Source organism: Acetobacter conturbans (assembly GCF_011516755.1).
Classification (GTDB): domain Bacteria; phylum Pseudomonadota; class Alphaproteobacteria; order Acetobacterales; family Acetobacteraceae; genus Acetobacter; species Acetobacter conturbans.
In genome coordinates this window covers 1-57,671 of sequence record NZ_WOSY01000013.1, presented here as the reverse complement: position 1 = coordinate 57,671, position 57,671 = coordinate 1, and the positions used below count along the sequence as shown (strand labels likewise).

48 protein-coding genes and 1 pseudogene (1 of these 49 running past the window's edge) are annotated in these 57,671 nt (G+C 57.1%); 29 read left to right on the top strand and 20 right to left on the bottom strand.

Annotated elements, in window-relative coordinates:
* The 4 genes from GOB81_RS13070 to GOB81_RS13055 all read right to left on the bottom strand — a co-directional run.
* A protein-coding gene (locus tag GOB81_RS13070; RefSeq protein WP_242010267.1) for an acyl-CoA dehydrogenase family protein crosses the window boundary here: on the bottom strand, positions 1-864 show its 5' portion. The gene continues 279 nt to the left of window position 1, outside the view; 864 of the gene's 1,143 nt are visible here — the first part of the coding sequence; it begins with the start codon at positions 862-864; the stop codon falls past the left edge of the window.
* 40 nt (positions 865-904) lie between these two features.
* Positions 905-1,447 (bottom strand): OsmC family protein, encoded by a 543-nt coding sequence (locus GOB81_RS13065; RefSeq protein ID WP_173570865.1) that lies wholly within the window; start codon positions 1,445-1,447, stop codon positions 905-907.
* A 414-nt stretch (positions 1,448-1,861) separates the two neighbouring features.
* Positions 1,862-2,038 (bottom strand): hypothetical protein, encoded by a 177-nt coding sequence (locus tag GOB81_RS13060; RefSeq protein WP_173570864.1) that lies wholly within the window; start codon positions 2,036-2,038, stop codon positions 1,862-1,864.
* Complete coding sequence (locus GOB81_RS13055; RefSeq protein WP_173570863.1) at positions 2,023-2,901, bottom strand: SDR family oxidoreductase; 879 nt, start codon at positions 2,899-2,901, stop codon at positions 2,023-2,025. Before GOB81_RS13055 ends, GOB81_RS13060 begins: the two co-directional genes overlap by 16 nt.
* Before the next feature lie 119 nt (positions 2,902-3,020).
* Here GOB81_RS13055 and GOB81_RS13050 point away from each other — a divergent pair, with 119 nt between their 5' ends.
* The 10 genes from GOB81_RS13050 to GOB81_RS13005 all read left to right on the top strand — a co-directional run bounded on the left by GOB81_RS13050 (position 3,021) and on the right by GOB81_RS13005 (position 11,982).
* Positions 3,021-3,917: a LysR substrate-binding domain-containing protein gene (locus GOB81_RS13050; RefSeq protein ID WP_173570862.1), complete on the top strand. Its 897-nt coding sequence runs from the start codon at positions 3,021-3,023 to the stop codon at positions 3,915-3,917.
* 289 nt (positions 3,918-4,206) lie between these two features.
* On the top strand, positions 4,207-5,193 hold the full coding sequence (locus GOB81_RS13045) for an ABC transporter substrate-binding protein (protein ID WP_173570861.1): 987 nt from the start codon (positions 4,207-4,209) through the stop codon (positions 5,191-5,193).
* A complete protein-coding gene (locus tag GOB81_RS13040) occupies positions 5,190-6,002 on the top strand; it encodes an ABC transporter permease (RefSeq protein WP_173570860.1) in 813 nt (270 codons plus the stop codon). The genes GOB81_RS13045 and GOB81_RS13040 overlap by 4 nt, the downstream gene beginning before the upstream one ends.
* A gap of 2 nt (positions 6,003-6,004) precedes the next feature.
* Positions 6,005-6,796: an ABC transporter ATP-binding protein gene (locus GOB81_RS13035; RefSeq protein WP_173570859.1), complete on the top strand. Its 792-nt coding sequence runs from the start codon at positions 6,005-6,007 to the stop codon at positions 6,794-6,796.
* Positions 6,793-7,545: an SDR family NAD(P)-dependent oxidoreductase gene (locus tag GOB81_RS13030; RefSeq protein ID WP_173570858.1), complete on the top strand. Its 753-nt coding sequence runs from the start codon at positions 6,793-6,795 to the stop codon at positions 7,543-7,545. The genes GOB81_RS13035 and GOB81_RS13030 overlap by 4 nt, the downstream gene beginning before the upstream one ends.
* A gap of 6 nt (positions 7,546-7,551) precedes the next feature.
* On the top strand, positions 7,552-8,262 hold the full coding sequence (locus GOB81_RS13025) for an SDR family NAD(P)-dependent oxidoreductase (protein WP_173570857.1): 711 nt from the start codon (positions 7,552-7,554) through the stop codon (positions 8,260-8,262).
* A gap of 31 nt (positions 8,263-8,293) precedes the next feature.
* A complete protein-coding gene (locus GOB81_RS13020; RefSeq protein WP_173570856.1) occupies positions 8,294-9,067 on the top strand; it encodes a creatininase in 774 nt (257 codons plus the stop codon).
* Positions 9,064-10,014, top strand: coding sequence for an agmatinase (gene speB, locus GOB81_RS13015; protein ID WP_173570855.1), 951 nt, complete (start codon positions 9,064-9,066; stop codon positions 10,012-10,014). Before GOB81_RS13020 ends, speB (GOB81_RS13015) begins: the two co-directional genes overlap by 4 nt.
* The gene (gene speB, locus GOB81_RS13010) at positions 10,011-10,973 is read left to right on the top strand and encodes an agmatinase (RefSeq protein WP_173570854.1); all 963 of its coding nucleotides are present in this window, start codon (positions 10,011-10,013) and stop codon (positions 10,971-10,973) included. Before speB (GOB81_RS13015) ends, speB (GOB81_RS13010) begins: the two co-directional genes overlap by 4 nt.
* A 91-nt stretch (positions 10,974-11,064) precedes the next feature.
* Complete coding sequence (locus tag GOB81_RS13005; RefSeq protein WP_173570895.1) at positions 11,065-11,982, top strand: LysR substrate-binding domain-containing protein; 918 nt, start codon at positions 11,065-11,067, stop codon at positions 11,980-11,982.
* Between the two features lie 135 nt (positions 11,983-12,117).
* Here GOB81_RS13005 and qhpR read toward each other — a convergent pair whose 3' ends face one another.
* Positions 12,118-13,167 carry an AraC-like transcriptional regulator QhpR gene (gene qhpR, locus GOB81_RS13000; RefSeq protein ID WP_242010266.1) on the bottom strand — a complete coding sequence of 350 codons (1,050 nt, stop codon included), beginning with the start codon at positions 13,165-13,167 and terminating at the stop codon, positions 12,118-12,120.
* Between the two features lie 257 nt (positions 13,168-13,424).
* Here qhpR and GOB81_RS12995 point away from each other — a divergent pair, with 257 nt between their 5' ends.
* From GOB81_RS12995 to GOB81_RS12985, 3 genes are all read left to right on the top strand, one after another.
* Entirely contained in the window at positions 13,425-14,684 is a 1,260-nt protein-coding gene (locus GOB81_RS12995; RefSeq protein ID WP_173570853.1) for a class-III pyridoxal-phosphate-dependent aminotransferase, read from the top strand.
* Between the two features lie 14 nt (positions 14,685-14,698).
* A complete protein-coding gene (locus GOB81_RS12990; RefSeq protein WP_173570852.1) occupies positions 14,699-15,721 on the top strand; it encodes a phosphotransferase enzyme family protein in 1,023 nt (340 codons plus the stop codon).
* A 109-nt stretch (positions 15,722-15,830) separates the two neighbouring features.
* Entirely contained in the window at positions 15,831-17,303 is a 1,473-nt protein-coding gene (locus GOB81_RS12985) for an APC family permease (protein ID WP_173570851.1), read from the top strand.
* 165 nt (positions 17,304-17,468) lie between these two features.
* On the opposite strand, the pseudogene GOB81_RS12980 reads toward GOB81_RS12985, so the two are convergent.
* Together GOB81_RS12980 and GOB81_RS12975 are read right to left on the bottom strand one after the other, a co-directional pair.
* Positions 17,469-17,696: pseudogene (locus GOB81_RS12980) on the bottom strand (transposase); the annotation flags it as partial.
* A gap of 488 nt (positions 17,697-18,184) precedes the next feature.
* Complete coding sequence (locus GOB81_RS12975; RefSeq protein WP_173570850.1) at positions 18,185-19,093, bottom strand: AraC family transcriptional regulator; 909 nt, start codon at positions 19,091-19,093, stop codon at positions 18,185-18,187.
* A 560-nt stretch (positions 19,094-19,653) separates the two neighbouring features.
* Here GOB81_RS12975 and GOB81_RS12970 point away from each other — a divergent pair.
* From GOB81_RS12970 to GOB81_RS12945, 6 genes are read left to right on the top strand one after another with little or no spacing between them, the layout of a single operon-like run.
* Positions 19,654-21,276, top strand: a complete 1,623-nt coding sequence (locus GOB81_RS12970; protein WP_277876921.1) for a phytoene desaturase family protein — start codon at positions 19,654-19,656, stop codon at positions 21,274-21,276.
* On the top strand, positions 21,263-22,795 hold the full coding sequence (locus GOB81_RS12965; RefSeq protein ID WP_173570849.1) for a phytoene desaturase family protein: 1,533 nt from the start codon (positions 21,263-21,265) through the stop codon (positions 22,793-22,795). Before GOB81_RS12970 ends, GOB81_RS12965 begins: the two co-directional genes overlap by 14 nt.
* A complete protein-coding gene (locus tag GOB81_RS12960; protein ID WP_242010265.1) occupies positions 22,792-23,553 on the top strand; it encodes a lysophospholipid acyltransferase family protein in 762 nt (253 codons plus the stop codon). The genes GOB81_RS12965 and GOB81_RS12960 overlap by 4 nt, the downstream gene beginning before the upstream one ends.
* On the top strand, positions 23,550-24,641 hold the full coding sequence (locus GOB81_RS12955; protein WP_173570848.1) for a glycosyltransferase: 1,092 nt from the start codon (positions 23,550-23,552) through the stop codon (positions 24,639-24,641). Before GOB81_RS12960 ends, GOB81_RS12955 begins: the two co-directional genes overlap by 4 nt.
* Before the next feature lie 5 nt (positions 24,642-24,646).
* Positions 24,647-25,060: a DUF2141 domain-containing protein gene (locus tag GOB81_RS12950; protein WP_173570891.1), complete on the top strand. Its 414-nt coding sequence runs from the start codon at positions 24,647-24,649 to the stop codon at positions 25,058-25,060.
* Between the two features lie 18 nt (positions 25,061-25,078).
* Positions 25,079-26,350 (top strand): aldehyde dehydrogenase family protein, encoded by a 1,272-nt coding sequence (locus GOB81_RS12945; RefSeq protein WP_242010264.1) that lies wholly within the window; start codon positions 25,079-25,081, stop codon positions 26,348-26,350.
* 484 nt (positions 26,351-26,834) lie between these two features.
* Here GOB81_RS12945 and GOB81_RS12940 read toward each other — a convergent pair whose 3' ends face one another.
* Positions 26,835-28,286 (bottom strand): carotenoid oxygenase family protein, encoded by a 1,452-nt coding sequence (locus GOB81_RS12940; RefSeq protein WP_173570847.1) that lies wholly within the window; start codon positions 28,284-28,286, stop codon positions 26,835-26,837.
* Positions 28,287-28,485: 199 nt separating this feature from the next.
* Between GOB81_RS12940 and GOB81_RS12935 the strand changes: the two genes are divergently transcribed.
* The 8 genes from GOB81_RS12935 to GOB81_RS12900 all read left to right on the top strand — a co-directional run bounded on the left by GOB81_RS12935 (position 28,486) and on the right by GOB81_RS12900 (position 43,338).
* Positions 28,486-29,103 carry a TetR/AcrR family transcriptional regulator gene (locus tag GOB81_RS12935; protein WP_173570846.1) on the top strand — a complete coding sequence of 206 codons (618 nt, stop codon included), beginning with the start codon at positions 28,486-28,488 and terminating at the stop codon, positions 29,101-29,103.
* 111 nt (positions 29,104-29,214) lie between these two features.
* On the top strand, positions 29,215-31,500 hold the full coding sequence (locus GOB81_RS12930) for a beta-glucosidase family protein (RefSeq protein ID WP_198912119.1): 2,286 nt from the start codon (positions 29,215-29,217) through the stop codon (positions 31,498-31,500).
* A 479-nt stretch (positions 31,501-31,979) separates the two neighbouring features.
* On the top strand, positions 31,980-32,705 hold the full coding sequence (locus tag GOB81_RS12925) for a response regulator transcription factor (RefSeq protein ID WP_173570845.1): 726 nt from the start codon (positions 31,980-31,982) through the stop codon (positions 32,703-32,705).
* Positions 32,702-34,069, top strand: a complete 1,368-nt coding sequence (locus tag GOB81_RS12920) for an ATP-binding protein (protein WP_173570844.1) — start codon at positions 32,702-32,704, stop codon at positions 34,067-34,069. The genes GOB81_RS12925 and GOB81_RS12920 overlap by 4 nt, the downstream gene beginning before the upstream one ends.
* 62 nt (positions 34,070-34,131) lie before the next feature.
* Positions 34,132-35,331 carry an efflux RND transporter periplasmic adaptor subunit gene (locus tag GOB81_RS12915; RefSeq protein WP_173570843.1) on the top strand — a complete coding sequence of 400 codons (1,200 nt, stop codon included), beginning with the start codon at positions 34,132-34,134 and terminating at the stop codon, positions 35,329-35,331.
* Positions 35,328-38,480 (top strand): efflux RND transporter permease subunit, encoded by a 3,153-nt coding sequence (locus tag GOB81_RS12910; RefSeq protein WP_173570842.1) that lies wholly within the window; start codon positions 35,328-35,330, stop codon positions 38,478-38,480. Before GOB81_RS12915 ends, GOB81_RS12910 begins: the two co-directional genes overlap by 4 nt.
* Positions 38,480-41,794 (top strand): efflux RND transporter permease subunit, encoded by a 3,315-nt coding sequence (locus GOB81_RS12905; RefSeq protein ID WP_173570841.1) that lies wholly within the window; start codon positions 38,480-38,482, stop codon positions 41,792-41,794. Before GOB81_RS12910 ends, GOB81_RS12905 begins: the two co-directional genes overlap by 1 nt.
* Before the next feature lie 71 nt (positions 41,795-41,865).
* Positions 41,866-43,338, top strand: coding sequence for an efflux transporter outer membrane subunit (locus GOB81_RS12900; RefSeq protein WP_408736934.1), 1,473 nt, complete (start codon positions 41,866-41,868; stop codon positions 43,336-43,338).
* Between the two features lie 33 nt (positions 43,339-43,371).
* On the opposite strand, the gene GOB81_RS17900 is transcribed toward GOB81_RS12900, so the two are convergent.
* Positions 43,372-43,551 carry a transglycosylase SLT domain-containing protein gene (locus tag GOB81_RS17900; RefSeq protein WP_277876924.1) on the bottom strand — a complete coding sequence of 60 codons (180 nt, stop codon included), beginning with the start codon at positions 43,549-43,551 and terminating at the stop codon, positions 43,372-43,374.
* A 136-nt stretch (positions 43,552-43,687) separates the two neighbouring features.
* Positions 43,688-44,482: a helix-turn-helix transcriptional regulator gene (locus GOB81_RS12890; RefSeq protein WP_173570838.1), complete on the bottom strand. Its 795-nt coding sequence runs from the start codon at positions 44,480-44,482 to the stop codon at positions 43,688-43,690.
* Positions 44,483-44,623: 141 nt separating this feature from the next.
* Here GOB81_RS12890 and GOB81_RS12885 point away from each other — a divergent pair, with 141 nt between their 5' ends.
* Positions 44,624-45,292 (top strand): ketopantoate reductase family protein, encoded by a 669-nt coding sequence (locus GOB81_RS12885; RefSeq protein ID WP_173570837.1) that lies wholly within the window; start codon positions 44,624-44,626, stop codon positions 45,290-45,292.
* Complete coding sequence (locus GOB81_RS12880) at positions 45,237-45,509, top strand: hypothetical protein (RefSeq protein ID WP_173570836.1); 273 nt, start codon at positions 45,237-45,239, stop codon at positions 45,507-45,509. The genes GOB81_RS12885 and GOB81_RS12880 overlap by 56 nt, the downstream gene beginning before the upstream one ends.
* A 24-nt stretch (positions 45,510-45,533) precedes the next feature.
* Here GOB81_RS12880 and GOB81_RS12875 read toward each other — a convergent pair whose 3' ends face one another.
* From GOB81_RS12875 to GOB81_RS12830, 10 genes are all read right to left on the bottom strand, one after another.
* Positions 45,534-47,951, bottom strand: a complete 2,418-nt coding sequence (locus GOB81_RS12875) for a recombinase (protein ID WP_173570835.1) — start codon at positions 47,949-47,951, stop codon at positions 45,534-45,536.
* Between the two features lie 888 nt (positions 47,952-48,839).
* The gene (locus GOB81_RS12870) at positions 48,840-49,667 is read right to left on the bottom strand and encodes a TonB family protein (protein ID WP_173570888.1); all 828 of its coding nucleotides are present in this window, start codon (positions 49,665-49,667) and stop codon (positions 48,840-48,842) included.
* 44 nt (positions 49,668-49,711) lie between these two features.
* Positions 49,712-50,209 (bottom strand): TonB system transport protein ExbD, encoded by a 498-nt coding sequence (gene exbD / locus GOB81_RS12865; protein WP_242010263.1) that lies wholly within the window; start codon positions 50,207-50,209, stop codon positions 49,712-49,714.
* Between the two features lie 6 nt (positions 50,210-50,215).
* A complete protein-coding gene (exbB, locus tag GOB81_RS12860) occupies positions 50,216-50,935 on the bottom strand; it encodes a tonB-system energizer ExbB (RefSeq protein WP_173570834.1) in 720 nt (239 codons plus the stop codon).
* A gap of 19 nt (positions 50,936-50,954) precedes the next feature.
* A complete protein-coding gene (locus GOB81_RS12855; RefSeq protein ID WP_173570833.1) occupies positions 50,955-51,329 on the bottom strand; it encodes a DUF3325 family protein in 375 nt (124 codons plus the stop codon).
* Positions 51,326-52,879: a PepSY-associated TM helix domain-containing protein gene (locus tag GOB81_RS12850; protein WP_173570832.1), complete on the bottom strand. Its 1,554-nt coding sequence runs from the start codon at positions 52,877-52,879 to the stop codon at positions 51,326-51,328. Before GOB81_RS12850 ends, GOB81_RS12855 begins: the two co-directional genes overlap by 4 nt.
* A gap of 2 nt (positions 52,880-52,881) precedes the next feature.
* A complete protein-coding gene (locus tag GOB81_RS12845; RefSeq protein ID WP_173570831.1) occupies positions 52,882-53,166 on the bottom strand; it encodes a hypothetical protein in 285 nt (94 codons plus the stop codon).
* Positions 53,166-55,667 carry a TonB-dependent receptor gene (locus GOB81_RS12840; RefSeq protein WP_242010262.1) on the bottom strand — a complete coding sequence of 834 codons (2,502 nt, stop codon included), beginning with the start codon at positions 55,665-55,667 and terminating at the stop codon, positions 53,166-53,168. Before GOB81_RS12840 ends, GOB81_RS12845 begins: the two co-directional genes overlap by 1 nt.
* A 217-nt stretch (positions 55,668-55,884) precedes the next feature.
* Positions 55,885-56,838 (bottom strand): FecR family protein, encoded by a 954-nt coding sequence (locus GOB81_RS12835; protein ID WP_173570829.1) that lies wholly within the window; start codon positions 56,836-56,838, stop codon positions 55,885-55,887.
* 82 nt (positions 56,839-56,920) lie between these two features.
* Entirely contained in the window at positions 56,921-57,418 is a 498-nt protein-coding gene (locus GOB81_RS12830) for a sigma-70 family RNA polymerase sigma factor (protein ID WP_173570828.1), read from the bottom strand.
* Positions 57,419-57,671 lie beyond the last annotated feature (253 nt).

The following is a 57,671-nucleotide window of genomic DNA, read 5'->3' as shown; positions in this document are numbered from 1 at the left end:
CAGTTCTGCCTGCAACGCCTCCGGGCGGTCTTCAAGGTAGCGATTGACATGACCAAGCTGGCCTTCAACCTCCCAGATCGAGTCAATCGCCCCCTGAATGACCCCCGCAGCCATCCCGACCTGTAGGAGAATGAAAGGGGCCTTTATTTCAGCGATAAGCGGTCGTGCAGGACAGGCAATCACATCCTGATCAGGCAGAAAATATCTGTCGAGACGGATGCTCCAGGTGCTTGTCCCTTCCATGCCTGAGAAATGAGGGCATGCACGAAGCGTGACACGATCATCAAGTCTGAGCAGGAACAGGATCTCGCGGGTTTCCTCTTCCTGCCCGTCCTGAAGAGCGGCCATGGCCCCGCAATACTGACCATAGGCGATATGGCTGACCCAGGGCAGCGTTCCGCTGATCTCGTATCCACCGTCTACCGGATGTGCGGAAAGAGCCATCCGCTCGATACCGGCGAGCGCTTTCATCGGATTGGAGAGTGCCGTCCCACCAAACGTTTTGCCTGCGCTGTGGGTCGCCAGCAGATCGGTATTCAGTGCCGCATCCGGAGCATGTTCGAGGTAGAGCCCGCAAACCATGTGGCACCACATCAGAAATCCGGTTGCCCCGCAGACCCGGCTGACCTCGGTCATGGCTTTGATCGCCGTACCGATATGGCCGCCGGACCGGGCGAGATGGGCATCCAGCGCCCCCACCTCGCCCAACTGCGCCAGGATATCGAGAGGATAATATCCGTGCTGGTCGATATCGACCACTTTTGCAGCCAGCGGACCTTCTGCGATCGCTCGCACCCGTGGCAGCAGAGTGGTTTCGTCATGTCGGGACGCCGTCATGTCTTGTCGATCGGTAGTTTCAGGCATGAGAAATGTCCCTGCTGCGTAAAGTGCTTTCAGAACCTGATCAGTCCTTGAGAGACACCGTCATCGGGACCGGATTGCGCAGTGTGTTGGCAACAGGCGAGAAGTAGTTCGCGTGAGCAACGATGGCCTCAAGCTCCTCGCGGGACGCATCGCCTTCCACGTCGACTTTCACGCGGATATCCTGAAACCCCATCTCTTCCGGCTTGCGCTCGGCGCCACCAGCACCCCATGCGGCCGAATTGCCGATATCGCCTTCCAGCCAGAGTTCGAGCTTCGTCAGCTTGACCTTGCGATAGGTGGCGACGGCAGTGATGCCGACTGCGAGGCATCCTCCCAGTGCGGAGAGAACAATTTCACCGGGTGCCGGTGCTGTATCCTGACCAAACAGATGCGGCGGCTCGTCCACCACGACCGGGGTATGATTGCCGACATAACTCAGCGTACGATACTGCCCTTCGCAGACAGTGTGGACCTTGTTGGTACCACGCCGATCTGGATTACTGCGTCCTGCATCAGCAAAGTTCAGAAGTCCATCTCTGTCGATAGGACGAAGGTGGGCGGAAACGGTATTATGGTCCGACATGGGAATGTGTCTCACGTTCTGGAACGACCCTGATTGGTCATGAACCCAGCTTCAGTGAGTGCAATATCGATAGCAAATGTTTTTGATTTAAAATTTTATCATGTTGATATTAAAGGAATATTCTACAAATTTTCCATCGAAATCCATTAAGGAATGTCGAGATTGTTTAAATTGTCAAGATTGTTCATCATTCACCCGTCAAGCTGACATTCAGACTCGAGAGTGAGCGCTTCAGGATTGGAAAAGCTTTGCAGAGGAATATCCGTCTGACCGGCGGCAGGTTCCGTGGAAACGTGGCCACACGTTCGATCATCCGACGTTGTGCCATGACTTGCACCTGAAGCCCCGAGGTGAGGCCTCGACGTCGACCCGTCGGTAGCCCCTCCCCTCTCATCGGCAGATCGAACCATATCGTCAGAGACGCCACACTTCTTCAGTGCGGCATTGCAGGAAGGTCTGTTCGTCGTGCGGCAGGTCGTGTCCGGCTTGCTCATCCAGACCAGCGACCATTGCTAATCCGCCACGTAAATCCGGCCGCCGACTTTCCTGAAATAGAGCCATTTCTGGCAGGAAGATCAGGCTTTGGTCCATTGTGTCACTGCGTCTTTTGCAAAGTCTCGATAAGAGCGTGGAGGATGCCCCAGCAATTGTGCAAAACGGGCGACCTCCGCAGGGGATGCGACTGCTCCGTCCTGCTGATAGCGATTGAACATCAGACGCAGGTCATATGCGTGCCAGGCTGGTAAAAAACTGTTGAGCCTCTCCTCAAAACCTTTCAGATCATTACCTGCGTATCGGATAGGCCGACCCAAAACCTCGCTCCACAGATGGGCCAGGATGTCTCCCGTCAGGGAATCTGGCCCTACAAGCTCATAGGTTTCCCGAACAAGCGGTGTGGCGGAGTGTTCGCGTCGAAGCAGTTCGAGCGCCGCCACTTCCCCGATATCCCGCACATCGACCATTGAAATGCCTTTGTCTCCGATCGGCATTCCATACACGCCACCTCCAAGCAGAGCGTCTTTCTGCCGCAGATCATTCTGGATAAAATAGGCCGGTCTGAGGACGGTGACTGGCAAATCCAGCGCCGCGATCATCTGCTCCACCGCATACTTTCCAAAGAAATGTGGCACATCTGTATAGTGTTCGGCTTTGAACACCGACAGATAGACAATGCCTTTGACGCCAGCTTCCCGTGCGGCGTTCAGGGCCAGCATCGTCTGTGTCAGTTCATCGGGAACATTCGGAGCCAGAAGGAAAAGCGTGCTGACACCGCTCAAAGCGTTCCGGAAAGATGTAACATCTCCCAGATCTCCGTTAACGCTCTCAATACCCTCCGGGAAACGAGCCTTCTCGGGAGAGCGTGTCAGGGCCCGGATCTCTGTCCCGTGCCCTTGCAGCGAGGATAACACATGTGAGCCGATTGTACCGGTACTGCCCGTGACCAGAATTGCCATCTCGAACACTCCTCAAAACGGCATAGGAAATGATGCCGTTGAAATGCAAGGTAGTCGTTCCATTTTTCATTAGAAGAGCCCAATATCGAAACAGACTGTCTCCGGAATGGAACATTTTTATGGATCTTCAGGCCTTGGCGGATTTCAATCTTGTGGCTGCTTATGGCGGGTTCGGGAAAGCCAGTCGTGCCTCGGGCAGAGCCAAGGCAACGTTATCGCGCCGGGTGGCAGAGCTTGAACAGACTCTGGGTGTCCGGCTGATTGAACGAGGATCACGCCTCCTTCGACTGACAGAAGAAGGCCAGACACTGCACCAGAGGACCACAGGCCCCCTGTCAGAGATTGTGGAAGCCGGAGAAGCCCTTGTCTCGGGGGCGCCTATCCCACGCGGGCGCCTGCGCATCAGTGCTCCGGTTGTGTTCGCACATGTGGCTCTAAGTCGCATTGCCGCGGATTTTGCCCGCACCTATCCCGAAGTCCAGCTCGAGATCATTGCCGAAGATCGAAAGGTGGATCCGATTGAAGAAGGATATGATCTGGTGATCCGGATTGATCCCTCTGAGGATGAACATCTTGTCGGACGATGTTTTCTCAAGGACGAACGACTACTGGTAACTGCGCCTGGCATGAAATGTCCCTGGCCCCAGGAACCGGGTGAGACATCTATGCAGGCTGTTCTGCTGACGACAACACCTCCGACAGTCCAATGGAGACTGACCTGTGGCTCAGGCAGGGATTATCTGATTCATCCCCGGCCTTCCCTGCGTTTTTCTTCACTCCTCATGATCAGGGACGCCGTGCTGGCAGGCGCCGGAGCAGCGCTGCTGCCAAGACTTCTCGTCTCAGACGATCTTACAAGTGGCAGACTGGTCCAGTGGGCCACCCATGTCGGACCGGATGTCGAGATCTGGGCGCTGCATAGTTCCCGACGCCTGACAGGAGCGAAAGTCCGAGCCTTCGTTGGTATGATGGAAGCAGCCTTTCCTGAGAAAAACTCTCCACGGCCGACAGGTTAGAGCAGCTCCACTGAACCCTGAATCACTGGGGGGACGCTGAAGGCGCATTGTGATTCACCGTTTCTGGTGATGGAGACGGTGATGACGCAAGCGTTTGGTGACGATCTTCGGTTGCTGGTTCTTAAGGCAGGAACTGCGGGCGCGTCGGCCCCTCGCGGGTGCCTGCAATGTGACGCCTCCCTGTGCGATATATTGAGATCTATCGATATAATGTTCTGAACATTTTGATACACATAAAGCAATCCTGCCCCTACACTGTTCCAGTAACGTTATGAAATGGGGGCGCGTAATGAAGTCACTCAAGGTACTCGCAGTGGCTCTCGGCCTTGCCTGTGCGACGGCCGCGCATGCGGACGATACGGTTCGCATCATGGCTCCGGTATGGACAGGATTCGCACCCGTCGTGGTCGCTCAGGAGCTCGGATATTTCAGGGATGCCCATCTTTCCGTGGATCTGAAATTCTCTGATGAACGGTCCGATGTCATGGCTGCGATGGCGCACGGCTCCATCGAACTCGAAATGCGTGCCCTCAATGAATATCAGGGGCGACCACGTGACGAGAACACGCCGGGCATCATCATCGGTTCCATTGACCGTAGCCTCGGTGGAGATGGCGTCATCGTTGATGGCTCCATTCATGACGTGACCGATCTCAAGGGCAAGACTGTTGCCTCCGAGAGCAATATTCCCGGACGTCTTCTACTCCAGATGGAGTTGCACAAGCACGGCATGACATTGGCCGACCTCAAAATGAAGGAAATCCTGACATCCGACAGTGTCGCGGTGTTCGCGGACCCGAGCATCGCGGCGGTCGTGACGTATCAGCCGTTCCTGCAACAGATAATGACCATATCGTCCTCTCGCCAGCCGAAGGAACTCGTCTCGTCGGCGGACTATCCTGACTATATCGTGGATGTGATTGTGGCCCGCAATGATGATCTGAAGGCTAATCCCGATAAGTACAAACGCTTCCTGACCTGCATTTACAAGGCCGTGGCGTATTACAAGTCCAATCCAGACGATTTCGCGAAGCTCGCTGCTCCTCACTTCGATCTTTCAGCGGATGAATTCAAAAAAAGTGTCGTGGGCAGCCTGGAATATACGGATCTGGCGCAGTCCAAAACCTATATGGGCACTCCCGGAAAGCCGGGGAAGATGGTGGACATTTTCAACACCCTCATGGGTCTCAACATCGAAAATGGGGCGGCGTCTGTCCATCTCGATGCGGCACGGTCCATCGACAGCAGCCTGATTGCGGCGATTTCCATCCCATGACCGTGCCCGCTTCTCCCACACGTCGAAAACGGAGCAGCCTGCTCTGCTTCCGCCAGCAGGTTCCGCATAGTGCAAGCCTGCTGGCTGCCCTGCTGGGAGCGGCGGTCTTCCTCGGCGGATGGCAGTTACTGGTGGAGCTGCGTGTGGTGGCACCAGTCTTCCTGCCCCCACCGCTCAAAGTGGCGCAGACCTTTATCCACATGTCCGTCGATGGTTCGATGCTGCCCAACACGCTGGTGTCCATCCGGCGCGTCTGGCTTGCCTTTCTCATCTCTGCACTTCTGGCCGTGCCGCTCGGTATCCTGATGAGTGGTTACCGCATCATCGGGGCCACGTTTGAGCCGATGATCGACTTCATCCGCTACCTTCCCGTTCCGGCACTGGTGCCGCTGGCCATCATCTGGTTCGGAGTGGGGGAAACAACCAAGATATTCCTTCTGTGGCTGGGCACCTTCTTTCAGCTCGTCCTGATGGTCGCAGCCGACATGAAGCGTATTCCAAACGAATATTTCGAAACGGCCTATACTCTGGGCGCACGTCCGCGACAGACGCTCCTGCCGGTGGCTCTCCCTGCCATGTTGCCACAGCTCATGGACAGCATGCGCATCAGCCTCGGCTGGTGCTGGACCTATGTCATCATCGCGGAAATCGTGGCTTCCGATAGCGGCCTTGGTTTTGTCATCTGGACCGCGCGGCGCTTCATGAAAACCGATCAGGTCATGGCAGGCGTCATCATGATCGGTCTGATCGGTCTCGTGACCGACCAGTGTCTGCGCCTGCTGCACCGCAAGCTCTTCAGGTATCAGTGAACATGGAACAGCTCTCTTCCTATCTGCAGTTCCACGACGTCACCAAATTTTTCGGCGATGTCCCGGTCGTGCAGCAGCCGTTCAATCTGGCTGTGCCCGCCGGTCAGTTCGTGGTTTTCCTTGGTCCTTCAGGGTGCGGCAAGACCACACTCATGCGCATGATCGGTGGTCTCGACACGCCGAGCAGCGGGGAGATCCTGCTGCAGGGCATGCCCGTTGGCGCGCCGGACATCCGGCGTGGGATGGTGTTTCAGTCCTATTCCTCATTCCCATGGCTGACGGTCCGTAAAAATATCGAATTTGGCATGAGATTCCGCAGGGACCTCTCTGCGGCCCAGAAAAAAGAACGGGCGGAGTATTTCCTCAAGCTGGTCGGACTGACCGATTTCGCCAAAAGCTACCCTTCGCGCATTTCTGGCGGTATGCGCCAGCGTGTGGCCATCGCCCGCACGCTCGCCGCCGATCCGGATGTGTTGCTGATGGATGAACCCTTTGGGGCGCTGGATGCCAATCTGCGCGAGGACCTTCAGTTCGAGCTAAGGAAAATCCAGAAGAATTCTGGAAAGACCACGATTTTTGTTACACACGATGTCGAGGAAGCCGTATTCCTTGCCGACCGGATCATCGTCTTCGGACCCCGTCCTGCGCGTGTCATTGCTGATGTGGATGTCATCTCCCTGATCGGCTCCGAAAGAAACGAAAACGTGCGTGACAGTGAACGCTTTTTTCATCTGCGCACCGAAATCCTACATCTCCTGCGCGGACGTGATGCGAAAAAGTCCGCTGCTGCATGATGGATTTTTCGAATCAGTCCGTCTTTATCACGGGTGCGAGCCGGGGGATCGGCCTAGGGGTGGCGCAGGCTTTCGCCCGCGCTGGCGCGTTACTGACGCTGCTCGCCGATGACGACGCGATCCATGATGTCGCCGCGTCCCTCAATGCCCGTGGCGTGGTGGCCGATATTGGTGATCCTTCCGCCCTCGCGGACTGTCTGCTCGGGCATGGCCCCATCGATGTGCTGGTCAATAACGCCGGGCTTGAGCGCCTGACACCGCTGGACAATCTGGACAGCGAAACCGTCGCGGTGTTCGAGCGGATCATCCACACCAATGTCGTCGGCACCTACCATGTCACCCGGCTGGCCCGTCCCCTCATGCGGGCAGGCGGGGCCATCATCAACACGGCATCCATCTGGGGCCGTGTGGCAGAGCCACTGTTCGGCGCCTATGTCGCGTCCAAACATGCGATCATCGGTCTTACGAAAACCTGGGCACTTGAGCTTGGTGCGCAGGGTATCCGTGTCAATGCCGTGGCGCCCGGCTGGGTGCGCACGGAGGCCGCCATGCGCTCTCTGGCGACGATGGCCGGGCGCACGGGCGAAACCGAGACCGACTGCCTGAACACAATCATGGAAGGGCAGGCGCTCCCCGGTCTCATGGAAGCTGCCGATGTGGCCGACACCTATCTGTTTCTTGCCTCTCCGCTTGCCGCAAGCATCACTGGCCAGACGATCCAGGTCGATCGTGGCGAATATCCCCTGTAGGTCCCGATGAACGCACATCCATCACGCCAGCATATTCTGGTGACGGGCGCATCCTCCGGTATCGGTCTCGCCATTGCACGGGCCTGGCAGGAAGCCGGTGCTTCCGTGATCGGGCTGGATCGCAATGCCCCCGCGGCGGGGCTGCAAGGTCTTGAGGTCGATCTCGCCGATGCGCAGGCCATTCAGGGCGGCGTCACGGAAGCGGCCCATCGTCTGGGGCAGCGGGTGGACGTTCTGGTGAACTGCGCGGGCATCATGATCGAAGAAACGCTGGATGCCCTGACATGTGACGCCCTCGATCTCACGCTGGCCGTCAATGTGCGCGCTCCGTTTCTGGTGACCCGGAGTGCCCTGCCTTTCATGGGTGAGGGCGGCTGCATCCTCAATATCGCATCCGAGCTGGCCTATCTCGGACGCGCTGGAGCCTCCGCCTATTGCGCGACCAAGGGGGCAATCCTGTCCATGACGCGCTCCTGGGCGCGCGAACTCGCTCCCCGCATTCGGGTGAACGCCATCGCGCCGGGTCCGATTGACACACCGTTGCTGAATTTCGCGGAGCAAGATCCTCTCAAGCAGAATCAGGATCTCTCCAATCCGATGGGGCGCATCGGGCGCCCTGACGAAATAGCGCGGGTCGCCCTTTTCCTCGCGTCTGCGGACGCATCCTTCATCACCGGCCAGTGCCTTAACGTGGATGGCGGCGCCGCCATGCACTGACCTGCTTTCCGTCTGGAGGCTTCAGTTCATCATGTCCAAAACCGTTCAACTCGCCGAACTCGCGTGGCCTGACTTCGCGGCCCGTATAGCCGAAAATCCAGTGGTGTTTCTGCCACTCGGCGCCACGGAGCAGCACGGCCCTCATCTGCCTCTGAATGTCGACCAGATCCTTCCCACGGCCGTCGCCCAGCGTGTGGCCAAGAAGGTGGGAGGGCTGGTCGCCCCTACCCTGCCCTATGGTTACAAGTCGCAACCGCGCTCAGGCGGCGGCGAGCATTTTCCCGGCACCATCGGGCTGGATGCCCATACACTGACACTTGTGATCCGCGACATTGTCTGTCGGCTGGCCCATCACGGTGTCCGGCGGATCGTGCTGGTCAATGGCCATTTCGAAAACGCGTGGCCAGCCGTCGAAGGTCTTGATCTCGCCATGCGCGACATCCGGCGCGACGGGATCGAGGGGGTGACCGCCATGCGCCTCGAATACTGGGATTTTGTCGAACGCGCGACATTGGATCGCCTGTTTCCCGCAGGGTTCCCCGGCACGGAACTCGAACACGCGAGCCTGCTGGAAACCTCCCTCATGCTGCTTCTGCGGGCTGATCTGGTGGATATGGGCAAAACCCCGGATGACGGGCCAGCCACATTCCCCCCCTATGACCGCTGGCCGTTGCGGGCCGATTTCGTTCCGCCTTCGGGCGTTCTGGCCCGGGCGCAGGGTTCGACCGCCGAGAAAGGCCAGTGGCTGATGGATGACCATACACGCCTGCTGGCCGACGCCATTCGCAAGGAATTCGGACTATGACGAGCCACGGCGAAACCCACATTACCGATGCAAGCCAGGTGCCGCGCTTTGCTGGCGTGCCGACCTTCATGCGCCTGCCACTGGCCAGCGGGCCGGAGGGCTATGATGCCGTCTTCACCGGCATTCCCTATGACGGCGGCACAACCAACCGCTCCGGCGCGCGCCACGGTCCGCGTGAACTGCGTAACGCCTCATCGCTGATGCGTCAGGTCAATGCCAACGGTATCGCGCCCTATAGCGTGCTGAACGTCGCCGATATCGGGGATTGTCCAGTCAATCCCTTCAACGTGACGGATTGCCTCGACATGATCACCGCGCATTATGCCGGAATTGCCGCCGCAGGAGCGGTGCCCATCACAGCGGGCGGCGACCATCTGGTCAGCCTGCCCATCCTGCGCGGGCTTGCGGCGGATCGTCCCGTGGGGCTGATCCATTTCGACAGTCATACCGACACGGGTGATACATATTTCGGCAAGAACCGCTACACGCACGGCACGCCTTTTCGTCGCGCGGTGGAAGAGGGACTGATCGACAGCAGTCGCACGCTCCAGATCGGACTGCGGGGCTCGCTTTACTCTCCGACAGATTACGATTTTGCCCGCAACGCCGGATTTCGTCTCATCCTCATGGATGAAGCCATGGATCTGGGGCCGGACGGTGTGGTCCGCGCCATCCGGGAACGCGTGGGCGATGGCCCGGTGTATGTCTCGTTCGACATCGATTGCCTCGATCCTTCTGTAGCGCCCGGCACGGGCACGCCCGAAGCGGGTGGGTTCCTGATGCGTGAAGCTCAGAAAATGGTCCGGGGCCTCAACGGCCTCAACATCATCGGCTGTGACGTCGTGGAAGTTTCACCACCTTTCGATGCGGGCGGCATCACGTCGCTGGCGGGTGCGACAATGATGTTTGAACTGCTTTGCGCCATTGCGGCCGGGAGGATGGTATGAACAACGGTTATGATGGCGGTCGCCTCGATCTGCCTTTTGTGGGTATCTGCAGCTTTGGAAAATACCCGATCCAGACGGACTGGTCGGCAATCGAGGCGGATGTCGCCATTCTCGGAGCCCCCTTCGACTGCGGCACACAGTGGCGGAGCGGCACGCGCTTTGGTCCCCGCAGCATCCGCGAGGCCTCCACACTCTTCGCCTTCGGTCATGCTGGCGCCTATGATCATGAAGACGACCGGGTCTATCTCGACGGATCGGGAGGACGGATTGTCGATGTTGGTGACGCCGACATCGTGCATACCGATACTGAACGCAGTCATGCGAATATCGAAAAGGGCGTGCGCGCGATTCTGGCGGCGGGTGCGTTGCCCGTGGTGCTGGGCGGCGATCATTCGATCAACATCCCGTGCATCCGGGCATTCGACGATCAGCCTCCCATGCACCTTATCCAGATCGACGCACATCTCGATTTCGTGGATGAGCGACAGGGTGTCCGGCACGGTCACGGCAATCCGATGCGGCGTGCCGCCGAACAGCCTTATATCACCGGCATGACACAGATCGGCATCCGCAACGTTTCTTCGACGGCCCGCGAAGGCTATGCGGATGCCCGGGAGTTCGGTTCGGATATCCTCAGTGTAAGGCAGGTGCGCAAGCTCGGACTGGAAGCCCTGCTCGAACGCATTCCTTCTGGTGTGAACTATTATCTTTCCATCGACATCGATGCGTTCGATCCGTCCATCGCACCGGGGACAGGCACGCCGAGCCACGGTGGTTTCCAGTATTATGAAATACTGGAACTGCTCGCGGCTCTGGCAGCCCGCGGCCGTGTTGCGGGGATCGATCTGGTCGAGGTTGCGCCGGATTATGATCTTGCCAAGATAACCCCGATCCTCGCGGCTCAATTGCTGCTTAATTTTATCGGACGTATCCTGTATTTCAGGAAACATGAATCCTAAGAAATATCAGCCTGCTACCCAGCCCATGACGGGTTCCAAAAAACAGGATGTCAGCCCTCCGAAAAGGCAACCTGTTGCGGGAGCCACACGAATCCGCCGGTTCGACAATATCGATCTCCGCCTGCTGCGTGTGTTTGCAACACTTGCGGAAACGGGCAGCTTCGCGGCGGCGCAGATCGTCCTGAATCTCAGCCAGTCGACATTGAGCACTCATCTGGCCGCGCTGGAGCAGCGGCTGGGCGGGGCTTTGTGTCTTCGTGGTCGCAAGGGGTTTCGTCTGACACCTCTGGGAGAGGAGACGATCGAGGCCATTCAGGACTTGTTTGAAAGCATAGAAACCTTTCAATCAAGAATCAGTCAGGCTCCGGCCGAACTGGGCGGCAGGCTTCGCATCGGCACGATTGGCGGGATCATCAACAGTCCGCATATGGCTCTTCAGCATGTGCTGGCCCGCGTGATCGATCAAATTCCCAATGTTTATATCGATTTGCGTCTGGGTGTACCGCAGGATCTGGAGCTTCAGGTGGCTGAGGGAACCCGGGACGTCGTGATCGGACCTTTCGCCCGCCATGCTCCCGGCGTGCATTACGTCGAACTCTGCGAAGAGCCTCACGGGCTGTATTGCGGTAACCTGCATCCGTTCTTTGAAATGAAGGATGCGAATATTTCGAAAGACATGATTGATCAGGCCCGATTTTCTGTCCGGGCATACCGGAAGCTCGAAGATCTTCAGCGTATTCGGCATCCACGTGCAAGCGGCAGCATTGTGCATATGGAAGCACAACTGATGATGATCCTCTCGGGCAGTTTTATTGGATTTCTGCCGGAGCAATCGGCTCTTCCTTATGTAAAAAACAATCAAATGCGCGCCATAAAGCAGTCTATTTACAATTTTTCATCCCAGCATTATGTCGCATTTAGAAATATAGATAAGAATAATCGTATAATAAATGTTTTTGTCAATGAAATAATAAATACATATAAATCAACAATATCAGAAGTAGGGTAAAGTTTTTTCTTTGATAATTGATATATATCTGATTATTGGATTGCCTGTTTAGACTTCACGAGTTCAGGCAATGCCAGAAAGAATGACGACACACGGTGGCAGCGCGGACGCCGGGGAGCGGTTTCACGGGTATTTTCAGCCTGTGGCCGTGCGTGTACAGACCCAGTTGCGCGGCGAGCATCCATACCAGCGGGTAAAGGCACGTGTGAAGGCGCTCCCCTCGCTGTAACCAAGGAGAAAAGCAGTCTGCGCCACCGAATGTTCGTCTTCCCGCAGATATTTTACCGCGTGATGCCGCCGCACGTCCTCAACCAGCAGCCTGTAAGTGAAGCCTGCGTCAACCAGACGCCGCTGGAACGTCCAGTAAGGACATCCGAGGCGCTCGGCAACCTGCGAGATGGAGGGATACCCATGGGGCAGAAGATCAAAGATGATCCGCCGGACCTGCATCAAGAAATCCTGATTCAGTGACTGTTTGGTCGCCTCTATCTGAAGCAGCCCGTCCTTGATGGCACTGAACAGAAGACTGTCTGCTGCTGGCATGGGCGTGGACAGGATATCCGAAGAAAACAGGATAGCGTTAGTAGCCTGTCCAAAAAACACCGGGCAACCAAAAGCCTTTTCATGCTCATCAGTGCATGATGGGGCTTTGTGCCGGAACGATACGCTCATCGGCATCCAGTCCGGACCACGAGCTTCCCTTATAATATTGCAGAATACGGCCAGTGAAAGCTCCGCGTCATGCCGATGGTCATGGATCAGCGGATCCACCACGTCATATTCCAGCCGGCACAATGCTCCTTCTTTCTGATGACGTACGATGCTGTTGTCCTGATGAATGGGAAAGAATGAGGCCAGATTGTCCAGCGCCTCTCCCAACACGGAAGAGGAAAGAGCTGCATACCCCAGCATCCCCAATCGACGGGGAGCGAACTGATGCCCGAACCACAGGCCGAAATTCTTTGCACCAGTCTCGCTCGCCGCATAATCCAGCGCACGACAGTATGTATCAAGAAGAACCGTGTCGGATGGAGCGTTCCTGAGTCCGCCCTCCAGTCCACACCGACTGAACACGTGCACAGGCTGAGCGCCCAGTCGCGCAATGAAATCATCAAGGCCATACACCACGGATGCCAGCACCGTTGTCGAGACAACGGATGAACCGGAGCGTCCCTGAACTGGCATGTGCATCATTCCGACGGGACTTCTCATCATTTTGGGGTCGGAACAGTCCGTCCGACCATCGGATCGGGTGTAGAAAAGAAACAGGATGAATAGGCAATCCTCTTCCTGTCAATTCATTTCTTACACGAAACACAATCGTTGCCGGATGTCATGAGATTGTGCCCGTCTGTCATTATCCCCCTTCCCTCCCGCACCTAGCATGTGTCGACAAGGCCACGCCAAAGCTGGCCCTTTTATGCGACAGTGGGAGAAAGATCATGGCCGATCCTTACCTGGCCGGCTTCGGAAACAAGGCGGATGTCCTCGCTGCCTCGGAAGAATTCTGGAACCCTCATAAGACGCGGTTCTGGCAGGACGTCGATGTTCCCCTCGTTATCGGACGCCGCGAAGGCTATGTGCTGACCGATCTGGACGGCCACGAACTGATCGATGTCCATCTAAACGGCGGCACCTACAATCTTGGTCACCGCAATCCCGATCTCATCGCAGCCCTTACAGAGGGGCTGAAGTATTTCGACATCGGCAACCATCACTTCCCGTCTCCGTCGCGCACGGCGCTGGCCATGAAGCTGCTCCAGCTCTCAGGCAAGCCTTTCGAACGTGTGGCCTACGCCACAAGCGGAAGTGAGGCGATCGACCTCGCCATCAAGAGCGCCCGTTACGCCACGAAACGCCGCCGCATCATCTCCATCAGCAAGGCCTATCATGGGCATACCGGCCTTGCCGTGGCCACTGGCGATGAGCGATTCAGCAAGTTGTTCCTTGCGGATCGCCCTGAAGAATTCGTGCAGGTGCCGTTCAACGATCGCGACGCCATGTACGCAGCACTAACAGCGGAACCAGCCGCTGCGGTGATCATGGAAACCATTCCCGCCACTTATGGTTTTCCTTTGCCCGCACCAGGATATCTCGCAGAAATTCGCCGCATGTGCGACGAAACAGGCACGCTCTACATCGCCGATGAGGTGCAGACCGGTCTGATGCGTTCAGGCGCGCTCTGGGCCATTTCCCGTCAGGATGTACGCCCTGATCTCCTCGTCACGTCCAAGGGACTGGGAGGGGGCATCTACCCCTTCGGTGCCCTGTTGATGACGAAACAGGCCAGTGGCTGGCTGGAGGAGGACGGGTTTGCCCACATGTCCACATTCTCCGGCTCGGAAGTGGGCTGTCATGTCGCCAGCGCCGTGCTCGACCTGACGACCAGCGCCGAAACCGTCGCCAATGTCCACGCCATCATCGCACAGTTCGCGGCGGGTCTTGCGGAAATCCGAAAACGCCAGTCAGACTGGTTTGTCGGCATCCGGCAGGAAGGCCTCATCATTGGTCTTGAATTCGCCGCTGCCGAAGGTGCGAAACCCGTCATGCGTGAACTGTACAAGCGCGGCGTGTGGGCCATCTTCTCCACGCTCGACCCGCGCGTGCTCCAGTTCAAACCCGGTCTCCTGCTCCAGTCCGGACAGGTGGACGACATCCTGCAACGGCTGGATGACGCCATCGCCGCCAGCTCGCCTTTCTGAGAGGAGAATGCCCCATGACCGCACGTGCCTGGCAGCAGACCTCGTGGAACTGGCATGAAAATGTCGCCTCCTTCCTTCCGCTCTATGGCATTGATCCCGCCTCAGACTGGTCTTTGCTCAGCTTTTCGGAAAATGCCGTCTACAGGATCGATACGCCGCAAGGAGAGATTTTCATCCTTCGGCTGCATCGGCCGTATTATCGGAGTGTCAGCGATATCCGCTCGGAAATCACTTTCATCGAACGACTGCGCAAAGACGATGTGCTGCACACACCAGCAATTCTCACCACGCAGGCAGGAGATACACTGAGCTGCACAGGGAACGGAGAGCGGGAACAGCACGCTGTCCTTTTCGCATATCAGGCGGGCCGGATGCCCCCCGAAGACCGTTTGCCCGAGGAGTTTCATGAGCTGGGGCGTATCTCCGCTCAACTCCACGACTACACGTCCACCCATGCTGAGCTGAATAACCTGCAGCGACCTGTCTGGGATGTGGATATCGCGATTGGCGAACAGGCCATGTGGGGCTGCTGGCGTCATACCTGCAATATGACACAGAAGCAGACAGCTCTTCTTGATGCCGCCGACCGCAAAGTTCGGACGGAACTTGAGCATTACGGGCAGCCACTCAGGCGGTGGGGGCTTCTGCACGGTGACATGCGACTGACCAATATCCTGCGCAATGGAGACGAAACCTTCATCATCGATTTCGATGACTGCGGTTTTGGCTGGCACATGTACGAGTTAGCCTGCGCCTGCACATTCATGGAATGCTGCGAGGGCATCGAAGCCATCACCACATCCTGGCTACGCGGCTACCAGCAACTGCGGCCCCTCTCTAATGCGGACATCAGGATCGTGCCGACGCTCCTGATGTTACGTCGGCTTCTGATGGTCGGGTGGTTCACCACACATCAACACTCCGCTGAAGCCCGCGCGCTTGAGCCGGGCTTTCTTGAGCAGTCTCTTATCATGGCAAAGGATTATCTCGAGGGCACGTTTCTATCCTGCCTGACTCGTGAAACGGAAGATGCCTGATGTCGTCATCGCACGCCCATATAATTTCGATATCGAAATATAAATACACCTCAATAAAAGAATTAATGGAGAATCCTCAATCCTCCTGTTTGCATGAAGGAAGATCGTGATGAAGGACACTGCAACGCCTCCCCCATCCGCAACGCCACCCCCATCCGCAACGCCACCCACCGGCCTGCGGGGAAATCTTGGCGTAACGTCTATCGTCATGATGGTCGTGGCCGCCGCCGCGCCCCTGACCGTCATGGCGGCAAATAGCCCCCTCATCATCGCCATGGGCAACGGCATTGCAGCCCCTCTGGACGCTGCGATTGCAACGCTCATCATGTACCTGTTCACCGCCGGTTTCGTCTTCATGTCGCGCTACGTAACGAACGCGGGCGCTTTCTATGCCTACATCCAGAAAGGGCTGGGGCGGCAGGTGGGACTTGCCTCCGCCACCATGGCGGCGGCCTCCTACACATTCATCGTCATCGCACTGGAAGCCTATATCGGCTATACGCTGAGCGAACTTCTGCGCAATGCTTTCGCGATTTCGATCCCCTGGTGGCTGCTTTCCATCGTGGTCGTGATGGTAGTCGGTTTTCTAGGCTATCGACACATCGAGATGAGTTCACGCTTTCTCGGTCTGGCACTCGTTCTGGAAGTGGGTGTCGTCCTGTTGGCCGATCTCGTGATCGTAGCGACAAAAGGCGCATCCGCGCTGCCCATTGCCCCTTTCACGATCCATGCCGCCCTGTCCGGTTCCCCCGGGCTGGGCGTCATGTTCGCCATCTACTGCTTCATCGGCTTTGAATCGACTGTCATTTTCCGCGAGGAAGCGCACAACCCCGATGTCACCATTCCACGCGCTACCTATGCGGCGGTATTCGGCGTGGGCCTCTTCTATGTCATCTCGATGTGGTGCGAGGTTGGTGGTTTCGGGCTGGACAACGTCGTCCGCATGGCCAACGAACACACTGGCGACATGTATCTCATCCTCATCCGCTCCTATATGGGCAAGGTGAGCGAAGACATTGTCAATGTGCTTCTGGTTACAAGCCTTTTCGCCTGCATCCTTGCACTCCACAACGTGGTAGTGCGTTACCAGTACATCATGTCCCGCTACGGCGTGTTGCCAGTTTCAATCTCCAGTGTGCACGGCAATCATTCGTCCCCACACGTTTCATCACTCGTGCAGACCTCCACGTCGCTTCTGGGGCTGCTCATCCTGCTTGCGCTCGGCCTTGATCCGGTCACCCAGATCTACGCCTGGGGGGCAACAGCCGGCACGCTGGGCTACATGGCCATTCTGTCCATGACCTGTGTATCCGTTCTTGTGTTCTTCAATGTCCGCAACAAAGGAGTGGGTAACCTGTGGCACACACTCTTCGCTCCGATCGGTGGCCTGATTGGCTTGCTGACCTGCCTGTGGATCGCGATTGCAAACCTCCCCGCCCTGATCGGAGGTGACAACGCTTCTGTCGCAGCCTGGGCCATCGGCTTTCTGGTCATCGTGACGTTCGCGACGGGTTATGTCCTCGCAAGTCACATGAAGATCAAATACCCTACACGTTTTGAAGCTCTCAAGGAACTTGCCTGACAGCAACATCTACGATCGTGCGCCTTATAGTGTATCAGAGTGGGTTATACATATAGAACCACAGAGATATCCAGGCGCACGATCGGTTAACCGACTTGCGCTTGCGTTTGAAAATGTGACTTGATTCACTGACAGTCTGAGGTTCAGCTACTTCCAGCCACGAGGCCCATCCATCATCAGGGCGAAGACGCCCCTTGCACCCAAGAGATTGCAACGTGTCCTGTGTAGGTCATACTCTTTCGGAGCATCATGCCAGGGCAGACCATTGCGATTGATGAAAATAATCCCGTTCAACACACGACGATCATCAAGCCGAGACTTGCCGCAGTTCTTCGGAAAACAAGCCTCCAGCCGGACCATCTGCTCGTCCGTCAACCAATACAGATCACTCATTTTCAGTTTCCTCACGGAGCCTGAATCAAAATCCCACCAAAAATCAATGGATCATGACCACGGAGTGGACTAAGCGGAGCGCATTTTAGGTGGATTTGCGGTGAATACCCTTGCGTCCGCTAGCGCAAAACCATCCGACGCGCTACCACCGAGCCAAAGAGCGGGATCCCCGAAGCAGAGCCTCTTCTGGATGAAACCGATTCGAACGCGTTCATCGCTGACAAGGCTTATGACGCAGACCCACTCATCGAAAAGCTTGAAAAACAGGAAAGCATTCCTGTCGTTTCGCCAAAAAAGAACTATTTTCAATCCAAAGAAAATCAGTTTCTTCCTTTGCAGAAAAACAAACATCATCGAACGATTCTGCGCCAGACTGAAACAGTTCCGAGGCATCTCGATACCCTCCCACAAGCTGGCATCAACACTCCTCTCTGCCGTAGTACGTAACCACCATCATCAGCCACAACTGACGAGACGTTTCTAAATTCTCAACATGTATCAGTTCGGCGATAGACCGTGGGGGCCATTCCGGTCATCCGCGTAAAAGCGGAACTGAAGGCGCTGACCGACTGATATCCAATCCGCTCCGCGATTTCGACAACGGTTTCATCCGATGCCTTCAGCGCCGATTTCGCAATATTCATACGCCAGTTCATGAGATATGTAATTGGAGCAACACCCACACGTTGCATGAAATCTCTGGCGAATGCCGATCGGGACATCCCCACTTCGCGCGCAAGCATCTGGACCGTCCAGGATTTGTCAGCATGCGCGTGGATCAGGCGCAACGCGGCCCCAATCCGGGGGTCTTCCAGTCCCGCCAGCAATCCAGACTGATTGTCGGTAGAATACTGGCCACGATAGCGCAGAACTTCAACAAGCATGATTTCCAGCAGACGTTCAAGAACCAGAGAGCGACCGGGGCGATCCGCTTCTGCTTCTTCTCCCAATAGCTTGAGAACAGAACCAATGCGCCGGGCCTCAACATCCTCCCCCCGGATGTGGACCACGCGGGAAAACAGACTGTCACGCATTTCATTGCTCGGATGACCGAACACGAAAGCGCCGGTGATCAGACGCGTCACGACAGGCGCGGGCGTGCTGCACAACTCATGCGACGGTTCTGAAATTAAGGATCTGAAATCCGTCGGATGCGCCTCACCTTCAGAGCGCATCACCCATGTTGAAGGAAAAGGCAGAAGTAGAAAATCGCCAGCTTCGACGTCTATTATAGTGCCATCCCCGTACTGGCCTGTCGCGGAGCCCTGAAGGATCTGTCCGAAACAGATGAGATCTGCCGATGGAAATCTGATTGCCCACGGTGTGTGGAGTTCCAGCACACGCCATGTCAGCACCTGCGGTCTTAAAGCGGCAATCGTTTGGGAGAGGGGATCCATCTGGACGCCTGATAAAGATTCTGGGACGCTCGATTATCCACGATCCAGAATCTGAATGCTAGGCTCTATTCGGCACTGTGAGGAAAAATGGGTCGAACGACCCTGCCATACTCCACGGTTATCTGTGCCGTATAAGGGAACGATCATTATGTGCGTTATCGTTGTCGGAACAATCCGCTCTACCGAATCAACTCTTGTCCCGGGAATGCTCTGAAGGGGCGTCTCATATAAGCTGCCAACCGGAGCGACGCAGACACAGTACCGGCCAAGCAGACTCACAATCCGCTTATTATGGTTCGTTCGATGATTCTCATGAACCCGCGCGGTGTGCAGGCACCCGTGCCCCAGCCCTGAGAACCAGGTTGCGTTTCGCAGGAAAGGTTTTCTGAAAACCTCCTCCGCTCCACAAATTCGGTCCGAAATAACTTTGAGTGTCTGAATGTCGAATTTCTGTGCCGCAAATGGCGTCGTGAGGCAGGTAACGGCCTCCAGAAGGCTTCCGCCTAGATAAATGTCCGAGAAGCACCGCTCAATCTACCCCATCAAAATAGAGAGTTGATTTGGAAACTGAAGCACGTGCTGCGGCGCGCGGGAAACTCGGAAGGCCGGATCGTGCCCTCCCACTTTTATCGCGGAACATCGCTGTTGTGGGAGGAGGCCCAGGTGGTCTCGTGTCCGCGATGCTTCTGGCTCATGCCGGGGCAGATGTTACTGTGTTTGAACGACATGCCTGCGTGGGCGGACGGTCATCGGCCATCGACGCTGAAACAGACGCTGGCCGCTTCCGATTTGATGTAGGGCCGACCTTCTTCCTCTATCCGCAAATCCTGAAGGATATTTTCTCCCGGTGCGGCTTATACATGGAAGACACCATCACGCTAAAGCGATTGGAGGAACATTATGACCTCGCATTTGAAAAAGGCCCTACGCTGCGCCTGAATTCCTGTATTGAGGCACTCGAACGAGAAGTTTCCCGGATTGATCCGCACGACGCACGCAACGTGCGACAGTTCGTCGCTGACAACCGCAAGAAATTCCGGAAATTCGTTCCTATCCTGCGGCGGCCTTTCAATTCGGTGCTTGATCTGTTGCGGCCCGATATGCTGCGCGCACTTCCCATGCTGCGACCGATGTCTTCAGTGGACAAGGATCTTGCTAGGTATTTCAAAAACCCGAAAACCCACCTCGCATTTTCTTTCCAAAGCAAATATCTTGGCATGTCGCCCTACAGATGCCCGAGCCTTTTCACAATCCTGAGCTTCATGGAACATGAATACGGCATCTATCACCCCGTCGGCGGGACGGCTGCCGTGATGGAGGCACTGCGCAACGCTGCGGAAGGACTGGGGGCGACAATCCGCCTGAATACGCCCATCCGTGAAATTCTGACTGAAAACGGATGCGCTGTCGGGGTCCAGACAGATGAAGGGCCACAGAAGGCTGATGCAGTCGTCGTCAACGCGGATTTCGCGCAGGCGATGAACCGCCTGATCCCGGACCGCAAACGCAAGCGATGGACCAACCGTGTTCTGGAACGGAAAAAATACTCCTGCTCAACATTCATGATGTATCTCGGCATTGAGGGCACCCTGCCGAACCACGGGCATCACACGATCTTTCTGGCTGAGGACTACGACCGCAACTTCGCCGAGATCGAGGCCGGGACGTCTCTTTCTGAAGCAGCCTCTCTCTACGTGCAGAATGCGTGCGTCACTGATCCGGGGCAGGCTCCGGACGGGCACTCGACTCTCTATGTCCTGATGCCAGTCGGACACCTGCGCGATGGCGGTCTGGAATGGACGGACGAGACCCGGGCAGAAGCGCGGAAGCTTGTCATGGCTCGGTTGGAAAAGGCTGGTTTTACGGACATCGAGGAACGTATCCGTTTCGAAAAGATTGTGACACCGGCAGACTGGGAAGACACTTACGCCGTTCACAAAGGTGCTGTGTTCAACCTTGCCCACAACCTCGGCCAGATGTTGCATCGCCGCCCTCATAACTGCTTCGAGGACGTCAAAAATGTCTATCTGGTGGGCGGCGGCACCCATCCCGGCAGTGGCTTACCCGTCATTTTCGAAGGCGCGCGGATTAGCAGCGACCTTCTGATCCGCGATTTCACGCCTGAACGCCCTCGTTCGCTCAACAAGTTCTTCCGGAAAACCCCCGCCCATGCCCTCTCCTGAAAAGAAAGCATCTGTCATTGTCATCGGATCCGGTCTGGGAGGGCTGGCGTCAGCCTGTACTCTGGCAGCACGCGGGCATCATGTGACAGTTATCGAGGCCAATGACTGGCTGGGCGGCAAGGCAGCGGAATGGCGTGAAGGCGGGTACCGGTTCGATATGGGACCCACCATCCTGACCATTCCCCGTGTGCTGAAACGCATTTTCCAGGAAGCCGGTGCGGACATGCACGCGAGGCTGGATCTCCGTCGCCTTGATCCACAGTGGCGCTGTTTTTTTGAAGATGGCAATCAGATCGATCTGCAGCAGGATGTTGAAAACATGGTGCAGGTTCTGGAAGAACTCTGCACTGGGGATGGGGAGGGGTATCGTGATCTGATTGCCGCCAGTCGCAATCTGCATGACATATCGGAGAAGTTCTTCTTCTGGAAATCAGTCGGAGGGATCGAAGACACTCTTGATCTTGGCTCAAGCTTCACACTGCGCACGCTCCGGGACGTCCTGCGACTGAGAATGGATTCGACGTTTGCGAAGGAAATCCGTAAACGCATCCAGAACCCTCAGGCCGCGCAAATGCTTGATCACCTCACGCAATATGTCGGTTCCAATCCCTTCGCGGCTCCTGCCGTCCTGCTCGGCATCGCCCATATGCAGATGCATGACGGTATCTGGTATCCCATGGGCGGAACACGAGCCGTCCCCGAAGCACTGGTGCAACTCGCCACAGAACTGGGCGTGGCATTCCGTACAAAAACGCGCGTTCGCAAAATCCTGATGAAAAACCAAAGGGCATGCGGAATCGAGACGCAAACAGGTGAACATCTGGCAGCCGATGCCGTCATATCGAACATGGACAGTGTGCGTACGATGCGTGAGCTTCTGCATGATGTTCCGACGAAAAAATTCGAGCAGAAATGGGGACGACGCAAGCCGGCCTGCTCAGGCGTTGTGCTCTATCTTGGTCTTGACCGGGCCTATGAGCATCTCGCCCATCACGATTTCGTCTTCTCCCGTGATCCTGAGGACGAGTTTGATAGCATCTACAACAAGGGCATCCCCGCACCCGACCCGACATGCTATCTCGCGGCCCCCTCAAAAACAGATCCGAGTGTCGCTCCTCCGGGCGGTGAGGCACTTTATGTTCTGGTTCACACACCATGGATTCACGCTGGTCAGAACTGGCAGGATCTTTTCCCTCACTACCGACAAGTTATTCTCGACAAGCTCAAACGATGCGGTGGCATGCCGGATCTGGAAGACCGCATCCGTGTCGAACATCACCTCACGCCGCAGGATATTCATGAGCGATACTCTCCACTGAGAGGTGCCATCTACGGGCTGGCCAGTCACGGTCGGATCAATGGGGCCTTCAAACCCGCAAACCGGTCGAAAGAGGTCGCCGGGCTCTATCTGGCTGGTGGGGCCACCCATCCCGGAGCGGGCATGCCGATGGCTTTGATGTCGGGTTGGATAGCGGCTGACTGTCTGGATCAGGATCTGAAAACATCCGGACAGTTATGAACTCGCCCGTTACGCGCCACCCTGTCATTGCCGCACTGGTCTTGCGTGCAATGCGGCGTGGTATCGTGCGCCATTTTAATGCCGTGCGCCTTTCCGGGGATCAGTCGGTGCTCCAGTTTCGTGGTCCCCTGATTATCTGCTCCAACCACCCCGGCTGGTGGGATCCCGCCGTTTTTGCTTTTCTCCAGCATCGGTTATTCAGACACTGTCATGGCTATGGCCCCATAGATGCGGACGCTCTCCGCCGATATCCTCTGTTGGAAAAAGCGGGCCTGATACCGGTAGATATCACCGACACCCGCTCTCTTCAGCGATTTTTCCGCACCGCACAACAGATGCTGAAACAAGGGAATATACTCTGGGTCACTCCTCAAGGCCATTTCGCTGATCCCCGCACGCGCCCACTCAACCTGCAAAGCGGAGTGGCCCACCTGCTCAGGCACGTTTCGAATGCCCGCGTCATTACACTGGCAATCGAATATCCGTTCTGGAAAGAAAGCCGCCCCGAACTTCTCCTCAGGTTTGGCAGCTTTGTGGCTCATGAGGACAGTAAAAATATTGGCGAGATCATGTCCCGTCTGGAAATAGACCTTACGGAAACCATGGACGCCTTGGCTCATGATGCGTGTGCTCAGGATGCGTCCCGGTTTACAGTGTTGACAACGGGTCGGGCAGGGATCGGCGGTCTCTACGATCTCTTGCGTCGCGTGTGGCAACGGCATCAGGGGCAGCGTTTCACCCCCCGGCATGACGCATGAGAAAGTCTGTGGATAGGCTGGTCTTCGCCGCAGCACTTCTGCCGCTAGCACTGACCGTCAGCAATTTCTTTCGTCTCCGCCCGTCACCTGCGAAAGGACCACGGGCAGCTCTTTCCGTGCTGATCCCGGCTCGAAATGAGGCAAACACCATCCGTGGTGCTATCGAAGCCGTTCTAAAAAGTCATGACATCACAATCGAACTTCTCGTGTTCGATGATCACTCCACCGATGGCACGATGGAAATCCTGCGTTCCTGTCACGACCCCCGGCTACGCATCCTGTCATCCGCCGCACTCCCGAAAGGCTGGTGTGGTAAGACGCATGCCTGCGCCCAACTTGCTGCCGCAGCACAACATGATCTCATGCTGTTCGTCGATGCCGACGTCCGCCTGAATCCGGACGCGCTCAACCGTCTGTGTCGCCTGATGGCGGCACATCCCAATGTAGCGCTTCTGAGCGGTGTTCCACGACAGATCACGGCGACATTCCTTGAATGGCTATTGCTGCCCTTCATTCATGTCCTGCTGCTCGGGTATCTTCCGATGTGGCTGGATAGCGGAAGGAGACCCGCTTTTGCCGCAGCCTGCGGGCAGCTGATCATGGTTCGTCGGGAGGCCTATCACGTCAGCGGCGGCCATACCGGGATCAAAGCCCGGCTGCATGACGGACTGGCGCTGGCTCGACAGTTCCGGCGTTCAGGCCAGAAAACAATGCTGTTCGACGCCTCGACCATCGCATCCTGCAGGATGTACCAAAATGCTTCGGAAGTCTGGAACGGGCTTCTGAAAAACGCTAGCGAGGGCATTGCAACTCCGAAAGGCCTTCCAATCTGGACGGTTCTGATCGGTGCTGGGCAGGTGCTGCCCTTCCTCATGCGATGGACGCCCCTGTCTCTCGCAGCAATGGCCATGACACTCCTGACACGAAGCCTGATTGCGCTTCGTTTTCGGCAGGGATGGAAAACAGTCCTGCTGAGTCCGGTGGGTGCAGCCACCCTTCTTATCCTGCAATGGCAGGCCCTGCTGGGGCATTGTCTCGGTCATGCGCCGCAATGGCGTGGACGCTCTTACCCCCGGAGAACCTCGTGATAAAAATGTCTCTTGCCGTCGCTAGCCTGCTGATGGCTGCTCCCAGCCTCGCCCATGCCGCTACACTTGGAATCACGGTCACGAACATCCCTGACGCCACGGGCACGATCCGCATCGCCGTCTGCACGAAGCACGAATTTCTCTCACCGATGTGCGCGTATCATGAGGTCGTGCCGTCACATCCTGGTCAGGTCCATGTCAGCATTCAGGACATCCCATCGGGCATCTACGCCGTGCAGGTATTTCAGGACCGCAACGACAATGAAAAACTCGACAAAAATTTCTTTGGTATTCCGCAGGAGCCACTCGGTTTTTCAAGGAACCCAGCCATGCATTTCGGGCCACCCGGCTTTGCTGACAGCGCCTTTTCGTTAAGCAATCAGAACAGTGAAATCTCGCTGGCATTGAAAACGAAATAAGACGTTGGGCTCTATGGTATGTCCGATCCTATCCTGCCGATGAAGGACAAAGTCAGCCTGCTTCGGCAGGCTTCCCCAAAATGGCAGATGGTTCCCATGAGAGAGCGTTTGCGCATGGTGCGGCGCTTCCGATCCCGTCTCCGGTGTCAGATGCTTTCGTTGCCCGGCCTTTTCCCGAACCGTCCAGTACCCGAGACCCTGACCGCAGAATGGCTGCCTCTGCTCGCCGCCAGCACGTTCCTGCTTCGCAAGGCCCGGAAAATCCTCGCTCCCCGGCGCTGCGGGGTGTTCGGACGTCCCCTCTGGCTTCCCGGCGTGACATCGGTCGTAGAACGCCGCCCATTCGGGGCAGTTCTCATTCTGGCACCAGGAAATTACCCTCTGATGCTACCGGGTATTCAGGCCCTTCAGGCGCTGGTAGCCGGCAATGCGGTCGCTCTAAAGCCAGCGTCAGGCGGAGAGGCCGCTGCCCACCTCCTCCAGACCCTGCTCAGGCAGGCCGGCTGTCCCGACGGGCTTTTCATCGTCCTTTCTGTCGATGATGGTCCAGACGCCGTCGCTGCTGGCTTTGACCTGATCATCCTGACAGGCTCCGCTCAAACCGGGAGGACGGTTCTCCGGCAGGCCGCCGCGACACTCACTCCGACCATCATGGAACTGTCCGGCGTGGACGCCGTGTTCGTCCTGCCTGACGCCGATCTCAGTCTCGTCGTGCAGTCACTGGCCTACGGGGCACGTTTGAATAACGGGGCGACCTGCATCGCCCCTCATCGTGTCTTCATCCATCACACGCAACGGGCAACACTTCTCACCGGGTTGCGAACCGCACTGGCAAAAAAGAAACCGCTGGCACTCGCTCCCCGCACACAGGAAAGTATCAGTGACCTGAAAGCGATCATCACAATCGCAGGCGGCACAGCGGAAACCATAGGGAACGTCACCCTGTTTAGCGAAACGGAAACTCTGCAACATCTTCTGGACGTGGATATCTTCGCACCATGGCTGGCGGTGACAGGCGTGGAGAGTATGGAAGAAGCCCTCACGCTCAACCAAACCTCGTCCTATGCTCTGGGAGCCAGTATTTTTGGTCCTGAAGAGGATGCCAGATTATTGGCTAGGCGCCTTCCGGTGGGTTCGATCTGCATCAATGATCTGATCATTCCAACCGCCGACCCGCGACTGCCTTTTGCCGGTGCTCACAGTAGTGGGTATGGCACAACCCGTGGCCCGGAAGGACTCCTCGCCGTGACGCGGCCAGTCGTTACGTCGTCACGACGTTTGTTTCTGTAAGTTTTGCAACGAGGAGAATTCTATCAATGGTTATGATGGTTTCTGATTAGGTCAGAACTGACGCCTTTTCTCTCTGCGGCGAGAGTTTGATGGAGAGTATTCCGGTGCTGCAGGACTGATTGTAGACCTCTCATGTCGTATCTCATCTGACGGCAGGTCCGGGAGACTTCAGGGCAGCGGATGTTCTGCTGGCCGATCTTCCCGCTGAAACACGCGAAATTCTCGGTGACCGGGGCTCTGACCGCGACAGGATCAGGCAACCCCTTGCTGAGCAAAACATCACAGCCTTTATGCCACCGAGAAAAACCGCCCATCAAAGCCTTTTTTACAGATGGCATCTGTATCAAAACAGCCACCACGGCGAAAACATGTTTGCAAAACTCAACGATAAAAGAAGGGGTCGCGACCCGCTATGATCGCTGCACCCATCCCTTCATGTCTATCATCAGCCTCGCAATTATTCTTAGGCAGGATCAGGAATTATTCAGCAGTCGGCGATCCAGTTTCCGTGAAATCCCAGCGGAACGTGGTGATCGAGGCGAATTCTTGCGACTGGCTCGCCGTCGAACTTCTGGGCATCAAGGATCACCAGTTCGCTGGCGTTTCTGCGGGGATCATACCAGACGGCCAGAACCCATCCATGATCCTCGGTCTCTCCGTCGGGATGTGGAACAAAGACCGGCTCGCCGGGAGTCATGTCATAGTCCGGTGAGAGATGCTGGAACCGGGTAACATTCCCCTCGTAGTCATGCTTCACAAGGCAATTGAAACCACGTGTCTCCGGCCTGAGGTCATGCGCGCCGGCCATATAGCCGTAACGGTGCTTCTGCCCCATGATCGTTTCATTGGGACGCACGAACTCGGCACTAAAATCACCGATGCGGTGATGTTCAACCGTTCCCTCGTGCGGATTGATAACGAATCGCCAGAGCTGCGGATTCTCGAAAGCGGCAGGGCCGGGAACGAGCGGGAACGGGTAAAAATCCTCGGGATTGAATGTCTTTAGGGCACCACTGACAGGCGTTGCGCTAGCATCAACGATTGTCTTGTCCCCGTCCTGATAGGCATTCAGGAAGTGTCCAATCATATAAGGTGAATTTTCCGGCTCGATCCAGAGCGCTTCGCCTGTTTTACGATGGACGAACAGAATTCGTGCATCTGTTCCCGCCGCTGGATCAATAAACCAGGAGCTCTTGCCTTGTGGAATGCGATCCTCGGCATAAGGGCGCCAGCTGATCATCCCGAAAAAGAAAATAAAGTGCTCTGCCGTGAAGATGACATCGTGGTTCCACGGTGTGAAACTCATGGGTATTGCGAATTTGGACGTGACTGCGCCGTGGATATCCGCAGTGAAACAGGTCAGAGACCTCTTCTCATTATCCAGGGAGTAGAAAATCCACTCTTTTGTCGCCGGATCAAAGTGTGGGTGTGCCGTCAGCATGCCGGACACCTGCCCGTCAAAGTCGAACGTTCCCAGGGTCTTCAAGGTGACCGGATCGATTTCCCAGTAATGACCTTCCGCCTCATGCATCGCCAGCAGGTGCGTGCCGAGGCGAATGACGTTGATACCCGCGACTGTTTTAATCTCAGGCGCGCCTTCAGGAAGCGGCTTTTGCGGTGCTTCCGACCGGCCATAGATGCCGTTGTAAAGTTGCCGCCCAGCGCTGCGTTCGACTTTCAGCCCTTCGGTTTCAACCCAGCAGTTACGATAACTTGCCCGACCGTTTTCGATCCGAAAGGCATGAACCATGCCATCGCCGTCAAACCAGTGAAAACGGTTCGGATCGTCGAGAAGGAACTCCGCACTCGGTGCTGAGCGGTAAAGTGTTCCCGTCAGTTCAAGCGGAATGGTGCCCAGAACGTCGACGTTTTCGATCGTACATTCATTTCTGAGTGGCTCGTACGGTCCTTGCAGGAACGGATTTGTTATTTTCATCAACTATCTCCCTGGGATTTTCAACCAAACGGCCACCACGTCGGCAGATCGACGACCTGAAGAGGGGCGTTTGCCTTACACTTCCGGGTTTTCGTGGCGGGAGCCCCTTATTCCAAAAGCGTACACAACCGTACATAAAACGCTTTTGCGCCAATAGCAACGATAGACATACCGAACCGTACGGTTATAAGGAGATGATATGAGAGTTCGTACGGAAGCCAGACGCGAAGCCATCCTGAAGATTGCCGGATGCATGTTCCTCCAGCAGGGCTACGCCAGCACATCGATGGCAGCCGTCGCGGCGGAGCTGGGAGGATCAAAATCGACCCTCTATGGCTATTTTCCATCCAAGGAAGAATTGTTCACAGCGTTTGTTATCGATGCCGGAGAAGACGCCTTTGCGGCCCTTCATGATATTCCGGTGTCCTTTGATGATTTTGATAAAACGCTTACTTTATTAGGGCGTCGATACCTTCAGCTCCTGCTCTCACCGCGCATTATTGCCATTTGTCGTCTGGTGATTGCCGAAAGCACGCGTTTCCCTGAACTCGGGCTGCTCTTTTTTGAAAATGGTCCCAAACGAGTTGTCGGACGTATCGCCGGAGTACTGGAAGCCGGGGTGAGCGCTGACGTTCTGGTTCCGTTGAACCCCCTGAATGCGGCGTTACAATTTAAAGCGCTTTGTGAGGCCGGAATCTATGAAAAACTTCTGTGGGGACTGGAGGAAAGTGTTGCACCCGAAATCATGGAAGCGAAGGTGGAAAGTGCAGTTGAAATGTTTCTCGCACGATATGGACCATCCTCGCAGAAGAGATAGGCAACACTGCGTCGATGTTTGAGATGATATTTCGCCATCTTAAATAATGTGAAATTGAAAAAGACTATTTCAAATACAAATCTTCCACCCTTAAAGAAAAAGGTTCACGGCATGAGTTATACGTCAAATATGCGCCGGCTGTTCATGCACGTTGGAATCCTCGCTGCCATATCACAGACTTTACCCGGAGTGGCAGCGGCCCAAAGCCGCCATCAAAACAGCGAGCAGCGGGTTGATGCTCTGCTCGCACGGATGTCGCTGGATGAGAAAATCCAGCTTGTGCATGGCGGCGGGATGGGCAGTTCCCCGATCGGGGGCGGGGGATATATCAAAGGTATTCCCCGCCTTGGTATTCCGGACATCAATTACGTAGATTCTGATGCTGGCATTAATGTTCAGGGCAAACACGCAACGCCTCTGCCAAGTCCGCTTGCTCTCGCTGCCAGCTGGGATGTGAACATCGCGCGGGACTACGGTGTTCTGGTTGCTCATGAACTCAAAACGCTCGGCTTCAATTCCGGCCTGGGCAACGGCATCAATCTGGCACGTGAGCCGCGCAACGGAAGGACCTTCGAGTATATGGGAGAGGATCCCATCCTCGCGGGAATACTGTTTGCTGCACGCACGCAAGGTGCACAATCACAGAACATTCTCACAGTGATGAAGCATTTTGCTGCGAACGATCAGGAGACAAACCGCTTCACTTCGGATTCCATAATTGATGAGCGCACGCTGCGTGAACTTTATCTGCGCGGATTTGAGCTGGCCGTCGATAAAGCGAATCCCGCCGTCGTAATGTGCGCCTACAATCTGGTGAATGGCGAAAAGTCCTGTGAAAACCGTCATCTCCTGACGGATATCCTCAAAGGTGACTGGGGCTTTCAGGGGTATGTTCAGTCAGACTGGATTGCGGCGATCACGAACACCCGGCGTGCGGCGAACGCTGGTACCGATGAAGAAGAGCCGGGGTCTGCGGACGACAGTCTGCCGGGACCAGCAGGTCTGCACACGTTTTTCAATCAACGGCTGAAAGAGGCTGTCCGGAATGGGCAGGTGTCAGAGGCCAGACTGGACGATATGGTTCGTCGCAAGCTACGCTCTCTTGATCGGGCGGGGCTCATCAACATCCCGACTTCACCTGTAGGCAAGATCGACACCGCTGCTGGCGACATTCTGGCACGGCGCGTAGAGCAGAACGCCATCGTTCTGCTGAAAAACGATCCTTCAGGGGCGGACAGTCACCCGACATTGCCTCTGGTTCCATCGTCGATGCAGACTGTGGTGGTGATCGGCGGTCATGCTGATGCAGGCGTCATCAGCGGTGGCGGTTCAGCGGGGGTGCCTGCACGTGATGGCAATGCCGTGACCTGTGGAACGCCCGGCGCGGTCGATCCCTTCATCCATCAGTTCAGTCTCTGTGCGACTTGGTACAAATCTTCCCCACTGGAGGCGATCCGTGCGCGGCTCCCCGGCAAGACCGTCCGCTATCTGGACGGTAAGGATGCCGCTGCGGCAGCTTTGGCGGCGGCTCAGGCGAATGTTGCGATTATCTTTGCCACGCAGTTCACGACAGAACAGGTGGATCTGCCGCGCCTTTCGTTGCCCGATGACAAGAGCGATCCCGCCAATCAGTCTTATGACCAGAACAACCTGATTTCCACCGTCGCGGCCAGAGCCAGACGGACTATTGTCGTTCTGGAGCAGGGTACGGCCGTAACGATGCCCTGGCTTAACCATGTGCAGTCTGTTCTGGTGGCCTGGTATCCCGGTGTGCAGGGCGGACCCGCAATCGCTGACGTGCTGTTCGGTGAGGTGAACCCCTCAGGAAAGCTGCCGCTGAGCTTCCCCAAGCGTGAGGACGATCTGCCACAAAAGACTATTCCAACCACGGCCCTTCGGATCCCGTACACTGAAGGCCTCAAAATGGGATATCGCTGGTATGACAGCCAGAAGATTGAACCTCTGTTCCCTTTTGGTTACGGGCTTTCCTACACGCATTTTTCGTATTCAGGATTGCAGGCAAAACGCCTGCAATCTGGGGATGTGTCGGTTCAGTTCAGGCTGACGAATGACGGTGATCGTCGCGGCAAGGAAACAGCGCAGGTCTATTCCGCTCTCCCCGCAAACACCGGCGAGCCGCCACGACGTCTGGTGGCGTGGGAGAAAGTGGATCTCGCACCCACCGAGGCCCGTGAAATCACGCTGACGATCCCCGCCGCGCGCTTTGCTGTCTGGGCAGGTCGCTGGCAGATTCCCGGAGGAACAGCGCACATCGAGGTTGGTGGCTCGTCGCGAGATCCTCACATGCTCGAAGTGCCTCTGCGGTTTATGTCTGCAAATCTGGGCGTTGCACTGCACGAGAATGGAGATGAGCAGTGTTTTGGCTGCCGTTTGTGACCGCCCACAAGAGTCTCCGTTCCACAGTTATCGCACCGCCGACAATGTCTGTCACAAACTGGGCACCTACGGATGTCAGCACTCATGACGGGGCCCGTGTATCTCCACGCTGTTCCAGGCCACATAATTCTGAACACGGGAGGTTGAACGGCCGGAATTGAGCCGTTCACCTCGGGATACGTTTCATCAAAACAGATGAAGATAAAGTCCATGCAGGCAGTATAAAAAACTCTCTGCGTTACTGATAGAACTATTCGAATGATCTCGGATCGTCTCTTAGAAGTGTTTCATGTTGCCCCAATGAGAACGATGCAATCAATTTCTATTTGATACATTTATCTACAACATTTTTTTCAAAAATGAAAAATAACCTCTCAAAGTGATTTTCCAGCTTTCTCCACGACGGGCTCGGATACATACTTCCCGTCCAAACCACGATTTCGCCCTCTTCAGAAAGATGCTTACGTGCAGTGTCCGACATGTCCGATCACGCCCTGCCTGCGCCGCATCTGCTGGTAGTAGAAGATGATCCGGGAATTCGGAATCTTCTTCTGCGCTACTTCTCCCATGCAGGATATCTTGTGAGTACTGCCGTTACTCTTACGGAAGTGCGTCATTACATAGAAAATAGTGAAATCAGCATCATCCTGCTCGATCTGATGCTCCCACAAGAAAGTGGATATGAGGTCTGTCGGTATATCCATCAGACTACGAATGCTCCGATCATCATGGTCACGGCTCTGGCGGAAATTCAGGACAAAATCGCAGGACTTAATCTGGGGGCAGATGATTATATCAGCAAGCCTTTCGATCTGGCAGAACTCGAAGCGCGTGTCCGCGCGGTCCTGAGGCGTGGGGATCGGCCGCGAAAGCCTTCTTCATTGCCGGACGAATACGTCTTCGGCCCCTGGAAATTCGTCCCTGCCAAAAGGGCGCTTTACAGGGCATCGGGTGTTCGACTGACTCTCAGCGGAGCCGAGACAGATCTGATGCTCGTTTTCTGGCAGCATCAGAATACACTTCTCACAAGACCGGACATCATCAATCTGATCCATGGGAACCCTACAGCCCTGGAAGAGCGATCCATCGATCTTCTCGTCAGTCGGTTGCGCCGGAAGCTCGCGGAAGGCGGCCGCCAGCTCGAATTGATCCGGACCGTGCGCGGAGACGGCTACATTTTTGACCCGCGGGTATGCATTCCATGACTTCTTTTCCTCCTCTGGCAGCACTCCGACGCGTGTTTCCCCAGACGATCTTCGGGCAGATGGTCGCCATCCTGGTGACCAGTCTTCTCCTGACGTTCTGCTTCGTCGTCCTGTTGCTTCGGGCAGTCCGTCCGGCCCTTCCGCCACTGCCCGTCGGCCCCTGGCCAGACACCCTCGCCATCGAAACCGCCATAAGATCGCTGCGGGCCATTCCCGTTTCTGTCCGCCAACAGGCAGCAGAGGGCATGTCGGCGGCAGGCTTCCATTTTCAGCTGAACAAGGCCTTTCCGTGCACACCGCAGCCAACAGACCATGAGACCGGACTCGTTCACCGCATTCTGATGCACGATTTTCCTGATGATGCCCACTCCCTGAGTGTCGTGAAATGCGCCTCCGGGGACAGGATATCCACAAATATCATCTTCCCGAGAGATGGTATTCACGTCTCGGTGATTTCAAATTTCAATTTCCACGACGTCATTCATATGACGCTCCCGATTACGGTTCCGTTCCTTTCCCTTCTGGTCATGACGGCCGCCCTGTCGCTCTGGAGTGTGTGGCGGGTCAATCGCCCCCTCTCGGTTCTCGCCCGTAAGGCAGACACCCTCGGATATGACACGACGTCTCCTCCTCTCGAAGAACAGGGACCGCGCGAAGTCCGGCGTGTCATCCGCGCTTTCAACCGCATGCAAAGCCGGATCCGCCTTGCCGCGGAAGAGCGCACCCGCATGCTGATGTCGATCAGCCATGACCTGCGCACCCCACTGACACGCCTGTCCATGCGCGTGGAACTGGGGGGCGAGGATGCCGCCCCTTCCGTGATGCGAAACGACCTCTCGCTGATGAAACAGATGCTCAACGGCGCGCTTGCCTTTCTTAACGGGCAGCGGGAGACGGAGCCTTTCGAGACAGTCGAACTCCGCTCCCTTCTGGAGAGCCTTTGCGAAGAATTTTCCTCCGTGGGGAAACAGGTTTCCTATGAAGGGGAACAGGAAATTACGTGTTTTTGTCAGCCTGTCTCGATTTCACGTGCCGTCAATAACCTCATAGAAAACGGTTTGAAATACGGGAAAACCGTAAAAGTGAACGCATGGTCCGAAACTGACGAGGCCATTATCGAAGTGCAGGATGCTGGTCCGGGCATTCCTGACAATATGCGACTTGAGATGCTCCAGCCTTTCGCGCGCATGGACCGCGCCAGAAGCGTCGATGGCAGTCTGGGGCTGGGCCTTTCCATCGTGCAGGACATTATGGCCCGACATCACGGCATCGTCAGTTTCCATGACGCGACTCCCACGGGCCTGATCGTCCGACTGACACTGCCTGCAAACGCTCCTCGCTCAAAAGGTCGGCGCGCCACATGATCACGACATTCCGGCACAGCACGTCGCCTTCATTCGGTCGCAAAAAGCGGAATCGGTCTCTTATGTTTTTCCTTAAACCGCCTGTTCAGTCTCCGCTCACCGACCGGCGCAACCCATCCCTGCGCCCCCCGTCCGGTCTGCGCTTCATCGTTGCCGCGCTCACGATCGGAACAGCACTCTCGCCGTTCGTGCCGGTGGATTGCACTGCATTCGCGGCGGCGCCAGCCGCTCAAAGTGCCACTCCCGTCGGTGTGGCGACCGTCACGAAAGGGGACATGCCCTTTATCCTGAGCGAACTGGGAACCATTATTCCCCTCGCGACCGTCACGGTCCAGACCCGTATCGAGGGTTATCTGACACAGGTTCTCTTTACGGAAGGGCAGGACGTGAAGGAGGGGGACCTTCTCGCCGTCATCGATCCCCGTCCTTACGAAGCCCTGCTCACGCAGTATGAGGGACAACTGGCGGCTGACATAGCTCAACTCGAAGAAGCGCGGATGGACGACGTGCGCTACCAGAAGCTTCTCAAACACGACAGTATCGAGGCCCAGACGGCTCAGGATCAGCGCTATAAAGTCCAGCAACTTGTCGGAACCGTCAAATCCGATCAGGGACTGGTCAAGACCTACAAGCTGGACATCGAATACTGCCATATCCGCGCTCCCGTCAGTGGACGGATCGGCATCCGCGCCGTGGACAGGGGGAATTACGTCACGGCCGGTCAGACTGGGGGGCTTGCCATCCTCACGCAGATGAAGCCGATCTCGGTCATTTTCACCGTTCCGCAGGACAGGCTCGGACTGATCTGGAAGAGACTTCGCCAGGTCAAGGAACTGCCGGTGGAGGCATGGGACAGTTCGGATAGTGAGAAACTCGCAACCGGCAAGGTCAGCAGCCTGGACAGCGAGGTTGATACATCCACCGGCACGATCCGCCTCCGCGCCCTCTTCGACAATACGGATGAGGATCTTTTCCCGAACCAGTTCGTAAACGCCCATCTGCTGGTCGATACGGAAAAAAACGTCGTTCAGGCACCAGCGAGCGCGATCCAGACAGGCCCCGACGGGTCGTTCGTCTATGTCGTGCAGCCTGACAGCACGGTAAAGGCGGTGGTCGTCAGGACGGGCATCAGCCAGAACAACATCATTGTCGTCACGTCGGGCATCAGTGAAGGACAGCGTGTCGTCATTTCCGGCGTCGACCGCCTCCATGACGGGGCCAGGGTCTCCATTCCCACCGCCCCCCCCTCATCCGCCCCATGAACTTCTCACGCCTGTTCATCCAGCGCCCCGTCGCCACAACGCTGCTGATGCTCGCCCTGCTGCTGGCGGGTATGATCGGTTATCGTTTTCTGCCGATCTCCGCACTGCCTGAAGTCGATTATCCCACAATCGTCGTCCGCACGTTCTATCCGGGGGCGAGCGCCGATGTGATGATGACCTCCGTCACGGCGCCCCTTGAGGATGAGATGGGCGAGATGGCGGGGCTCGACCAGATGACCTCGCAATCCTCGGGGGGGTCTTCTGTCGTCACCCTGCGCTTCGGTCTGACGACATCGCTCGATGTTGCGGAACAGGAGGTGCAGGAAGCCATCAATGCGGCGAATTCGCTGCTCCCAACAGCGCTCCCCGCACCCCCGATCTATTCCAAGGTCAATCCCGCCGACACGCCTATCCTGATCCTCGGCATCACATCCAACACGATGCCACTGACGGAAGTCGAGGACTATGTCGCGACACGCCTGCAACAGAAGATCAGTGAAATTTCCGGCGTCGGCGAAGTCTCCCTCTCGGGTGGCAACAAGAAGGCCTATCGCGTTCGGGTGAACGTCCAGAAGGCAACGACTTACGGGCTTGATCTCGACACGCTGCGCACGACGATCGGCAACGTCAACGTCAACGCACCGACCGGCACGTTCAACGGTTCCCAGCAGGCCAGAACGATCCGCGTCAACAGCCAGATCGCCAGCACCGACCAGCTCATGAAACAGGTGATTGGCTGGTCGAGCGCCAATAACGGTCCCATCCGCCTGAGGGATATCGCCACAGTCATCGAAGGGCCGGAAGACACCCAGCTTGCCGGTTGGGCCAATGACAAGCCCGCCATCATCCTCAACATCCGACGCCAGCCAGCGGCCAATATTCTCAGCACGGTCGACGCCATCAAAGCCGCGCTCCCGCGTCTGGAACAGGATATGCCAGCCGGCATTCACATCACACTCCTGACCGACCGGACCACGACGATCCGCGCCTCGGTCGTCGATGTCGAATTCGAACTGGCCTTGGCGCTGACTCTCGTCGTCGCGGTCATCTTCGTCTTCCTTCATGACCCGGCGGCCACGCTCGTCCCCGCGCTTTCTGTTCCGCTCTCGATTGTTGGCACCCTGGCGGCCATGCAGCTGATGGGATTTTCACTCGACAACCTCTCGCTGATGTCGCTGACGATCGCGACAGGTTTCGTGGTTGATGATGCCATCGTCATGATCGAGAACATCGCGCGTTATGTGGAAATGGGGCGGGATCGCATGACAGCCGCCCTTGAGGGTGCCGGGGAAATCGGCTTCACGATCATTTCGCTCACGGTCTCCCTCATCGCTGTTCTGATCCCCCTGCTTTTCATGAGTGATGTGATCGGGCGTCTGTTCTACGAATTCGCCGTGACGCTGGCCGTAACGATCATGATCTCCGCCGTCGTTTCCCTGACGCTTGTGCCCATGATGTGCGCGCGCGTGCTACGGGACGCAGCCCACCAATCCGCGAAACCGCGATGGGCGCGCAAGGCCGATCAGATGATGGCGTCACTGATCGCGTTTTATGACCGCTGCCTCGTCCACGTGTTGCGACATCAGACACTCACACTGATGGTGTTTCTCGGCACTGTGGCGCTGACCGGCATTCTGATCGCAGTCATCCCCAAGGGGCTGTTCCCCGAGCAGGACACTGGCGTTCTTCAGGGCGTCTCGGTCATGGATGCCTCGATTTCCTTTGACGCGATGGCAGACCTCCAGAAGAAGCTCGGCGCTGCAATCCTGAAAGACCCCGATGTCACCAGCCTGTCTTCCTATATCGGCGTGGATGGAGACAACACGACACTGAACCGTGGCCGGTTCCAGATCAACCTGCGTGATCACGATAAAAGAAGCCTGTCCGCGACGCAGATCGCCCGGAATATCTTACGCGAAACGCAGGATATTCCGGGCGCGCAGCTTTATCTGCAACCCGTCCAGGACCTGACGTTGAACACGAGCGTCTCGGCCACGCAGTACCAGTTCCTGATCGAGGATTCCGACTCAGCAAGGCTCGCCACCTGGTCGTCGCGTCTCGTGGCAGAAATGAAGAAATCATCCGCCCTCACGGATGTCGCCTCCGACCTGCAGGCGCAGGGCGTGGCGGAAGATATCACGCTGGACAGGGCAACCGGCGCCCGGTTCGCCATCACGCCGCAGACCGTTGACAACGTGCTCTATGATTCCTTCGGCCAGCGGCAGGTTTCGACGATCTACACACAATCCAACCAGTATCGCGTAATCCTCGAAGCCATTCCTCAACTGCAGCAGTCTCCGGACTCCTTCGGCAAGATCTACATGGCTGGCAGCGCGACAACGGGCGCCAGTACGTCCGGTCCGACGCGCGCCCCTACGTCCGGCCTCGTTCCACTTTCGGCAGTCACGAAGATGACGCCCTCCTTCGCGCCGCTCATGATCACGCATGTTGCTCAGTTTCCGGCGGCAACCATCTCCTTCAACGTTGCCCCCGGCCAGTCGCTCGGCGCGGCCGTCTCGGCGATCGACAAGGCACGCACAACACTCAGGATGGCGGCCACCGTCCAGACATCGTTTATCGGCACAGCGGACGTGTTCGAAAACAGCATGAGTAACGAGGCATGGCTTGTCCTCGCGGCGCTGGTGGCGGTCTATATCGTGCTCGGCATTCTTTATGAGAGCTTCATCCATCCGCTCACCATCTTGTCCACGCTCCCTTCGGCCGCCATCGGAGCGCTGCTGGTCCTGTGGATGACGGGTAGTGGACTGGATATCATGGGTGTGATCGGCATCGTGCTGCTGATCGGCATCGTCAAGAAAAACGCAATCATGATGATCGATTTCGCGCTGGAAGCCGAACGGATAGAAGGTCTGTCGCCCGTTGCGTCCATAACGAAGGCGGCCCACCTTCGCTTTCGGCCCATTCTCATGACAACGCTGGCCGCCATGCTTGGCGCCTTCCCGATGGTCATCGGATCGGGCGTCGGATCGGAGCTTAGACGCCCGCTCGGCTACGCGATTGTAGGCGGACTGATGGTCAGCCAGCTTCTCACCCTGTTCACGACGCCGGTCATCTATCTGTTCATGGAACGCACGCGGATGCGCATCGCGTCCTGGCGCCATCCTGCTCCCGATGAAGGGACCGTCTGATGTCCATCGTCGCCCTGTGCATCCGGCGACCGATCGGCACCACGCTTGCCGTGCTTGGCCTCATGATTGCCGGGATGATCGGCTACTCACTCCTCCCGATCGCCGATCTGCCCAATGTCGATCTGCCCGTCATCCAGGTCCAGGCACAGCAGGCCGGTGGCACGCCGGAAGAAATCGCCAGCACGATTGCCGAGCCTCTGGAGCAGCATCTGGGCACGATTTCAGGGCTCACGGAAATGACCTCGCAGTCCGTCCTCGGGCAGGTCAATATTTCGCTTCAGTTCGAGACGTCACGTGACGTCAACAGCGCGGCGCGCGATGTGCAGGCCGCGATTCATGCGGCGCGGGCCGACCTGCCGACCACCCTGCGGCAGGACCCGGTCTATCATGAAGCCAACACCGCCGGGATGCCCATTCTCATTCTGGCCCTGACCTCCAGAACCAGAAGTCCCGCCCAGATCTACGATGCCGCAACCAACGTTCTGGAACAGCATCTTTCCCAGATCAGCGGCGTGGGACAGGTCGAACTTGGCGGTGGCGCGCTCCCTGCCGTTCGGGTCGAGATGAACCCGCTCAAAATCTTCAAATACGGCATCGGGTTCGAGGATATCCGGGCCGCCCTTGCCGCGGCCAACGCCAACACACCCAAAGGCTTTCTCACGCGGGGCAACCAGCGCATCATCCTGAAGACGAACGATCAGGTGCGAAACGCGAAGGATCTCAAGGGTCTTATTGTAGCCTACCGCAGCAACCGACCGGTCAGGCTCGAGGATATCGCGGATGTCAGCGATGGGGTCGAAGATGTCGAGAACGGCGGTTTCTACAATGGAGAACGCGCTGTCCTCGTCATCATCTTTCCGCGAACGGGCGCCAACATCGTCCAGACCATCGACCAGATCAAGGCCCAGTTCCCGCTTCTGACGGCAGCACTTCCCGCGGATGTGGAACTGCATGTCGGCATGGATCGCTCCTTCACCATCCGCGCGGCCCTGAGCGATACAAAAAACACGCTCCTGCTCTCCGTTCTGCTCGTCGTCGCCGTCGTTCTGATATTTCTGCGTTCGCCGCGAACGACCCTTGTACCAGCGGTCGTAATCCCGGCGTCCCTGATCACGACCTTCGGCGTCATGGAACTGCTTCACTACTCGCTGGACAATCTTTCCCTGATGGCCCTGACGATCTCGACGGGGTTTGTCGTTGATGACGCCATCGTCGTCATCGAAAACATCAGCCGCCACATGGAAAGAGGCGAAACACGCGCTGTCGCTGTCCTCGCTGGAGCACAGGAAGTCGCCTTCACGGTGCTGTCGGTTTCCGTCTCCCTGGTGGCGGTCTTCTTCCCAATCCTGATGCTGGGAGGACTGATCGGGAACGTCCTGCACGAATTCGCCGTCACGATCTCGGTGACGGTCATTGTCTCCATGGGACTTTCCCTGACGCTGACCCCCATGATGTGCTCGCGCGTGCTCCGTGAGTCGGACATCCGGCATACGGACACGTCGAAAGGCGGCATCTGGTCTCGCGTTTCCGCCGTGCTCGAACGGGCCTTCAACGGGTTGCAGCACGCTTATGAAAGATCGCTGCTCGTCGCACTCCGCCACCGGAAAACCGTCATTCTGTCCCTGCCAGTGACCATCGCCATCATGGTCGTGCTGTTCGTCCGGATGCCAAAAGGCCTACTGCCCACCACCGACAGCGGCACGATGATGGCCCATCTGACGGCGGATCAGGCCATCTCGTTCCAGGCGATGATGCAGAAGATCACCGGCGTCCAGAAAAGCATTCTTGCCAACAAGGACGTGGTCAGCGTGACCGGTTTCGTCGGCGGACGAACCGCCGCGAACCAGTCGAACATGTTCATCGAGCTGAAAGACAAGACCCAGCGCAGCTCCACGGTTCTGCAAACTATGAGCGACCTGCGCCGCCGGACCAGTGATGTTGCCGGCGCGCAGTTCATCGCCATGCTCCCCAGTCTGCTGCCATCGGGCGCCCGCATGAGCAACGGCGCCTATCAGTATTCACTCCAGAGCAGCGACGCGACCACGCTCTATGACTGGATGCCGCGCCTGCAGGCCGCCCTGCAACGCCATCACGAACTGGCCGACATTTCGACTGACATCCAGCGTGGTGGCCTTGCGAGCGACGTCGACATCAACCGTGATCTCGCCGGACGGACGGCGCTGACAGCACAGCTCGTCACCAACGCGCTCTACGACGCCTTCGGTCAGCGTGCGGCGTCCGTCATCTATAATCCGCTCAACCAGTATCGTGTCGTGATGAATGTCCAGTCGCGCTACTGGGCGGATTCCGACATGCTGCGGCGCGTCTGGGTCAGTGTTTCGGGCGGCACTGCGAGCGGCAGCACCCAGAGCAACACGATCCGCATGTCTTCCGCGACCACTTCCACCGAAACGACCAGTGCTTCGACAAACAGCGCGTCATTCAAGAATTCGATACAGAACAGCCTCGCTGGCGGTAATGGCGCGTCCAGCGGGTCCGCCGTCTCGTCAACGAGCGAAACGCTTGTTCCCCTCTCGGCCGTTTCGAATATCAAGGACGGCATCACGTCCCTGACCGTCAACCATCAGGGACAGGCTCTGGCCGCCACGCTTTCGTTCAACCTCTCTGCCGGTGCATCCATGTCGGATGCGGTCCGGATCATCAACGAGGAGATGGTGAAGTTGAAGGTGCCTTCCACCATTCATGGCAGCTTCGCAGGCACTGCCGCGCAATTCCAGACATCCACCAGTTCGGAACCGCTGCTTATCATCGCCGCGCTGGCCGCGGTGTATATGGTTCTGGGCATTCTCTATGAAAGCTTCGTCCATCCGCTGACAATTCTCTCGACACTCCCCTCCGCGGGTGTCGGCGCACTCCTCGCCCTGTATTTTTTCGGTCAGGAATTCGATGTCATCGCCCTGATCGGGCTGATCCTGCTCATCGGTATCGTCAAGAAGAACGCCATCATGCTCGTGGACTTCGCCATCAATGCGGAGCGCCACGACAACCTGTCCGCCGAAGAGGCCATCCATACAGCCTGTCTTCTGCGTTTCCGGCCCATCCTCATGACGACGATCGCCGCCGCGATGGGTGCTCTGCCGCTGGTCATCGGAAGCGGATACGGCTCGGAGTTGCGGCGCCCGCTTGGGATCGCCATCGTGGGTGGCCTGCTCTTCAGCCAGATCCTGACGCTTTATACGACCCCGGTGATCTATCTCTTTCTCGATCATTTCGGCCAGTGGATGCGGCGTGCGCGCCAGCCATTCTTCCTGATCCTGTCACGGATCTTTTATCCGGTCAGTTCCAGATCGTGATGCGTATGTTTCAGGACTCTCTCATGACGCGACGTTTCCGCATTCCGTCTCTCTGCGCCCGCTTCGGTCTGATGGCATTCACTGCGCTGGCTCTTTCGGGTTGCCTGATGGTGGGCCCGAACTACAAGCGCCCGAAAGCCATTGTCTCCGCCGGCTTCAAGGAGTTGCAACCCGCTGCCGGGTGGACCGCTGCCAATCCACAGATGGCGAGCTGGCCCAAAGGCGAATGGTGGCGCGCCTATAACGATCCCATTCTGAACCAGCTTGAAGCGCAGGTTGCCCTGAGCAACCAGAACATCAAAGAATATGAAGCCAACTACCGCAAGGCCCGGGCTGCGGTCACTGCGGCGCGAGCAAGCCTGTATCCAAGTCTTGCAGGCAGCGTAAGCTTTGCACGGAACAGTCAGGGCGGCACGGCAAGTTCTACCTCGGGAACGCAGTATAGCGGTTCGACACGAAACACCTATGCCGCCCAGGTCTCCGCTGACTGGGACCTTGATCTGTGGGGCAAGATCAGACGCCAAATTCAGGAACAGGTTGCCGCAGCCCAGATCAGCGCCGCCGATGTCGCCAATGCGCGTCTCTCCTATCAGTCCGAACTGGCTCAGGATTATTTTTCTCTCCGTTATGAGGAGTCCCTGAAAACTCTCCTGGAACAGTCCATGGGTCTTTATGAGCATGCTCTGGCGATCGTTCGGAACCAGCATTTTGGCGGCACCGCGAGCGGCATTGACGAGTATCAGGCGACGAACACCCTTCAGGAGGCTCAGGCCAACGCAACCGCGACAGATGTGAACCGCGCCGAATACGAACACGCCATCGCGGTCCTGATTGGGAAAGCCCCTGCCGACTTCTCGCTCGAACGCTCGAAAATGCCTGCAACAATACCGGGCGTGCCTGTCACGCTACCGGCCACCCTCCTCCAGAGACGACCCGATATCGCAGCGGCCGAGCGGCAGATGGAGGAATATAACGCGGAAATCGGCGCCGCCATTGCCGCGTTCTACCCTGACGTGTCACTGTCAGCGGCGTATGGCTACAGCGGCACACCTGTACAATCACTGGTTCAGGTTGCAAACCGGATCTGGTCGCTCGGAGCCTCTGCAAGCGAAACCCTGTTCGAAGGGGGTGCCCGCACAGCCGCCGTTCAGGAGGCCAACGCGGATTATGACGCTGCGGTCGCCAATTATCGGCAGGTCGTGCTCGCCGCGCTCCAGGATACGGAAGACCAGCTTTCCACGCTCCGCATTCTGCAACAGCAGGGCGACCAGCAGCAGGCCGCGGTGATCTCGGCGTTAAAGGCGGCCGAAATCGCGATGAATGAATATCGTTTTGGAACGGCAATTTATACGACCGTCATTACCAGCCAGCAGACGGCCCTGAGCGATCAGGAATCTGCCCTCCAGATTCAGGAAAATCGTCTTCTGGCCAGCGTCAAACTGATTGCCGATCTTGGAGGTGGCTGGAGCGCACAGGCCCTTCCCAGCAAATCGTCCCTGCAACTGGATAATCCGCTCGTGCCAGCTTTCCTGGAGAGGAAATAGGCGTTCCTGCAGAAAAGGAGGATCTGGTTGTAATTACACCGCACCCGCGATGAGAGTGGTGTGCGGATCAGTAACGACATCCCATTTTCGTCGGAGGTCGTTCCTCGTCTTGGGCATGATCTGCATAAGGCCCATTGCGCCCATGGGTGATGCGGCTGCATTTCGTTCTGGGTGCAAGTAAGATCGAGGACAAAGACCTGCGTGCAAGAGCATGTGCGATTGCCGCAACGCGCCTCCCCTCGCTTCGTTCAGCCGGAATTCAAGGGCCGATGGAGGCCCCTGTTGAGGTCGCATGAGTTGGAAACTTCTTCCTGATGAACGTCTGCTTTTGAAGAGGCAGTCCGATTGTTCAGGCTGGCGCCACAGGATTGTAAACGACGAGGATCAAGTCAGGGCGACCATCCACGCCGAAAGTTGAAACTTCGAAGCTCTGCGGACCATGAAGCGGATGATACATGATCTTGGCGGCATGTTCGGACGCATACACCGTCTCATCCTGCCACATCGCGCTGAACTCCGGACTTGAAACACAGAGTTCCCTCACCAAGGGTTCGATGGCTGTTGCAGCGCCTGCCCGGGCGGAATCGACCCGGAATGCGCTGACAATAAATCGCGCGGTATTTTCCCAGTCTGGATGCAGTTGCCTCGTGCGGGGATCAAGAAAAGTCAGACGGAGAATATTGCGCTGTTCCGGTGGCAGCAACGCAAAATCCGTCATGAGTTCCGTGGCTGCCCTGTTCCAAGCCACCATGTCCCAGGTGGCACTTCTGATGAAGCCAGGGCTGGGATCAAGAGCATCCAGAACACGCTGAAGACGGGGCGTAACATCCAGACTGTGTCGGTAACAGGGTTGTGGAGGACGGCCCAGTCCAAGCAGGAAAAGATTTTCACGCTCTGCATCCGTCAGCAACAAGGCGCTCGCAATCCGTTCCAGCGCTGCGGAGGATGGTGTTCCGCCACGCCCCTGCTCAAGCCAGATGTACCAGGTCACGCTGATATTGGCGCGCTGCGCGACTTCTTCCCGTCTAAGACCCGGTGTTCGCCGCCGTGTGGACGAAAAACCAAGAGCCGCAGGATCAAGCCTGAGGCGCGCTTTGCGAAGGGCGACGCCCAGAGCGTTCTCGTTCGGGAACTGCGTGCTCATCCTGTTAAGCCTTATACTACGATAACCTCACACCTTTACCACCGTAGAGAAGGGCGGCTCATCCTGTCTTTCCACAAGCGCGCTGCACAGACCGCTGTGGCACTTCAGATTTCAAAGCGTCGAAAAGGCGAAAAAATGTCCATGAGTCCAGCATCACCCCTGCGGATCGCAATTCTCGGCGGGGGCCGGCTCGGGAGCGCGTTCGCCTTTCATCTCGTCCGGAACGCCCATCATGATGTGACAGTCATTGCCAGGCCTGACTCTGTCCGGCTGGCGCAATTGCAGCGTGACGGGGGGATCGTCACAACGGACGGCGAGCGGGCCTCAACCACCGTCACCGACAGGTTTGATGAGACCGTGCCCTACGATCTCGTTACGGTTCCGGCACCTCACACCGTGCAGCTTCTGCCATCCCTGCGGCGCAGTGCTGCAAGGGCGATCCAGTTCATGCTCATGACCTTCGACCCTGAGCATCTTCAGCAGGCTGTGGGTGTGGAGCGGGCGGCTCTGGGCATGCCGTTCCTTCAATCCACTATGGATACGCAGGGCAGGATCAAGGTCACGATGGGGGGCGCCAGCCGACAGACGCTGACGAGTGATCCATACCTGGCGTCAATCTTCAAAGCGGCAGATCTGCCAACGCGGTATGAAGACAGGATGGCGCTCTGGCTGCGCTGTCATGTGCCTCTTGGCGTGGCGTTCGAGAGTATTGCTGTTGCCGGAGAGCGTCGTGGTGGTGGAGCACCCTGGCGCCGTGCATGCGCTGGGCCTCCGGGCCTGTTTCGGACTGATCCGCAGTCAGGGTTATGAACTCTACCCGCGCGGAAAAGTCAGGCTTGAGCGGCTGCCGGTTCCTGTCGTGGCGGCTATGCTATGGGGTCTGTCTCGTGTCATGGCTTTTCGCGTTCTCCTCGCGACAGGCGAAGCCGAATGCTGCGCCCTGATCGAAGAGATGCTGGTCGTTACCGGCGATCCTGCGGTGCAGGTAAACTGCGACGCAATCCGCGCGATGAAACCATCAGCATAACAGATATCATTTTGCCTCCTCCGGTCAGATCGGGCAAACCCCGCTGGCACATTGCAGATGCGCCCAGTCGACCACCTCCCTGACATCATCATCATCATCCTGAATCATCGCAGTAATAGCGGCAAAGCGTCCGGCTGACACTTCTTCTTCCGGCAAATATTCATAGCCAAGATCAGAATCTGCCCGGCTCGGCAACACCGCACAGCAGCGCACATGCGGCTGGTGCGTTGCCACCATGGTCCGGAACCCGTCGAGATCATGCCGATCGGTGTAGATCTTGAGCGTGTAGGACACCTGATTGCCCTGTTCCGCTCCGATCCAGTATTTCTCCAGCAGTTCCAGCCAGCGATACTGCTCTTCCGGGGTAGCCTCAGGCGCGGTGACCACGCGGTCCCCCATGCCGAGACGCTGGATCAGCGGCACGGTCGGGAAACCCACGATGCTCATGCCGGGGAAACTGCGGAGCGAGCGCACCGGATACCCCTTGCGCTCATAAGCCGGGAGCAGCGGATCAGTCCCCGCTTCCCATGTGCCATCTTCGCGGCGCACCCCTTTGAACTGCACCCAGCGCAGATACTGCCGTCGTGCCGGAAGATGTGCACCTTCAGTCAGACCGAACAGCTTGGAGGTAGTGCCAGCCGGTTTGACGGTCGTGACCGTGACCGGCTTGGCTGTGTCGGTTTCCTGCGCATAGGCATTCGCCTCCCCCTTCGCGATGCTCGATAGTTCCTGCACTGCACGCCAGAAAGACGCAGCGCGTTCCTCGTCCAGCAGATCGCGGAAGTCGAGGCCGAAACGCACCCATGCCCATTCATGCAGCCCGGTCGGACCAATGCCGATCCGATTGGTCCGACGGACCTCCTCGCCATACAGCGCGTCCATACGGTTGGCTCGTAGAAGCAGCCGCACACCCAGACGCACGGAATCCCGCACGCGGGCATCCCAGACTTCAGCGATTTCTTCCGGCACAGAACCGGGCGCCACATCATCAAGGGCAACCGGGCAGGCCAGTAGCGGTGCGAAGTCGCCAATCACGCAATAACCACCCGTCACGTGCAGGGTGATTTCTCCACACGGATTGGTCGTGACCGGGAAGCGCGCCCTGGCAGCACGTCCTGCGAGATCTGCCAGCAGAGCGGCAGCCTCCGTCGCATGATAGCGCGCAGAGCGGAAATCCCGCCCATCCGCATGGACCGCCTTCTGTCGGGCGCTGCCGGTGCGGCTATCCTCCAGCCTATCACCATTGATGAAGCCCGGTTCACCATTGATCCACGCACAACGGGTCGCCTCAGCGAACACGGCGCGGGCGTGATCGGCCAGCGAGCCTGTCTGTGCGGGATCATTCACACAATCCCAGAACTCGCGATCGACCATGACGGAGTGGTTGGCCGTCCACAGGCCGCCCTCTTCCTTGGCACGAATGAAGCGCAGCACCTCGGTATCGCGCCAGGATTTGGTCGCCATGCGCGCGGCACGGCGGGCACCGCCGACCTGAACCTCGACGGACAGGTAATGATCCACACGGAGCGCCTGCTCCCAGAGCGGCATGGCATTCTCGCGTGCGGCCTCGATCACATGTTGGCGGACGTTCAGCAGTCCCCGCAGCAGCGAGACAGGACCAGAGGCTGGCCGGCCCTGCATGCCGGCAATCGGACTTCCGGCGCAGCGAATGGCGCTGAAATCCAGCACCAGCATCCGGTCCTTCTCGCCACGAAAGGCCATGGCTTCGATCGTCTCGACGGCCTTGCCCCAGCCTTCCCGGCTGTCCTCAATGACGTGGACGATGGCACCCGTCTGATCCGGTGCTGCGGTCAGAACGACCTCATCCAGAAACGCCCGAACCTGAGAGTCCATGTCGGCATCGAATGTTTCCAGCGCCGTGCCCCAGGGCACGATCTGCATGTCGAGGCCAAAGCGCAGCAGCCCTGCACGCTCACGTGGATAATCCGGATGATCGGGCGACAGAACGAAATGCAGATCGGGAGCCTGTGCCCAGTCGACGACACAGAGTTCATCGTCATAGGCACGGCCGACACCGGAGCCGTTCAGCAGCAGGTAGAACTTGGCAAAGGAGCAGATCGCCGTCGCGCAGTTGGTGAACATCTCCATGTTCCGCCCCGGCTGCCCGCTATCGCCGTGCTGGAGGTGACGACCCGAAGTGAGCAATGCACCGGTCGCGATGGCATTGCGCAACTGCATGATCTCACGCTCATCGACCGCTTCCAGCAGACCGGCATTGCCTTCCGCCACCCGATCGGCAACCCGGCCGAAATCTTCATGATCGGCGGGACGAAACACGGTGCGACGGCCCACCGCCTCCCCTATGCCTCGATCAAGCGCACGAGCCGGTAGAGGCCGGGTGCCGAAGGCGCCTTCGAACGGATGACGCACGGCGATCCGTCCGCCCTGCCCGCTACCAAACAGCGAGAAATCTCCGTCCATGCACCGGCTCCATCGTTTAGGCGAGCGTAGCCCATAACGGACAGAATATCGCTCATATTGTGGTCGTACAGGCATCATGACACCATATCTTGTGCCATGCACGGGTAAAGTTGTGGCTCGGAAGGCATCATCCGCTGAGAGCCAGGACTTTCCTCATGCGACTCAGGCTGCTTTTTTGTCTCGCCCGTCTGGAGCAGAGTCGGGACACTGGCCGCGCGCCGACGGTGTCGCCGCCGAACTGCCCGAAACCTCCTCACCAACCGGCCGGTTCCCTATTTTCTACGGCGATCGGATTTCACGTCTCTTGCAGCGTTGCCTGTCTCCGTTTCTCCTCGGGCGAGGCCATACCCGACCTAAAGCATTTCCACCGCACTCAGGTTCAGAAGAAATAATCTAATTCATTGTTTTCAGATCATATTTACCCGTTTAAATGATTTTATTTGAGCGGGATCTGCTCGAGTCACTGGTGATATGGATGTCCTGAGCAGTCTGTTCACGGCAGCCATGGAGAAGGAAACGTTCTCTATCCCGGACTTCGTAATTTCTCTGGTTATCCGGACCGATCAGGGAAAGCGAACGGCTTGTAAATATTGTCGCTACAGACAACGGAGATTTCACCGCACGATAGTTTTCTGCATCATTTACATCCCCTGCTGCTGCATATTGCGCGATGTAAGGATAGGCGTTTCCGCCCTCATTGGGCGATGTAAGGAAGATTTACGTCACCTTCCGAAAGCGGACCACATACCCCTCCACCAGAACGCCATTCTGTAAGTAAAAAACGCCTGCTACCACACGCTTATTATATCGGCGCTGGCTGCATGGGACTCCGAAAAATGGGTCTCAACGAATAGTAACACCACGATGGGATGTCTGACTCACGGTCGGTCAGTCCTGATGGATGTAGAACTCGACGGGCACGGTCAGTGTGATGGGATCACCCTCGACGCTGTCTGGCGGAACAGGCAGTGGCTGGGCACGACGTGGAAGGGCTATGGCTTCCTGATCAAGCAATACATGCCCGGAACTGCTGGCCAATGTGACCGAGAGCACATGGCCCTTACGGTCCATGGAGAAGGTCACGGTCGGCACACCTTTCTGATGATCGGCCATGGCCTCGGACGGGTAACGCTTGAACTTCTCCAACTGCGCGAGCAACGCACCTTGCCAGCTCACCGGGTCATGCGAGGCATGTGACGATGAGGAGCCCGGAGCGGGAGCGGCCTGTGTCGGAGCTGGGGGCGCCTCCGTTGATGGCGGGGCTGTGGTCGCCTCGGCGGGTGGGGTCTTGTCAGGCACACGCTGTTTCAGATGCGGCACGGGCTTGTGTTTCTTCACAGCCTTGAGCGGCTTTTCCGGTTTTGGGACTGGAACCGGCGGATTGGGCGCGGGGGACGGCGGTGCGGAAATCTTTGGCGGCTCCTCCGGTGCGGGGTCAGAGGCGGAGAGTGTCTGCTGCGGTCCGGGCGACACATCTGTCGGCGGTATCGGCGCAGACACCGGTTCGGGTGCCATGTCGATGGCGATTGCAGCGGATGGCGGTTCGGGGACCGCCATCACGGGCGGTGGCAGACGCATGATCCACCAGATTGCGCCACCACTCACGGTCAGCACAGCCAGAAAGGACAGGCCCCAGCGTAGGGTATCCGCACGTTGCGCGAGACGCAGCCGTCCCCGCTGCCAGTCCTCAAAGGAAGACGGGACGTGATCTTCCATAGAGCCGGGCACGCTCACTGTCCCCACGATATCCGCCGAACTGTTCACGGTGTATTTCCAGGGCCGGAGCTGACTGCTGGCACTGAAGCACCGGCAGGAATGGTGGCGCCTCCCCCTTCACTACCCTCCTCCTGTCCCTGCAAATTGACCAGAGCGACCTTGAGGTAACCAGCCGAACGCAGCTTATCCATCACACCCATCAGCGTGCCGTAATCGACCCTCCTGTCGGCGCGGAGGAATATGCGTTCGTCCTTGTTGCCCTTTGTCGCAGCCATAAGCGCGGACGGAAGCGTATCGGCTGCAATGTCGTCCTCTCCCAGCGCCAGACCATGATCGGCCTTTACCGTCAGGAACACCGGATCATCGGGACGCGGTGTCGGTTTTTCGGTCGAGGATGGCAGATCGACCGGCACGTTCACCGTAGTAAGCGGTGCCGTGACCATGAAGATCACCAACAGGACCAGCATCACGTCGATAAACGGTGTGACGTTGATCTCATGGGCTTCGTGCGGGCTCTCGTCAGTGTGGCGGATGCGGATCATGGCCGATTACTCCCCGGCAACACAGGAACCGATACGCACGATCTGCCCGCTGCCTGTCAGGGCCTGAGCCCGTCCCAGATCGCGGGAGACCAGACGCATGACCAGCGCCGTCAGGTCCGCCACCTGCGCTCGGCACGAGGCTGACTGGCGGGCGAGATGGTTGTAGATCACCACAGCAGGAATCGCAGCCACCAGTCCAAGTGCTGTGGCCAGAAGGGCTTCGGCAATGCCGGGCGCAACGACCGCAAGGCTGGTCGCCTTGGTGGCAGCAATGCCTGTGAAGGACGTCATGATTCCCCACACCGTGCCAAACAGGCCAATAAAGGGTGACGTCGCGCCGATGGTGGCCAGCAGACCCGTGCCACGCATCAAACGTCGTCCCTCAGCAGCTTCAAGACGTTCAAGATGCAGGACGATACGCTCCTTGAGACCGTCGCGATCATCGGGAATATCCCGCGAACGCTCACGTTCGGTCTCGGCCGCCATGACCAGCATGTGGGCAATCCCGCCATCGCGGGTGTCCACCTTTCCCCGGTCGAGGCAGCCAGCACTTTCCAGATTCCGTTCCGCTCGGGAAAGACGGCGCCTTACACTGAAGAACTCCACTGATTTGGCCAGGAAGATCGCCCAGGTCAGCAGGGACGCCAGCGTCAGAAGCATCATCACGCATCGCACGACGTGACCAGCATTCAGGAACATATCCCACGGAGAAAACGAAACGGTCATAACAGACTTCCTTTGAATATCAGTCGGGCTGTCTGCCGGAACCTGGCAGCAGGCTGACAACTGCAAGAAGGGGATGCGGGTTCAGCATCACCCTTGCCAGAGGGACCAGCAGGCCGGCCCACCAGCCCAGAACGAACGCCACGGCACAGGCCGTCAGCGACAGCAGACTGGCCCACAGCAGAAATCCGAACCCGCCCCCCTCGTTCCAGATGGCCAGACCCAGAGTCACAACCAGCAACAGCCCCGCCAGCAGCCGCACCTGTGTCACCCGGCGGGGCAGCAGTTCAGCCGTGCCTGTCACACGGCGGTGTGGAAACTGCGTCAGTGCCAGCAGCGCAAAGGCGAGGAACAGCAACAGTCCAAGGAACGTGCAGAACAGGAAAGCCGACATCATGCTGTTTCCGATGCCACCGGGCGGCTGCCAACGGCCCCGTTCTGCATCCGGCGGGACAGTTTTACTGCTGTCAGCAAAGCCAGAGCCCCACCAGCCAGCAACACCCCGTCCATGCCGGCTACCGGCCAGAGATAACGATGAAACAGGGTGTGCAATGGATGATCGCCCGTCGTTATCCAGTTCAGAACCACCGCCGTGAGAGCGAGGGCAGAAATCGCGGCACTCTGCCCGATCCACACCCGGCGGGGCCACATCCAGCCATGCAGGAACGCCGCGATCCAGACGAGGTAGAACGCCCAGACCTCCAGCGCTGCACGCTCCAGACCGAAGACCTGCGCACCGGGTGGCAGCAGACGATTGGCGATGAAGAACGCCAGCGTTGCGAGGATAATTCCGGTCACGGAACCAGCTGTCAGCCCTTCCACCAGACGGAAGCCGAAATTCTCACCCTGTTTCTTTCGTCGTGACTCCAGCCAGAACAGGAAACCGGTTGCGATCAACACGCAGCTCCCCAGTCCCAGCACAAAATACAGCCAGCGCAGGACCCAGTGATGAAACTCAATGAGGTGCACCCCACTCAGAAATCGCTGTGCCCGCATGATCGGAGTCAGGCGAGGCGACCGCGAGAGGAGTTCGCCTGTCGGGCCGTCGAACGCTACGACATCTCTGTCAACGACGACCTGCCTTTCGTTTCCACGAAAGAAAGCAATCCGGCTCGTCGTCATACCGGGATTGGCCACCAAAACCAGATGGGGCTCGTCTCCGCCCCATAACGACCGTGCCCGCATGGCTGTCTCATCCAGCGAAACGACCGGCGCTCCGGGATTCCCATGTTTTACGGACAGAAATGAAAGACCATTTGAATCAAAAAAATAAGCACGCGTGTTCGGATAAACGGCGCTCACACCGGCTGGGAAATAGGTTGCCCCCAAAATGACCAGTCCGGAAAATGTCAGAACGATGTGAAAGGGCAAGCCGAACACACCAGAAATATTATGGAGATCCAGCAACAGCCGTCGTGGGTTCGCGCGTGGCCGAAAAGTGAAGAAGTCCACAAATATCTTGCGATGAATGATAACGCCGGTAACGCACAGGACGAGCATGGCCATAGAGGCCAACCCCACCACACATTCACCTAAATTCATCAGTTCAGTGTTGAGAGTATAGTGAAATGGAAAAATAAATCCGGTCGCACCTAACGTTCCAGCGTCCGGCAACTCACGCCCCGTCACAGGATCAATGTCACGGATGATCGTTTTTTTTCTGGTCCCATAGTGCGTGTGAAACACCGCGTCTCGATCACTCGGCAAGGTCACGTTCCAAAACGCTGCTTTCGCCGAGATCGCTTCCTCAAGCGAAGAACGAAAACTCTCAAGCGGCAATGTGCTGACAGCAGGAGCCAGACGAGTAGCCGGTTTCATCCACAGATCGATCTCACTATCGAAAACTGAAAGTGTACCCATCCAGAATATTGCAAAAAGAATGCTTCCCAGCACCACGCCTGCCCACGTGTGCAGCCAGCCCATGGAGCGACGAAAATCTTGCTTCATACTCAGCCCCCATGCCCGACAAAGGCGGTAAGTCCATAACCGGAGGCAATGAGCAGCGAGAGCACCGCGACAGGCCGCCACAAGGCACGTGCCGCAAAGACCCAGAGAATAAGACAGAGGTAAAACGCAAAAACGAGAATGATCCCGAGTGTGACGGCGTCTGCACGTGGCATGCCCAAAGTCACAAGCAGAAGGCAGAAAATGGCCATAGCCGAGGATGAGGCAAAATATCCTCCGCCGGTAGCAAGAAGGATCCGGCCAATCACTTTGAATCCTGAACTGGACATCAGAAATCCGCCATTACCGCGAAACGGACCGTTCTTGGTGCACTTAACGAAAGATAATTATACCCGCCCGAATTCCAGTAACGTTCGTTTGTTACGTTATCGACATTGAGAAGCAACGTGATCTTGCCGTCTTTCGACGCAGGATTTTTCAACCCGTAGCGGGCTCCCATATCCAACCTTACCCATGCGGGTATACTTCTGCGATTGGCGCCAGTTTCGATATATTCCGAATGTGTGTACATAATGTCGGCTGTGACTGAAAGACGCTTAATAAACGGCACATCGTAATCCAGTCCCATATTGAAATTGACGGGAGAGGTATTAGCAGCACGCTGGCCGTCAGTGGCGCCACCTTGAGTATGCGTGAGGATCGGGTCCAGAAGCATCAGCCCACCCGTGGCACGCAGCCCATGCACGATTTCTCCGGCAATATTGAGTTCCAGCCCGCGATTACGCTGACTGCCATTAACGGACATTGTGTTGGTGTTGACGTCCGTAACCGTACTAGGTTGCGATATCTGGAATACGTCAAATGTTACAATGAATTTTTTCAAGTCTGCTTTTACGCCAACCTCGTACTGGGTTGATTTGTAGGGTGCAAAAATCTCTCCCGAATTAGCATAAGTTGAGGCAACAGTGGTCCCCTGCTGGAGGCCCTGAATCCAGTTGCCGTAAATCGAGACATTCTTCAGGGGCTTGAATACCGCGAGCACCGCGGGACTGATCGCCGTCCTGTCATAGATGCCGGTTTTTGTCCCCACGTGGTCCGAACCGGTATTAGCGCTTTGAACGCGCTGTACCCGCAAACCAGCCGTTACCTGAATACGCTTATCCAGTGCCGAAATCGTGTCGACGAATGCGAGACTTGACAATGTCGAGACACTTGTCGTCCCAACACTGCCTGGAACAGAGATCTTATTTCCGGATGAGTACGCAGCCACTCCATTGTAAACATTCAAATTATATGCGGGAAGGGCTGTATTAACCCCAAATACTCGCCCAAAATCAAGATCAAGGCGGTTGGCCGAGAATGCCAGTTCTTGCGTGACTGGACCGCTGACAACTTTGCCACGCACTCCGACCTCAGCCGTCAGATAACGGGCACGTTGTGCAACCCCGACGGGCGTTGCGCCTTTTGAATTACCCGCCCGATCATTGACGACGATCTGCTGGAAATACGCGCCCCTGACGTTGTAATCATGAACACCGACACTACCATATGCAGTAAAATTTCGAAAAAGATCGAATTCGCCACGAAAAACACCGAACAGATCTTCTCCGCGCACATAAGTGCCGGGCAGATTAAAATTCCTCTTCGCCCGACCCGCATCCGGAACGGGAATACCAGACGCAAGCTGAAAAAATGGTAGAACGCCGTCAATATCGCGATACTGATAGCCAAAATCAGTCGATAACCGGAACCGGTGAAGGCGTAAATCGACCCCTGCTCCCACCAACGCCGTTTTCATGTCGTTATAGGGAATTGCGGTCGGACCGGAACGAATCATGCCATTGATGCGGACGCCAAGCTGTTTTTCTTTACCAAAGCGTCGGCCGACATCGGCGTGACCTCCAAACTGGGCGTTTGAGGTGTAGTCCGCTTCGATTTTTGAGATTGGTTTGTCGTGCGCGCGCTTGGGCACGATATTGACGACCCCTCCGATCGCCCCACCGGGAGACATGCCATTGAGTAGCGCGGCAGGACCACGGAGAACCTCCACCCGTTCAGCCAGTTCGGATACAGTGCCGCCAAGAGGCATCATTCCGTAAAGCCCACCATAGGAGATATCCACGTTATCGACGTTGAAACCGCGTATCTGCAGCCTCTCCACGCCAGCGGTCCCCGTCGCGAACCCGGCTCTGACGGATGGGTCATCCTTTAATGCGTCACGAATACTTCTGATCTGACGCTCTTCTATAAATTCCTCAGTATAACTCGTCTGATTGAACGGCGTGTCCATCACATCGCGGTTGCCGAGCATCCCGAGCTGGCCACCACGCGCAATCTCGCCACCAGGAAGGGTTGGTGGCAGGTTGCCGATCATAGCGGTGGAGGGAATGGCCGCCCGGTAAGTTCCTCCCACCCGCACCGGCCCAAGCGTGATGGTGGAGGACGGTTCCACTATCGAAATACGACGACCTGAGCGCGAAAACGTATAGCCACTGCCCGCCAGAATACGGGAAAGGGCCTCATCTGCCGTCATGGTGCCGGACACGGCATTCCCACGTAGTCCTTTGACCTTGGTCATGTCGTAGAAGACCTGCAACCCGGCCTTGCGGCTCAGGGCAAGCAGAGAACTATTGAGGTCACCTTCGGGAATATTTACCGAGATTGTCGGTTGAGCTTCAGCACGAGTGGCAGGCAGGTCCTGCGCACGCGCCGGGATATCAGAAACGAGAAGACCCGCAAACGCCAGCGTCGTTCCAGACATCAGTCCACAAAGAGCTGTTGTGTAGTTTCTGCCACGCCCTGCCGATCGGCGTGCCTTTTCAAAGTTCATCCTCTTCCCACTCCACGAGGCCTTCCCGGCGTAGCCGCGAATGAATTGCATTTGCTTCATGGAGTAGGACGTCTGAGCGTGAGGGACTCAGTAAGGTTTTTTCATCTCCTTCATTCTTTTTTATTTATCTCTTAATTTACAATATGTTATCGAATCAGAAACTGCAGCAGTCACCAAGGCCATTTTTCTGCTCAGCTCATTGAAACAAAGGCACACATCAATAAATCACTGTGACCAGACCACCTACAGAGATCGTCTTTAGGTGGAGCTCCTGGCTGATCGTCGTCAGGGCGCTCTCAACATCCGCACAGGCGAACACGCCACTTACTCGCCGGTTGACCAGACTACGCTTCGCCAGCACTATCCGGCCGTGCCGATAGCGATTTAGGCGGTCAATGACGCCGGAAAGGGGCTCATTATCAAAGACAATCTGACCAGTACGCCATGCTGTCAGTATTGCAGTGGGTACCTCATGGGGCCCACCCAGACCATCGCGGTCGTAATGCACTTTCTGCCCTTCTGAAACGATAACTGATCGTAACCGGCTGCTGCGATCCTGCGCGGTGACACGCACATTGTGCTCGGTCACGGTCGTGTCCACATCGGAACCCTCTCGCGCGACCATGAACTGTGTGCCCAGCGCGGTTGAGGTGCCACCCGCTGCTTCCACGACAAAAGGCCTGTGCTCATCCCCTGTCACCGGTGCAACAGTGAAATAAGCTTCTCCGCCTATGAGTAGGACGCGACGTTCATTTGCCGAGTAACGGATGCTCAGAGCCGCATGACTGTCCAGCTCGGCGATGCTGCCATCATCGAGCTGGACAGTGCGAATTTCGCCTCTCCCCGTCGTGTAATCGGCAAACCAGCGGGCAGGCTCGACCCAACCCGCGCCAATGCCAAGACCCAACACAAATAACCCGGCCATACCTGCGGCAGTCACGTGCGTAGAAGCTCGGCGATGGTGCGCTTTTTTCTCTCGACCGCCAACGTCGAGATCCGACCACAGACCGGACGCTCTCCGAAAAGCTGCATCATGCAAAGACGACGCAGATCGCCACGTGTCAAAAGCCTGCTGCTCTTCGAGCGTCAGTTTACTGCCACCGCGACGAATAACCCATTCCGCAGCTTCAGCATCGATCCTGTCCTGCTGGTCATCAGTGGTGTCTGTCATAAGCCCGGCTTTCTGATCGCGATGGGGCAACTACAGATAAGACGTCCGAACATCACGAAAACAGTAAAGAAAAAGACAGGGATCAGCGCGGCAGTCGCGACAGAAGATGGCGAAGCGCCGCCGCAAGATGCTTCTGCACCGTACTTTCCGATACTGCGAGTTGTGTGGCCACGGCGCGATAATTCAAACCGGTTACCCGATTGAGCACGAATATCCGCCGCGTGAGGTGCGGCAATTCATCAAGGAGAGCGGCGATCTGGCGGATCCTTTCCCTCGCCGCCATAACGTCTTCCGCAGAGGGGCGGTCATCAACTATGTGCGCAAGATCATCGACAGGGACGCTGGACGTCTTGCGGCGACGCACTGACCGCACATGGTCGATCACAAGATTACGAAGTGTGCTGTAGAGGAACGCACGACAGGCTTCCGCCGGAAGGGCCTCGCCATGCTCCATGAAACGGATGAAGGTCTCCTGTACGAAATCAGCGGCGAGATCACGGTCGTTCAACTGCCTGCCGACATAGTCAGCCAGTTCACGCCGGTGGCTCGAAAACAGCCTGCTGATTCGTGTTCTGTCCACTCTTCGTGGTCATCCAATCTGGTGATACCGATCAGGCGGGTAGCATAGTTAAGAACTATTCGCAAATTAGACATGCCTAGGTGTTTAGTTTCGGGATTTGATGGTGCATTATTTTCACGCGAGTGGAAGGAAGCATTAAGAAGTGGTCCCCATTTTTCGGACAGGTGGCTAAGCTATCCCCCGACCTGAGCGAGGACGGGTTTTATGGGGAAGGTTACGCGGAAACGGTATTCGGGTGAATTCAAGTCTCGTG

What these genes read in the sequence shown, in the direction of transcription:
- GOB81_RS12875 (WP_173570835.1), bottom strand. Translation starts at nt 47,951, where the DNA reads ATGGACGGAGATTTCTCGCTGTTTGGTAGCGGGCAGGGCGGACGGATC.
- GOB81_RS12870 (WP_173570888.1), bottom strand. Translation starts at nt 49,667, where the DNA reads ATGGAAGATCACGTCCCGTCTTCCTTTGAGGACTGGCAGCGGGGACGG.
- GOB81_RS12965 (WP_173570849.1), top strand. Translation starts at nt 21,263, where the DNA reads ATGCCCTCTCCTGAAAAGAAAGCATCTGTCATTGTCATCGGATCCGGT.
- GOB81_RS12920 (WP_173570844.1), top strand. Translation starts at nt 32,702, where the DNA reads ATGACTTCTTTTCCTCCTCTGGCAGCACTCCGACGCGTGTTTCCCCAG.
- GOB81_RS12960 (WP_242010265.1), top strand. Translation starts at nt 22,792, where the DNA reads ATGAACTCGCCCGTTACGCGCCACCCTGTCATTGCCGCACTGGTCTTG.
- GOB81_RS13060 (WP_173570864.1), bottom strand. Translation starts at nt 2,038, where the DNA reads ATGGACCAAAGCCTGATCTTCCTGCCAGAAATGGCTCTATTTCAGGAA.
- GOB81_RS13050 (WP_173570862.1), top strand. Translation starts at nt 3,021, where the DNA reads ATGGATCTTCAGGCCTTGGCGGATTTCAATCTTGTGGCTGCTTATGGC.
- GOB81_RS13040 (WP_173570860.1), top strand. Translation starts at nt 5,190, where the DNA reads ATGACCGTGCCCGCTTCTCCCACACGTCGAAAACGGAGCAGCCTGCTC.
- GOB81_RS12955 (WP_173570848.1), top strand. Translation starts at nt 23,550, where the DNA reads ATGAGAAAGTCTGTGGATAGGCTGGTCTTCGCCGCAGCACTTCTGCCG.
- GOB81_RS13020 (WP_173570856.1), top strand. Translation starts at nt 8,294, where the DNA reads ATGTCCAAAACCGTTCAACTCGCCGAACTCGCGTGGCCTGACTTCGCG.
- GOB81_RS12835 (WP_173570829.1), bottom strand. Translation starts at nt 56,838, where the DNA reads ATGACAGACACCACTGATGACCAGCAGGACAGGATCGATGCTGAAGCT.
- GOB81_RS12985 (WP_173570851.1), top strand. Translation starts at nt 15,831, where the DNA reads ATGAAGGACACTGCAACGCCTCCCCCATCCGCAACGCCACCCCCATCC.
- GOB81_RS12930 (WP_198912119.1), top strand. Translation starts at nt 29,215, where the DNA reads ATGAGTTATACGTCAAATATGCGCCGGCTGTTCATGCACGTTGGAATC.
- GOB81_RS12850 (WP_173570832.1), bottom strand. Translation starts at nt 52,879, where the DNA reads ATGAAGCAAGATTTTCGTCGCTCCATGGGCTGGCTGCACACGTGGGCA.
- GOB81_RS12840 (WP_242010262.1), bottom strand. Translation starts at nt 55,667, where the DNA reads ATGAACTTTGAAAAGGCACGCCGATCGGCAGGGCGTGGCAGAAACTAC.
- GOB81_RS12900 (WP_408736934.1), top strand. Translation starts at nt 41,866, where the DNA reads ATGGCATTCACTGCGCTGGCTCTTTCGGGTTGCCTGATGGTGGGCCCG.
- GOB81_RS13025 (WP_173570857.1), top strand. Translation starts at nt 7,552, where the DNA reads ATGAACGCACATCCATCACGCCAGCATATTCTGGTGACGGGCGCATCC.
- GOB81_RS12925 (WP_173570845.1), top strand. Translation starts at nt 31,980, where the DNA reads ATGTCCGATCACGCCCTGCCTGCGCCGCATCTGCTGGTAGTAGAAGAT.
- GOB81_RS12890 (WP_173570838.1), bottom strand. Translation starts at nt 44,482, where the DNA reads ATGAGCACGCAGTTCCCGAACGAGAACGCTCTGGGCGTCGCCCTTCGC.
- GOB81_RS13045 (WP_173570861.1), top strand. Translation starts at nt 4,207, where the DNA reads ATGAAGTCACTCAAGGTACTCGCAGTGGCTCTCGGCCTTGCCTGTGCG.
- qhpR (WP_242010266.1), bottom strand. Translation starts at nt 13,167, where the DNA reads ATGCCAGTTCAGGGACGCTCCGGTTCATCCGTTGTCTCGACAACGGTG.
- GOB81_RS12885 (WP_173570837.1), top strand. Translation starts at nt 44,624, where the DNA reads ATGAGTCCAGCATCACCCCTGCGGATCGCAATTCTCGGCGGGGGCCGG.
- GOB81_RS13065 (WP_173570865.1), bottom strand. Translation starts at nt 1,447, where the DNA reads ATGTCGGACCATAATACCGTTTCCGCCCACCTTCGTCCTATCGACAGA.
- GOB81_RS13055 (WP_173570863.1), bottom strand. Translation starts at nt 2,901, where the DNA reads ATGGCAATTCTGGTCACGGGCAGTACCGGTACAATCGGCTCACATGTG.
- GOB81_RS12995 (WP_173570853.1), top strand. Translation starts at nt 13,425, where the DNA reads ATGGCCGATCCTTACCTGGCCGGCTTCGGAAACAAGGCGGATGTCCTC.
- exbD (WP_242010263.1), bottom strand. Translation starts at nt 50,209, where the DNA reads ATGATCCGCATCCGCCACACTGACGAGAGCCCGCACGAAGCCCATGAG.
- GOB81_RS12945 (WP_242010264.1), top strand. Translation starts at nt 25,079, where the DNA reads ATGTCCGATCCTATCCTGCCGATGAAGGACAAAGTCAGCCTGCTTCGG.
- GOB81_RS12915 (WP_173570843.1), top strand. Translation starts at nt 34,132, where the DNA reads ATGTTTTTCCTTAAACCGCCTGTTCAGTCTCCGCTCACCGACCGGCGC.
- speB (WP_173570855.1), top strand. Translation starts at nt 9,064, where the DNA reads ATGACGAGCCACGGCGAAACCCACATTACCGATGCAAGCCAGGTGCCG.
- GOB81_RS12940 (WP_173570847.1), bottom strand. Translation starts at nt 28,286, where the DNA reads ATGAAAATAACAAATCCGTTCCTGCAAGGACCGTACGAGCCACTCAGA.
- GOB81_RS12855 (WP_173570833.1), bottom strand. Translation starts at nt 51,329, where the DNA reads ATGATGTCGGCTTTCCTGTTCTGCACGTTCCTTGGACTGTTGCTGTTC.
- GOB81_RS12990 (WP_173570852.1), top strand. Translation starts at nt 14,699, where the DNA reads ATGACCGCACGTGCCTGGCAGCAGACCTCGTGGAACTGGCATGAAAAT.
- GOB81_RS12905 (WP_173570841.1), top strand. Translation starts at nt 38,480, where the DNA reads ATGTCCATCGTCGCCCTGTGCATCCGGCGACCGATCGGCACCACGCTT.
- GOB81_RS12845 (WP_173570831.1), bottom strand. Translation starts at nt 53,166, where the DNA reads ATGTCCAGTTCAGGATTCAAAGTGATTGGCCGGATCCTTCTTGCTACC.
- speB (WP_173570854.1), top strand. Translation starts at nt 10,011, where the DNA reads ATGAACAACGGTTATGATGGCGGTCGCCTCGATCTGCCTTTTGTGGGT.
- GOB81_RS12975 (WP_173570850.1), bottom strand. Translation starts at nt 19,093, where the DNA reads ATGGATCCCCTCTCCCAAACGATTGCCGCTTTAAGACCGCAGGTGCTG.
- GOB81_RS13035 (WP_173570859.1), top strand. Translation starts at nt 6,005, where the DNA reads ATGGAACAGCTCTCTTCCTATCTGCAGTTCCACGACGTCACCAAATTT.
- GOB81_RS13030 (WP_173570858.1), top strand. Translation starts at nt 6,793, where the DNA reads ATGATGGATTTTTCGAATCAGTCCGTCTTTATCACGGGTGCGAGCCGG.
- GOB81_RS12950 (WP_173570891.1), top strand. Translation starts at nt 24,647, where the DNA reads ATGTCTCTTGCCGTCGCTAGCCTGCTGATGGCTGCTCCCAGCCTCGCC.
- GOB81_RS12910 (WP_173570842.1), top strand. Translation starts at nt 35,328, where the DNA reads ATGAACTTCTCACGCCTGTTCATCCAGCGCCCCGTCGCCACAACGCTG.
- GOB81_RS17900 (WP_277876924.1), bottom strand. Translation starts at nt 43,551, where the DNA reads ATGCTCTTGCACGCAGGTCTTTGTCCTCGATCTTACTTGCACCCAGAA.
- exbB (WP_173570834.1), bottom strand. Translation starts at nt 50,935, where the DNA reads ATGACCGTTTCGTTTTCTCCGTGGGATATGTTCCTGAATGCTGGTCAC.
- GOB81_RS12935 (WP_173570846.1), top strand. Translation starts at nt 28,486, where the DNA reads ATGAGAGTTCGTACGGAAGCCAGACGCGAAGCCATCCTGAAGATTGCC.